Raw genomic sequence first — 54,887 nt, 5'->3', positions numbered from 1 at the left:
GCACCCCGCGTCCTCGCCCTCGCGCTGCCTCTGGCCGCGCTCGCCGCCGGGGTGTTCCGGCTGGCGGTGCAGCTCGCCCTGCCCCTGCGGCCCCTCGTCCGAAGCCTCCTCGAACCGGCCACGGGCAACTTCTTCGCCGCGTACTACGCCGGCATCCTCGCGCCCGTCGCCGTCGGCGTCCTCGTCACCGCCGCCGTGACCCTTCCCGTGGCGTACACGGCCTTCGCGGTCCTCCACGACCGGCTGCGGCCGGCCCGTACCGAACCGCGGCCCTCGCGCGCTACGGCACGTTGAACCGTACGAGCGCCTTGGCGACCGGCGTGCCGCTGCGCCGCGCGTACGTCATCCGCTCGCGCACCTCACGCAGCCCCCGGGGCCGGTATCCGGGCCCGCCGCAACAGCTCTTGTGAAACCCCACGCCCGCGTTCAGCAGCACGGTGAGGACCCGCCACGCCGCGACGTCCCGCCGCCGCGGTGCCGCGAACGCCGATCCCGCGTGGATCATCGGCTCCGCGCAGCGCGGACAGCTCCGCTGCCTAGCCCGGTCATGGGGCTGCTTGTACGAGACCCGGCAGGAGAGGCAGACGTACGAGGTTTTCCCATGGCTCATCGGATCAGTCTGGAGATCGCTCCGGGAAACGGCCATCGATTTCTTTCGGATCCCGCCCGGGCCGAGGCGATACTGGTCGTGGCAGTCACTCCGACGCCGAACCGGCTCCCGGCCGGGGCGGGCCGGTGGGGACCCGCGTTGTCGATGTCTCTGAGGGGAGCCGTTCATGACCACGGCGAAAGACCTGTTCATCATCGCCATGGACCCGGAGCCGGAGCACACCGTGGGGCAGGGCGACCTGTCGCTCGCGCTCGCGGGAGCCGAACTCCTCGATCTCATCGGTGCGGGAGCCATCACCGTGGACGGCGACCTCATCGTGCCGGGTGAGGCGTCGGCGCCGGACGACCGGCTGCTCGGTGAGGCCGCCGCGCTGATCACCCGGCAACCGCCCCACGAGCGGATCGAGGACTGGCTCTGGCGGCGCGGCCGCGACCTCTCGGCCACCTACCAGGACGCGCTGGAGGAGGCCGGCGAGCTCACGCAGAAGAGGAGCGGCCGGTTGCCCTTCGGCCCCAAGCGCGTGGAGCTGGTCGATACACCCGGCCGCCGCCGGGCCGCCGACCGCTGGGCGGAGGCCGAGCCCGTCCTGGCCGCCCTCGCATCGGCCGTGGGCATCGACGGCGGACGATCCGACGACGACGAACCCCCTCTCGACGACGAGACGGTGACGGCCGTGGTCGCCACCGTCCACGAAGCGGTGATGGAGCTGGAGTCCGTACGCCAGCGGCGGACCATCGAGAACACGGCCTTCGCCAACGTCTGGCGCGGACCGTGAGCCGGGGCCCGGCCGCTCCGGTTTGACCTTGACACGGTGACAAGCTCTTCACTGCTGGTCGAGGAGGTGGTCTCGATGACGGTCACGGGACACGGCACGGACTCGGGTACGGGTACGGGCGCGGGCGCGGACGCCGACACCACCGCGGTACGAGCGCTTCGTGGGCTGGAGGGCGATCGTTCGGCCGTACGGCTGCGGGCCGCGCTGGCCGTCGGCACGAGGCCGGACCCGCGCTGCGTCGACACGCTCGTCGACCGGTGCGCGGTCGAGCCCGATTTCTTCGTGCGGTCCATGCTGACCTGGGCGCTCACCCGCCACCCGGTGTCCGTCACGCTTCCCCGGCTGCTCCGCGAAGTCCGCTCGGAGCACTCGCGGGCGCGGAGCCAGGCGCTGCACACGTTGTCCAAGGTCGGGGACCGGCGGGCGTGGCCGGCGATCACCCGGGCGCTCCTGTCCGACGCCGACGACGAGGTGGCGCGGAGTGCCTGGCGGGCGGCGGTCGTGCTCGTGCCGGAAGGGGAGGAAGGCGCGTTGGCGGCGGTGCTGGCGACGCAGCTCGGGCGCGGTGGGCGGGAGACGCGGCTCAGTCTCAGCCGGGCGCTGGTCGCGCTGGGGGACGCGATGGCGCCGGCTCTGGCCGCCGCGACGAGGGCCCCCGATCCGCGCGTACGCGCGCACGCGCTCGCCACGGACCGGTTGCTGCGCGACCCGGACGCCGGATTCACGTTCGCGCTGGAGGAGGCGAAGCGTGTCGTCGCCCTCGGCGCCGACGGGGAAGGACCGTGAAGCGTGCTGATCGGTGAGGTGGCGCGGCGGTCCGGGATCAGCTCCCGCATGCTCCGGCACTACGAGTCGCTCGGTCTGGTGCGGCCCTCGGGCCGCACCGGGTCCGGCTACCGGGAGTACTCCGGGGCGGACATCCAGCGGATCTTCCATGTCGAGAGCCTGCGGGCGGTGGGGCTTTCGCTGCGGGAGATCGGGCGCGCGCTCGACGATCCCGGTTTCACGCCCTTGGCGCTCGTCGACGACCTCATCCGTCGGACGCGCGAACGCATCGCGGCGGAGACCGCGTTGCTCACGCGGCTGCATCGGGTCCACGCCACGGACCCGGCCGGCTGGGAGGACGTCCTCCAGGTCGTCACGCTCCTGCGGGCCCTGGGGTCCCCCAGCGCCGACGCACGCCAGCGCGCGGCCCTCGCATCGGCCGACGAGGTTCCGGTGGAGGCCCTGGCCGAGGCGGCGCTCGGCGAGGCCGACCCGAACGTGGCCGGCGCCCTCCGCTGGGCGCTGGCGCGATCGGGCGGCGGCGGACCGGCGCTGCTGGCGGAGGGGCTCGGCGCACCGGAGGCCGCGGTGCGGGAGCGTGCCGTACGGTCGCTCGCCGAGATGCCCGGCGACGAGGCCACCGCGCTGCTGCGGGACGCCCTCGCGCACACCGACGCCGCGGTCCGCGGCCACGCCGCTCTCGCGCTCGGGACACGGGGTGCGGCGGATGCGGTCCCGGAGCTCGTCGACATGGTCGTGGCGGGGAGGAACGACACGGACGCGGCCGACGCGCTGAGCGTGCTGGCCGGCGACGACACGGCGGCGGACCGGATCACGGCCGTGCTCGTCGACCGTCTCGCCCACGGCTCCGCCCCCGTGTCGGCGCGCGGGCGGCTGGCCCAGGCCCTGGCAGACGGGCCGGGGGCGGCCGCCTCACGTGCTCTCGGGGATCTGCTCCACGACGCGGACCGTGCCGTCGCGCTGACCGCTGCGTACGTTCTTCAGCTGCGCGATACGGAGTGACGGGCCTGGCCCGGACGCGGGGTCGGGCCGTGGCCGGTCCAGGAGCAGCGGAATCGCCAGGACGGGCAGCAGCCAGACGAACACGATGAGGCGGTGGCCGAGGAGCTGGTCCAGGTTCGGATGGCCCGCCTGGTTGAGGAGACCCGCCGCCCCTGCCGCCAGGGCGACGGGCAGCACCACGGAGCGCCGTCTCAGCAGCGCCCAGGCCGAGAGCGCGAGCAGGACGGGCAGGACCGGGTACGTGGCCTGGCGCCGGAGCCACGCCGACCAGAAGACGCGCTCCTGGACGAAGAACTCGGGCCAGGGATCGGGCCGGTCGGGGCGCTGGTAGTGGTGGGTCAGCAGGTCCTGGGCGCTGTCCTGGCCCATGGGCCAGGACAGGAGATGCGCCCCGGCGTAGACGGCCGCCGCCAGCACACCGCACAGTCCGGCCGCCCGGAGTACGGGGGTGGACCGCCGCCCCTTCAGGCGGAGCCACCCGGCCCGGGCCAGGAAGACGCCCGCGAGAGCGGCTGCCAGCAGCAGTGCCTGCGAGTACCGGACGAGGAACATCAGGGCGAGGCCGCCCGCGACGAGCGTCGCGCCGGTACGGGGCCCGGCCGCGCCCGCCCAGGCCCCCACGCTCGTACCGGATGCCCCGCCGGTACGGGGCCGGTCCCGCAGCAGCAGGACGCAGCCGAGGACGACCGCCGTGCCGAGCGCCAGGGAGAGCCCGTCGCTCAGGGGGTTCATGGCGACGGTGCCGGTGGGCAGGGCGAGGTACAGGGCCTGCCCGGCCAGACCGGCGCGCCGGGAAGCACCTGCCGCACGGAGGGCGAGCAGGCCGCAGACGCTTCCGGCCAGCGCCACGACGAGCCCGGCGAGCCAGAGGCCCCAGGTGGCGCCGAAGGCGGTCACGAAGGGGACCAGGAACAGCGGATAGCCGGGCCTGGCCTCGAAGATGGCCATGAACCGCTGGTTGGCGAACGGGGCGGTCATCCCCGAGGTGTTGCCGTGGCGGGACCAGTACGCGACCGAGTCGTTCAGCCGGCGCACGCACTGTTCCTCCGATTCGCCCGCGGCCTTCCTGCTGGTCCAGGGGATGGAGGTCAGGGTCCCTTGCTGCCCGCTGGCGCACGAGTAGCCGATGGCCAGGCGACCCGCGTCCTGACGGCTCTCGCCGCTGAGACTCAGGGCGTAGGAGAGGTAGTTCTTCGTATCGGGCGAGGCCCGTCCGGTGACCGCCGTCAGCTGGAGTCCGGCGAAGGCCACGGCGATGAGCAGCATCCCGATGAGTCCGAGGTGCCGGGTTCTGCGGGCTGTGCGGATTCTGCAGATTCTGCGGATGTGCGGCATCGGACGGAACGCTCCCCTGCAAACGGCGGTTGTCCCATCAACGAGAGAACCTGCGTGGGGTGGCGTTGCGCCACCGGACCGTTGCTCTACGCTCTACCGAGCTCTACCGACCCCGCGGCTTTCCGCGCTTGCCGCCCTGGCCGCCGGCCCGGCCGCCCGACTGGGGCTTCCTGCCCGCCGCGGACTTGTTCCGGGCGCCGCCCGATCCGCCGCCCGATCCACCGCCCGATCCGCCACCCGTACCGGCCCGCTTGCCCTTGGCCTTCTCCTTGGCCTTCTCCTTCGCCTTCGCCGTCGGGCGCGCCGGGGTGGCCGCGCGGCCCCGCGTGCTGTTGACGGTGCGCCCCCGGACGATCCCGATGAACTCCTCCACCAGGTCGGGGGTGACCTCCGCCTCGGGCCAGGACAGCGCGACGCGCGACTCGGGGGCTCCCGGGACCGGGCGGTAGGTGAGGTCCTTGCGGTGATGGAGGCGGGCCAGGGACTGCGGGACGAGGAGGACGCCCACGCCCGCCGCCACCAGCTCGATCGCGTCCGCCGTGGTCTCCGGGCGCTCGATGGCGGGGCGGCCGGGCAGCGTCTCCCAGTCGAGGAGGTCGTCCAGCGGGTGCAGCACGATCTCGTCGGCCAGCTCGGCGAGCGACACCTCGTCCGCGGCGGTCGCGACATGGTCCTTGGGGATCACGACGACGGTCGTCTCGGTGTAGAGGGGGATCGCGCTCAGGACGTTCCGGTCGACCGGGAGCCGTACGAGACCGGCGTCGGCGCCGCCGCCCGCCAGCAGCTCCGGCGCCTCGGCGGCGGTGGCCTGGACGAGCTCCAGGGAGGTGCGGGGCAGCCGCTCGTGCCAGACCCTCACCCACTTGGTGGGCGTCACGCCGGGAACGTACGCGAGCCTGAAGGATGAGGGGATGTCCGCGCCTGTCACGGAACCAGGCTACCGGTCGGTGGTCGGAGGTATGTCCCATGGTCGATACCCTGGACCCATGACGTCGCACAAGACCGCCCAGACCATGAAGCCCGCCACGGCGGCGAAGAAGCTGGGTGTGTACCTCCAGGCCACCCCCGCCGATTTCCAGGAGGGTGCCGTCTCCCGCACCGAGCTCAACGCCCTCCAGACCGACCCGCCCGCCTGGCTGGTGGAGCTGCGCCGCACCGGTCCGCACCCGCGCCCGGTCGTCGCCGCGAAGCTCGGCATCTCCATCGCGGGGCTCGCCCGCGGCGGGGTCACCGAGGCGCTCACCACCGAGCAGATCGACGCGCTGAAGGACGAGATGCCCGAGTGGCTCCAGAAGGAGCGTGCCACGCAGGCCGAGGTGCGCAAGGAGACCGCTCGTATCAAGGAGCGCAACGCCGAGCGGGCCGCGCACTCCGGCGACCAGTAGTCCGGCGACCGACGGGCCCGTGGCCGGTCCGTCCCGCCGACGCGTACGTCGGTGGGACGGCTGCCACGGGCCCGTCGGGCTGCCGGACCGGTCAGGCCAGGCAGGTCAGGTCAGGCAGGTCAGAGAGCGCCGGACTCGGCGATGGTGACCTTGGCGCGGGTCTTGCCGCTGGAGGAGCCGAGCGCCTCGATCTTGCGGACCAGGGCCATGCTGTCGTCGTCGGCGACCTCGCCGAAGACCACGTGCTTGCCGTCCAGCCACGGGGTGAGCACCGTGGTGACGAAGAACTGCGAACCGTTGGTGTTCGGTCCGGCGTTGGCCATCGAGAGCAGGCCCACGCGGTCGTGCTTGAGCTTGAAGTTCTCGTCGGCGAACTTCTCGCCGTAGATGCTCTTGCCGCCGGTGCCGTCACCGCGGGTGAAGTCGCCACCCTGGAGCATGAAGTCCGTGATGACGCGGTGGAAGGACGAGCCGGCGTAGCCGAAGCCCTTCTCGCCGGTGGCGAGCGCGCGGAAGTTCTCCGCCGTCTTGGGGACGACGTCGTCGAACAGGTTGAACGTGATCCGCCCTGCGGGCGCGTCGTCAATGGTGATGTCGAAGTAGACCTTGGTTGTCATGGTGACATCCTCACATTCCTGGCAACCGCAGGTGAAACCCGGGTTGGTTCGGCACGTCGGATGTCCTGTTCCGATCACCCTCCGGCGGCCTCCCGGTGGGCCGCGTAGACGGCGTTCACCAGGGCCGTCTTGCGCGGGTCGTCGGCGAGCCGGGAGCCCATCCGGTTCATGACGTAGCCGAGGGCGATTGAGGCATCCGGGTCGGCCAGGCCGCAGGAGCCGCCCGCGCCGTCGTGGCCGAGCGCGCGCGGGTCGGGGCCGTACGAGCGGTTCGCACCGCTCAGCCAGAGGCCGAGGCCGAGCTCCGTCTCCTGGGCGAAGCCGTCGCCGAGGACGAGGTCACGACAGGCTCCCTGCCCTTCGCCGACGCGGGCCGCGGCCTTCTCGGAGAGGATCCGGCGGCCGTCGAGACTGCCGTGTCCGGCCAGGATCCCGTAGAGCGCGGCGATCGCGCGGGCGGTGCCGTGGCCGTTGGCGGCGGGTATCTCCGCTGCCCGCCAGGCGGGTGTGTTGGCGGCGGCCCGGCCGGTGGGCGGGTTGAGCAGGGAGGCGACGGCGACCGGGGTCATCCGGTCCAGGAGGGCTGCCTGGGCGGCCCGGTCGGGGCGCTCCTGGACGAGTTCGGCGAGCCGGTGGGTCTCGCTCTCCGGAAGGCCGAAGGTGAAGTCGATGCCCAGCGGGCCGGTGATCTCCTGCCGGAGGAACGCCCCGGGCCGCAGCCCGGTGATCCGGCGGACCACTTCGCCGACGAGGAATCCGTAACTGATCGCGTGGTAGCCGGAGCGGGTGCCCGGCTCCCACCAGGGTGCGGTGGCGGCGAGCCGGGCGCAGGCCGTCTCCCAGTCGTACAGCTCGTCCAGGGTGAGCGGGGTGTCGGGCCCGGCCACTCCGGAGCGGTGCGAGAGAACGTGGCGTACGAGGACGGATTCCTTGCCGTTCGCGGCGAACTCCGGCCAGTAGGCGGCGACCGGGGCGTCGAGGTCGAGCAGTCCCCGGTCGGCCAGGACATGGGCGCAGAGCGCGGTCGGGCCCTTGCCGGTGGACCAGACGTTGACCACGGTGTCCCGTTCCCAGGGGCGGGTGCGGGCCGCGTCGGCCCAGCCGCCCCACAGATCCACCACCGGTTCGCCGGCGACCAGGACGGTCACCGCCGCGCCCAGTTCGCCGCGGTCCGTGAAGTTCTCCGCGAAGGCGGCCCGGACCCCGGCGTACCGGTCGTCGCAGTGGCCGTGGATCTGCGGCACGGGGCCTCCCTCGTCGCGGGCGCGGGTCCGGCGGCGGAACCGGATGCCCCCGCAACGTACCGACCGGTCGGACCGGAGGGAAGGGAAGGGGCGGGCGGCTGTCGCTGCGCGGGTCAGCGGATGCCCGCCTCCAGGCTGAGGCTCCAGCGGCCGGGCAGGCCGGTCAGCGTGATGGTGGAGAGCGGCCGGACGTCGACGTTCCAGTACGCGGAGGGCGGGGCGTTCAGGGCGTAGACGAGGGCCGCCCGGATCACGGCGGGTTCGGCGACCGCGACGACGAGGCCGTCGTCGGCGGGTCGGGTGTCCAGCCAGCCGCCCACCCTCCCGATGAAGCCGAGCATCGACTCGCCGCCGTGCGGGGCGCTGCGCGGGTCGCTGAGCCAGTGGTCCACGGCGGCCGGTTCCCGGGCGGTGACCTCGCCGAGGGTCAGTCCCCGCCAACGGCCCATGTCGCAGTCGCGCAGGGCCGGTTGCGCCATCGGCGCGAAGCCGAGGGCGTCCCCGGTGGCGCGGCTGCGCGGGGTGGGCGAGCAGTAGCGCAGCTCGGCGGCGGCGAGCGGGACGAGCGTGTGGGCGACGAGCTGCACCTCGTGCCAGCCGGCCTGATCGAGCGGCCGGTCGTCGTCGAAGCGTTCGGCCAGCCGGGAGGAGCTGCGCGCCGCTGCGACCAGGGAGACCCGAAGCGTCATGGCGGGATCGTGGGGCCGAACGCCTGTTTGGTCAAGAGGGCGTGCCGGGCCCGGTGCGATCGGACCGGCCTCGTCAGGGGCCTTTCAGCCCGTCGAAGGCGGTACGGAGGCGGCGGACGCCCTCCGCGATCTCCGGCGTTCCGGAGACCGCGGCGAAGCTCAGGCGGACGTGTCCGGCCGGGGGTTCGGCGCAGAAGTAGGGGCGGCCGGGGGCGATGGCGACCGAGGCGCGCAGGGCGGCCGAGACGACGGCCGGCTCGTCGGTGCCCGTTCCCGCGCCGCTGCCCGGGAGCCGGAGCCAGAGGCTGCCGCCGCCCGCCGGGAGGTGCGGCAGCGTGAGTTCCGGCAGTTCGGTGGCGAGGGCGGCCGCCATGACCGTACGGCGGTGGCCCAGCTCGGTGGCGACGGCGGCCAGGTGGCGGCCCCAGGACGGGGAGCCGACGAGTTCCAGCGCGGCCTCCTGGAGCGGCCGGGGTACGAAGAAGCTGTCGACGACCTGGATGGCCCGCAGGCGCTCCAGCACCGGGCCCCGGGCGGCCAGCGCGCCGACCCGGAGGCTGGGCGAGGTGACCTTGGTCAGCGAGCAGACGTGCACGACGACGCCGTCGGGATCGTCGGCGGCCAGCGGCGCGGGGAGCGGTCCGGCGTCGTCGTGGACGAGCCGGCGGGCGAAGTCGTCCTCGACCACGAACGCCCCGGCCGCCCGGGCGATGGCCAGGATCTCGGGGCGGCGGGCGGACGCGAGGGTGGCCCCGGTGGGGTTCTGGAAGAGCGGCTGGGTGACGAAGACCCGGGCGCCGGTGGCCCGGAACGCGTCGGCGAGCAGCTCGGGGCGGACCCCGTCGGCGTCCATCGGCACGGGGACAGGGCGCAGTCCGGTGGCGCGGGCGGCGGCGAGCATCCCGGGGTAGGTGGGCGACTCCACGAGGACCGGGGCGCCGGGCGGGGCGAGCGCGCGCAGCGCGGTGGCCAGGGCGCTCTGGCCACCCGCGGTGATCAGGACGTCGGCGCCGGACACGGCGGGGCCGATCTCGCGGGCGAACCAGGACCGCAGTTCGGGCAGCCCGTCCGTCGGGGGGCGGCCCCAGGCGCCCGGCCTGCGGCCCGCGCGGGCCAGGGCCGCGGAAAGCGCCCGCTCGGGCTGGAGCGAGGCGTGGAGATAGCCGCCGTTGAACTCGATGACGCCGGGCGGCGGTGCGGCGAGGGTGACCAGCACCCCGGAGGCGTCGACCGTACGGGGCACGACTTCGGGTCCGCCGTCACCGCTCAGCGACACCTCCTGCCAGGACGTGTCGCCCGGGGCGGGCGGTGCGGTGCGGGGGTGCGCCCGGAAGGCGCCGGAGCCGGGGCGGGTGGTGACGAGGCCTTCGGCGGCGAGCTGGGCGATGGCGCGGGAGACGGTGACGGGGCTGACCCGGAACCGTTCAACGAGGGCGCGGCTGGACGGCAGCTTTCCACCGGGTGAGTAGCGGTTGAGCTCGGTCCGCAGGGAAGTGACCAGTTCGGCGACGCTGCTACGCTCTTGCATGAGAGCACAGGATAGCGCTACCCCGCCTTCATCGATAGCGGTCGCCGAGCCGATCGTCACCCCGCGGACCACTCCCGCGACCACGGCGAACACCGCCCGGAACGCGGCCGGGAGCGCATCGGCGAGCCGCCGGACCGCGCCGGGGCCGTCGGCCGGCCGGGGCGGCACCGTGCTCGCCGGGCTCGGCGTCGTGGCGTTCTCGCTCACCTTCCCGGCCACGGCCTGGGGCCTGGAGAGCTTCGGCCCCTGGTCGCTGGTCGCTCTGCGCAGTGTCCTCGCCGCCCTGATCGCGGGCAGTGTGCTGCTGGCCGCGCGGGTGCCGCTGCCCGGGCGCCGGCACTGGGCCGGGCTCGCGGTCGTCGGGGGCGGGGTGGTGGTGGGCTTTCCGCTGCTGACGACGCTGGCGCTGCAGACGTCCACCACCTCGCACGCGGCGGTGGTGGTGGGCCTGCTGCCGCTGACCACGGCGGTGCTGGGGTCCCTGCGCACCGGTGAGCGGCCCTCGCGCACCTTCTGGGTCGCGGCCCTCGCCGGGGCGGCCGTGGTGATCGCCTTCACCGTGCAGCAGAGCGGCGGGGCCCTCGCCTCCGGAGACCTGTATCTGTTCGGCGCGCTGCTCGTGTGCGCGGCCGGGTACACCGAGGGCGGCAGGCTGGCCCGGGTGATGCCGGGGTGGCAGGTGATCGGCTGGGCACTGGTCCTGTGCCTGCCGCTCGCGGTGGCGGGCAGCCTGGTGGCCCTGCCGCTCGAACCCGTGCACCTGAACGCCCACGGCGTCCTCGGACTGGTCTGGGTCGCCGCCGGATCGACCTTCCTCGGGCTGTACGTCTGGTACCGGGGCATGGCGGCGATCGGTGTCGCCCGGGCCAGTCAGCTCCAGCTCGCCCAGCCGCTGCTGACCCTCGTGTGGTCCTTCCTCCTGCTCGGCGAGGAGATGTCGGCCGCGGCTCCGGTCGCGGCGGTGGCCGTGCTGGTCTGCATCGCCGCCACCCAGCGGACCGGCCGCCGCGCAGCGGGGGTGTCCCGGACCGTACGGTCATAGACTTGTCGACACGGCACGGATCACCGTCTCCCCAGTGAGGAGGTCGCTCCCGATGGAGGCACACGCGGGCGACCGGCTGCTGATGCACGGCAGGACCGTGGGACAGCACGACCGGGTCGCAGAGATCATCGAGGTGCTCGGCGACGGGGGCGCTCCCCCGTACCGGCTCCGCTTCGAGGACGGCCACGAACATCTGATGTCACCGGGCCCCGACAGCGTCGTCCAGCACAGGGAGGCGCCGAAGGACGGGCAGCCGCAGTAGGAACACCGGGCAGGGCCCGCACACCCGGGCCCCGCCCCGCCCCGCCGCCCCGCCCTTGCTCCCCCGGACCTGCGCCCGGATCACCCCGAGGGGCGGCCGTGGTGCGGGTACGTGCGGCCCCGGTCCGGGTAGAGCCGGATCCGGTCCGGGTAGTGGTCGGCCACCACGCGCCGCATCGCGCCGATCCGGTCCGCCGTCACGCTCTTCCCCGAGAAGAAGACATGGCCGCCCACCTCCTCGTACCCCCGGGCGAGGGTGAGGTGGCGGGACAGCTCCGCCGGGTCCTGCCAGGGGGCCGGCTGGGCGGGGTCGCCCGCTTTGTACAGCGCCTCGCCCACGTACAGGTCGACACCCGTGCCCCGGACGGTCCCGCTCCACCAGGCGAGGACCTTGGCGTAGTCGGCGGCGGTCTGGCCGATGTGCCAGTAGATCTGCGGGCAGATGTAGTCGATCCACCCTTCCCGGACCCACTTGCGGGTGTCGGCGTGCAGATCGTCGTACGTCTGCACACCGGCCCGGGTGTCCGAACCCAGCGGGTCGGTCTCCGCGTTGCGCCAGACCGCGAAGGGGCTGATGCCGAAGCGGACGTGCGGCTTGATCGCCCGGATCCGCTGCCCCGTCTCGCGCACGAGCCGGTCGATGTTGTCGCGCCGCCAGGCCGCCCGGTCGGCGAAGCCGCCGCCGTACCGCTCGAACGCGGCGTCGTCGTCGAAGGTCTGCCCGGCCACCGGATACGGGTAGAAGTAGTCGTCCCAGTGCACCGCGTCGATGTCGTAGCGGCGCACGGCGTCCAGCATCGCGTCCTGGACGAAGCGGCGGACCTCCGGCAGCCCGGGGTTGTAGTAGAGCTTCCCGCCGTACGGCACGGTCCAGCCCGGGTTCAGCCGGGCCGGGTGGGAGGCGATGAGGCGGGTGGGGTCCGTGTGGTTCGCCACCCGGTAGGGGTTGAACCAGGCGTGCAGCTCCAGGCTCCGGTCGTGCGCCGCGCGCACCGCCGTGCCGAGCGGGTCCCAGCCCGGGTCCTGGCCCTGGGTCCCGGTGAGGCAGTCGGCCCACGGCTCGTACGGCGAGGGCCACAGGGCGTCGGCGGTCGGCCGGACCTGGAGCATCACCGCGTTGAGCCGCAGCTCGACCGCCCGGTCCAGATACGCGAACAGCTCGGCCTCCTGCCGCGCCGCGGGGAGACCCGGCACGGACGGCCAGTCGATGTTGGCGACCGTGGCCACCCACATGCCACGCACCTGCCCCGGCGCCGCCTCCGGCCGACCGCCGCCCCGCCTTCCCCCGGCCGGGGAGGTCCGCCCGACCGAGGAGGCCACCGCGTCGCCGGCCGTCGTCATCGCCGCCAGCAGTCCGGCCGCGCTCAGCACGAAGGCCCTCCTGGCCACTCCCGTACGCCGCATCCTGGTCCACCTCTCTCCACCACGTCCCGCACCCGACTCCGATAGCTCTACGTAACCGCATCATGCCCATCCGTAGCCGCCATGACCCGCAGGACGTCCGCGTCGGCATTCGGAGTAACGTCGTGGGGTCGAGGCGGGCACCGGAATCACACGGGACCCTGCGATACGGAGAACAGCGAAAGGCACGAGGTGACGGACTCTATGGCCGACATTGCACGCGTCGGAGTGGTGGGCTGTGGCCAGATGGGCGCAGGTATCGCGGAGGTGTGCGCGCGCAGCGGCCTCGAAGTGAAGGTCGCCGAGACCACCGGCGAAGCGCTGGAGATCGGCCGCACCCGTCTGCACAACTCCCTGTCGAAGGCCGCCGAGCGCGGCAAGATCAGCGCGGAGGAGCGGGACGAGACCCTCGGCCGTCTGAGCTTCACGACCGATCTCGGGGAGTTCGCCGACCGCGATCTCGTCATCGAGGCCGTCGTGGAGAACGAGCAGGTCAAGACCGAGATCTTCCAGGTGCTCGACCAGGTGGTGACCCGGCAGGACGCGATCCTGGCCTCCAACACCTCCTCGATCCCGCTGGTGAAGCTGGCCGTCGCCACCTCGCGCCCGGACCGGGTCATCGGCATCCACTTCTTCAACCCGGCCCCGGTGCAGAAGCTCGTCGAGCTGATCCCGGCGCTGACCACCTCGGACGAGACGATCGCGCGCGCCGAGGCCGTCGTGCAGGACGTGCTCGGCAAGCACCCGATCCGCGCCCAGGACCGGTCCGGCTTCGTCGTGAACGCGCTGCTGATCCCGTACCTGCTCTCCGCGATCCGGATGTTCGAGTCGGGCATCGCCAGCCGCGAGGACATCGACAACGGCATGGAGATGGGCTGCGCCCACCCGATGGGCCCGCTGAAGCTCGCGGACCTGATCGGCCTGGACACGGTGGCCTCGGTCGCGGACTCGATGTACGCCGAGTACAAGGAGCCGCTGTACGCCGCTCCCCCGCTGCTCCAGCGCATGGTCGACGCGGGGCGCCTCGGCCGCAAGACGGGGTCGGGCTTCTACCCGTACTGACCGTCCTACCGGCGGGGTCGGCGCTCATGCGGCCGGGCCCGCCGGGGCACGTTCCCCGAGCCGATTCAGGCGGCGCCGGGCTCCTCCAGCACCACCATGACCATCACCGGGAGATCGGTGTCATGCTGGATCACACCGGCGGTCAGGATCCGGCCGTCGAGGTTCCACTTCCTCAGCCTGATGAACTCGTCCCTGTCCGCCTCCGTCTGCTCGGCCTCGACGAGGTGGCCGGCAAGCGGGGACTCCTCGATCTCGGGGAGGAAAACGGCCAGCACCTGCTCCCCCTGCTCGTAGACGGCGTCCAGGTCGTCGAAGTAGCCCGACTCGTCGACGTCGCGGATCCATACGAAGAACGAGACGCGGACCACCCCATCGCCGGGCGTCTGAATCCAGCCCCCGACGCCGCCCCGGTCCCACGATGTCTCCACGCCGTCACGGATCTTGCCCCCGGGCGTCCACTCCTGAGCCAGGAACCGCGCCGCCGCAGCCTCGGCGGTCAGCGGAGTGATGTCCCTCAGCTCTTCCAGCATGGCGGTCACTTCAGCCATGAACTCACTCCACTCATGCCGTTGCCGGGCACGTGATACGCCTTCAGCCGTCCGCTGGCATAGGCGGCGGGGAAGGGCTTGGGCGGCACTTCGTTCACATGCGCGGCACCCCATGCGTCGGACACCCTATAGCGGACTCGCTTGCCTCCTATTGATCAGAAACGATGATGGTCTGCCGTACTCGGATGGAGCCTGACACCATGAACGACGACGCCAAGGACAGCCGGTCCGCCCGCGACCCCTATCCCGCGTACGCGGCCATGCGGTCCGCGTGCCCCGTGCAGGCCGTGGCGTCCGGGTCCAGCGGACGCCACAGCTATCTGGTCACCGGATACGCGGAAGCCCGGCAGGCTCTCGGCGACTCGCGGCTTTCCAAGGACACTGCCGTCTTCTTCGCCGGCAAGGACTCGAAGCGCCGGCTGCATCCCGCCGTTGCGCACACCATGCTGGCCAGCGATCCGCCCCGGCACACAAGGCTTCGCAGGCTGGTCACCGGTGCGTTCACGAGCGGCGCCGTCGCCGGGCTCCGCCCCTTCATCACCCGGCTGACCGACGAACTGCTGGACCGCTGGACCGCCGGCGGGGCGGTCGACCTCGTGGCCGACCTCGCCGTCCCCCTTCCGGTCATGGTGATCTGCGAACTGCTCGGCGTACCGGAGAGCGACCGGCAGCGGGTTCAGCGCTGGTCCGCCGAACTGTTCGCCGCCGGAGACCCCGGCCCCGCCGACGCCGCCTCGTACGCCGTCGCCGCATACATGAGCGACCTCATCGCGTCGAAGCGCCATCGCCCGGGCGATTCCCTCCTCGACCGTCTCATCGCCGCTCGCGACGGCGAGGACCACCTCACCGAGGAAGAGCTCGTATCCCTGGCCGTGCTGCTGCTCGTCACCGGCCACGAGACCACCACCCACTTCCTCGGCAACGCCGCCCTGGCCCTGCTGCGGCACCCGGCCGAACTGGAACGCCTGCGCAGTAGCCCGGAAGCCATCCCGCGGGCACTGGACGAGCTGCTCCGCTTCGACGCGCCGGTCAGCACCTCCACGTTCCGGTTCGCCACCGAAGCCATCACCCTGGGCGGAACCGAGATCCCCGCGGGCGCCCCGGTGCTCGTCGCCCTCGGAGCCGCCAACCGCGACCCGGAGCGCTTCCGCGACCCGGACCAACTCGACCTGGGCCGGGACGCGACCAGCCACCTCAGCTTCGGCCACGGCATCCACCGCTGTGTCGGCGCTCCCCTGGCAAAGGCTGAGGCCCACCTTGCCCTGCGCGCGATTCTGACCCGCTTCCCCGGAATCCGACTCGCCGTGTCCGCCGAAGAGTTGGTCTGGCGGCGCACCCGACTCGTTCGCGGACTGACTTCTCTTCCTGTCCTGCTCTGAAACCGCCATGTCGGGCAGGAGCCGGCCCCGGCAACCCCGGGGCCGGGGTCAGGTCAGCCCAGTCTCAGGTGGTGCAGCATCAGCAGGGCGGCCGCCATGTTCGCGGCGGGCACCTCGCCCCGGGCGATCATGTCCGGGACCACCTTGAGCGGTATCCACTCGCGGCGTGAGGACTCGAAGGCGTCCTCGGGGTGCCCGGTCCAGTGCGCCTCGTCGGACCAGTACAGGTGGTGGCGGGCGTCGGTGAGGCCGTTCGACGGTTCCACGGTGAGCAGCGGGCGCAGCTCGCCGGGGCGCCAGCCGGTCTCCTCCTCCATCTCACGGGCCGCCGCCACCGCGATGTCCTCGCCGTCCTCGACGACGCCCGCGGCCAGTTCCCACCCCCAGCTGTCGGTGATGAACCGGTGCCGCCAGAGCAGCAGCACCTCGTTCGCCTCGTTGACGACGGTGGCGGCCGCGACGGGGCGCAGCCGGATGACGAAGTGGTCGAGATGGCTGCCGTCGGGGAGCTGAACGTCCGCCAGATTCACCCGGAACCACGGGTTCTGATACACATTCTGTTCGCTTAGGTTCGTCCACTGCACGGTTGTGCCGCCTTTCGACATGTTGGGGTCAACATGCCAGCAGGCTCAGCCGCAGTGGTGAACGAACGGCGGGGCGTCGGTGGAGCTCACAGAGGCACGCGGAGCGCCTCGTCGATGAGGTCGGTGGTGCCTACGGCGTCCGCGCAGCCGCTCGCGGCCAGTTCGCTCCGGACCTCCCGCAGCCGGTCGCGCAGTCGCTGGGACTCCATTCCCCGGGCCCGTGTCGCCATTTCGGCTGCTGTACCGGCCGCGCGGTCGGGCTCGCCCTGCAGCAGCTCGATATGGCTGAGCATCGCCAGACGGTGTACGCGCCCCCGGTCGTGCGCCGGGGCGCGCACTGCGGAGGCCGCGTGCTCCCGGGCGGCCGGCAGATCCCCGAGACCGAGCAGCGCCTCCGCCACCTGGACGTCGACCAGGCCCGGCTGGACGTACCCCGTCTCGTCGGGCTCCCGGCCGGTGTGGATGCGGCCCGCCTGGGCCTGGGCCCGCCCGATGCAGGCCCGGGCGCTCGCCGCGTCGCCGAGCCGGGCGTACGCCTTGGCCTGCATGGCGTGCAGATCGGCGGCGAGCGCGGGGGTGATGTGGCCTCCGGCGGCCCGCAGCGCGGCCTCGGCGAAGGCGATGGAGCGGCGGTAGTCGCCGAGGAACAGCGACTGGGTGACCAGCAGGGCGATCACATAACCGCCGAGCCCCCGGTCCCCGCTGGACTTGGCGAGCCGCAGCGCCTGGTGGAAGTAGCGCTGGGCGAGTCCATGGGCGTCGGAGTCGTAGGCGCAGATGCCGGCCACCGCCACCAGCCCGGCGGTCGCCCGGTGCAGGCTCCGGCCGAGCGCGTCGCTGTAGCCGCCGCGCAGCAGCGGCGCGGCCTCCGCATTGAGGAAGCGGACGATCCGGGACCTGGTCGCGATGCCGCCCGTCTTGCGGTACATCTGCTCGTAGTGGTCGCGGGCCGCCTTGAGCATCGCTATGTCGGCCGCGCTGACCCGGCCCGGTCCTGGCCGTGAGACGTCGGTGTCCTCCGGGGGGTTCTCCCACTCCCAGACCGGCATCACCGCCGGGGTGCCGGTGACGGCGGGCACGGTGGCCAGGTGCGGGCGCCGCTGTTCGTCGGAGCGCCACAGCGCGGTGGCCCGCTCGACGAAGCCGGAGAGGGAGCCGTTCCCGTCGCCGGAGTCCGTCCCGGCGGAGGCGGCCGACGTGCCCATGCCGATGTCGTCGAGCCCGACCGGCCTGCCCAGCCGGCCGGCCAGCACCTCGCAGATCAGGTCGGGCACCTGGCCGCGCGGGCGCTGGCCCTTGAGCCAGCGGGAGACCGCCGTGTGTTCGTACCGCAGGCTCAGCCCGCGGGTCAGGCCCGCCCGGTTGACGTGACCGGCGAGGCCCGCGCGGGACACACCGGCCTCCTCGATCAAGGCTTCGAGCAGGACATTGGGCTCCATCGTCCCCCCAGGTGCGTGTCGCAATGAGCCTAGTGGAGCACGATTCACACGGGGTGTGAACGGAATGCCCGAACCCTCCTGCTGTGCGCTCTGCCGCGCGGGGCCCGGGCTCGATTGAATGAGCTCCCTCGCAAGAGGCGGCCCGGGTCGTCGGCTCCCCCTCGTAACCGGCCCACGACCCGCACCCGCGCCGTCCGCGCTGCTGACCTGCCCGACACTCCGAGGCAGCGCGGGCGGCGCCCGGACCGCACGGCCCACTGACCGACGACGAAGGAGGGTGGCTGCGGAACGGCAGCCGGAACCGCGTTCCTCCCGGTTCCCGCTCCGGATCCGGCGTGTGGTCCCTCCGTCGCTCGGCGGGAGAAGGAGAAGGGGCGTATCCGGTGGCCGGATACGCCCCTTCTCAACGCCCAGGGGGTGTTGACGCCCAGGGGGTGTTACGCCCCGCGCAGCACCGCGCCCGTGCGCTCGGCGGCCAGGGCCACCGCGCTGTCGCGGGCGGCCGAGGCCTCCTCGACGGTCAGGGTGCGGTCGGCGGCGCGGAAGCGCAGCGCGTACGCCAGGGACTTGTTGCCCCCGCCGATCTGCTCGCCGGTGAAGACGTCGAACAGCCGCAGCGATTCGAGGAGTTCACCCGCGCCCTCGCGCAGCGCCCGCTCCACGTCGGCGGCCGGGACATCCCCGGCGACGACGAGCGCGACGTCCTGGGTCGCCACCGGGAAGGTGGAGAACCGGGGCGCCTGGAGCGCTCCGTCGACGGCCTGCTCCAGGACGTCCAGCTCGACCTCGGCGGCGCAGGTCCGCTCGGGCAGGTGGAGCGCCTTGATCACGCGCGGGTGCAGTTCGCCCGCGTGTCCGAAGAGGGTCTCCTCGCCGTTCACGGTGACGTACAGCGCGGCGCAGCGGCCCGGGTGCCACGGGGCGTGCTGGTCGGCGCGGACGATGACCTCCACACCGGCCTCCGCGGCGATGGAGCGGGCCGCCTCGACGGCGTCCGCCCAGGTCGCCGGGGTGCCCTTGCCCCACCAGCCGGCCTGCTCGCGGGCGCCCGCGAGGACGACGGCGGCGCGGCGCGGCTGACGCGGCAGGGCCGCGTTCAGACCGGCGATCTCCTCGTCCGTGGGACGGCGGTCGACGGGGAGGCGGACGGCCTGCTTCTCCTCACCCGTCGGCCGGAAGACCAGGCCGGTCTCGAAGAGGGCGAGGTCGTGGCTGCCGCGGCCGTCGTTGCGCCGCAGTGCGCCGAGAAGGCCCGGCAGCAGCGTGGTGCGCAGCGCCGGCTCCTCGTCGGAGATCGGGTTGACCAGCTTGACCGTGCGGCGGCGGGCGTCGTCCGCCTCCAGGCCGAGCTGGTCCAGGACCGCGTCGCCGATGAACGGGTAGCTCAGCGCTTCGACGTACCCGGCTCCGGCCAGCACCCGGCCGATACGGCGGTGCAGCCGCTGGCGGTCGGTGAGACCGCGCCCGGAGGGGGGCGTCGGCAGGGTGGAGGGCAGGTTCTCGTAGCCCTCGAGACGGATGACCTCTTCGGCCAGGTCGTTCGGCTCGCCCAGGTCGGGACGCCAGGACGGGACGGTGACGATCAGCTCGTCCTGCCCGTAGACGTCGCAGCCGACCTGCTGGAGGCGGCGGACGACGGTCTCGCGCCCGTACTCCACACCGGCCACCTTGTCGGGGTGGTTCGCCGGCATGGCGATGGTGCGCGGCGCGTGGGGCGAGGTGATCTCGGTGACCCCGGCCTCGGCGGTGCCGCCCGCGAGGAGGACCAGCAGGTCCACCGTGCGCTGCGCCGCCGCCGCGGCGGCCTGCGGGTCGACACCGCGCTCGAAGCGCTTGGACGCCTCGGAGGACAGCTTGTGGCGGCGCGCGGTGCGGGCGATCGAGATCGCGTCGAAGTGCGCGGCCTCGATGACGACCTCGGTGGTGAGGGCGTCCTCGCCGTCCGCGTCCGCGATCTCGGTGTTGGCGCCGCCCATGACGCCCGCGAGACCGATCGGCCCGCGGTCGTCGGTGATGACCAGGTCCTCGGCGTCGAGCACGCGCACGGTGCCGTCCAGCGTGGTGAGCTTCTCGCCCTGGGTGGCGCGGCGCACGCCGATCGCTCCCTGGACCCGGGTGCGGTCGTAGGCGTGCAGCGGCTGGCCGAGCTCCAGCATCACGTAGTTGGTGATGTCGACGGCCAGCGAGATCGGGCGCATCCCGGCCTTCTGGAGGCGACGCTGCATCCAGATCGGCGAGCGGGCCTCGGGCTGGAGACCGGTGACGGTGCGGGCGGTGAAGCGGTCGCAGCCGATCGGGTCGGAGATCTGGACCGGGTAGCCGTACGCGTTGGGCGCGGGCACGTCCAGCAGCGCCGGGTCGCGCAGCGGCAGCCCGTAGGCGGTGGCGGTCTCGCGGGCGACACCGCGCATCGACAGGCAGTAGCCCCGGTCCGGGGTGACGGCGATGTCGAGGACCTCGTCGACGAGCTGGAGCAGCTCGATCGCGTCGGTGCCGACCTCGTGCTCCGGCGGCAGCACGATGATGCCGTGCGTGCCGTCGTCGCCCATGCCGAGCTCGTCGGTGGAGCAGATCATGCCGTGCGAGGTCTTGCCGTACGTCTTGCGGGCGGCGATCGCGAAGTCGCCGGGCAGGACCGCGCCCGGGAGGACCACGACGACCTTGTCGCCGACGGAGAAGTTACGGGCGCCGCAGACGATCTCCTGCGGTTCGCCGGTGCCGTTGGCCGTGCCGACGTCGACCGTGCAGAAGCGGATGGGCTTCTTGAAGCCCTCCAGCTCCTCGATGGTCAGGACCTTGCCGACGACCAGGGGGCCCTTGAGGCCCGCGCCGATCTGCTCGACGGTCTCGACCTCGAGGCCGACGGAGACGAGCTTGGCCTGTACGTCACGGCCGGTCTCCGTCGCCGGCAGGTCGACGTACTCCCGCAGCCAGGAAAGCGGGACGCGCATCAGATCTCCATCCCGAACGGCCGGGTGAACCGGACGTCACCCTCGACCATGTCTCGCATGTCTTCGACGTTGTGGCGGAACATCAGCATCCGTTCGATGCCGAACCCGAAGGCGAATCCGCTGTACTTCTGGGGGTCGACACCGCAGGCGGTGAGCACCTTGGGGTTGACCATGCCGCAGCCGCCGAGCTCGATCCAGCCCTCGCTGCCGCAGGTGCGGCAGGGGCGGTCCGGGTTGCCGACGGACTCGCCGCGGCAGACGTAGCAGACCATGTCCATCTCGGCGGACGGCTCGGTGAACGGGAAGAAGTTCGGCCGCAGCCGGGTCTTCATGTCCGGTCCGAAGAGCGCCTGGACCATGTGGTCCAGGGTGCCCTTGAGGTCGGCCATGGTGAGGCCCTCGTCGACGGCGAGCAGCTCGATCTGGTGGAAGACCGGGGTGTGCGTGGCGTCGAGCTCGTCGGTGCGGTAGACCCGGCCGGGGCAGACCACGTAGACGGGGGGCTTGCGCTCCAGGAGCGAGCGGGCCTGGACCGGCGAGGTGTGCGTACGCAGCACGACGCCGGACTCGTCACCCTCGGTCGCCTTCCCGTCGGGCGTGGTGCCCTGGACGAAGAAGGTGTCCTGCATCTGGCGGGCCGGGTGGTCGGGCACGAAGTTCAGGGCGTCGAAGTTGAACCACTCCGCCTCGACCTCGGGGCCCTCGGCGATCTCGTAGCCCATGGCCACGAAGACGTCCGCGACGCGCTCCATGATGGTCGTGAGGGGGTGGCGGGCGCCGGCCGGGGTGCGGTCGTAGGGCAGCGTGACGTCCACGGCCTCCTCGACGAGCACCCGGGCGTCCCGCTCGGCCTCCAGCTCGGTCTGGCGGGCGGCGAGCGCCTTGGAGACGGCGCCGCGGGCCTGGCCCACGCGCTTGCCCGCCTCGGCCTTGGCCTGCGGGGGCAGGGCGCCGATCTCGCGGTTGGCGAGGGACAGCGGCGAGGTACCTCCGGTGTGCGCGGTCTTCGCCTGGGCGAGCGCGTCGAGGTCACCGGCGGCGGCGAAGGCGGCGAACGCCTCGTCCCGCAGGCGCTCGATCTCTTCCGGTTTCAGTGCCTCGACCTCGACTGGGTCGTACGACTTGTTCGGTGCCGACATCTCTTCCCGTGCTTCCGATTGGCTGGTGGCGCGACCCCGCTCGACGACTGGAGGACGCAAAGGTGCCAAAGGTCGAGTCTAAAGGCCGCAGGACGGTCGGGGAGCCTGTGGGCTGCTCACACCAGGTAGGCGGGCATGCTCACAGGCAGAATAAATCGGAACTCGGCCCCGCCGCCGGGTCCCCGGTCGACGGTGATCGTGCCGCCGTGGGCCTCGACGATGCCCTTGACGATGTAGAGGCCCAGGCCCGTGCCGCCGCGTTTGCTCCCCCGCCAGAAGCGGGTGAAGACACGGCCCATCGACTCCTCGGGGATGCCGGGGCCTTCGTCGCTCACGGTGACAGCCGTTCCCATCTCGTCGCAGGCACCCGGCGCGGGTGCGGGGGCGATCTCAATGGTGACGGTTCCCTCGCCGTGGCGCACCGCGTTTTCCAGGAGGTTCCCGAGGACCTGGTCGACCTTGTCGGGGTCGGCCCACAGGGCGGGCAGCGGGCCCCGGGCGTGGACCCGGAAACGCTCGGGGGCCTGGCCGCCCGTGATGAGGGCCTGGATGTGCCGGGCCACGGCGGCGGAGACGTCGACGGGCTGGCGGCGCAGCTCCAGCCGGCCGGAGTCGATCCGGGAGATGTCGAGCAGCTCGGCGATGAGCCGGGTGACCCGGCCGGCGTCGGCGTCGACGGTCTCCAGCATCAGCCGCTTCTGGTCGTCGGTGAACCGCTCCCACTTGGCGAGCAGGGTCGCGGTGAACCCTTTGACGGAGGTCAGCGGGGAGCGCAGCTCGTGGGCGACGGTGGCGATCAGCTCGGCGTGGCTGCGTTCGGTACGGCGGCGGGCCTCGGTGCCGCGAAGTGAGACCACGACCCGGCGCACCGGGCCGAGCGGGTGCTCCCGTACGTAACGGGCGGAGACCAGTACCTCGCGGCCGCCGGGCAGCAGCAGATTGCGCTCCGGCTGGCCGTTACGGGTGGCGAGACCGCCGTACGGGTCGGTCAGCGTCCACCAGCGCTTGCCCTTGAGGTCCTCCAGCGGGAGGGCGGCCTCCAGGGGGCGGCCGATCGCGTCGGCGCTCGGGGTGGCGGTGATGCGGGCGGCGGCGGCGTTGAAGCAGATGATGTGCCCGCTCGCGTCGGCGACGACGAGACCGTCGGGAAGGTCGTCCGGGTCGATACCGGGGACGTCCTGGCCGAGACCGGCGCCGAGGCCGTCCGGACCGGCCGCCTGCCCGTCCGGCTCCTCGCCCGCAGCGCGTGGTGCGGTGCTGTGCGCCGGTCGCGGCGAGCTCATGCCGACAGCCATCTTCCCGTATCCCCACCTCTCGAACCGGTGCAGTGGGCCCCCGAGTTCGTCACCCTACTAGGCGGCGGTGAACCGGCGACACCCTGTGGGGGCGCGGAGAGGAGTGCGCCGGTGGGAGGGGCGCGGGAATGGCCGGGATCGTGTGCTGACGGGCCGTCGGAGCGGCGCGGTGTTAGGCGTCGGGGGCGCGCCGCGGGCGCTGCGCGCGGGCGGAGGCGTACAGGCAGACGGCGGCGGCGGTGGCGAGGTTGAGGCTCTCGGCCTTGCCGTGGATGGGGACGCGGACGACGGCGTCGGCGAGCGCGCGGGTCTCCTCGGGGAGTCCCCAGGCCTCGTTGCCGAAGACCCAGGCGGTGGGGCCTCCCATGGTGCCCGCGTCCAGCTCGTCGTCCAGGTCGTCGGCCCCGGCGCCGTCGGCGGCGAGGATGCGCACCCCGGCGTCGCGGAGGCCCTGCACGGCCTGTTCGACGGGGACGCCGACGGCGACGGGCAGGTGGTAGAGCGAACCGACCGAGGCGCGTACGGACTTGGGGTTGTAGAGGTCGACCGAGGCGTCGGTGAGGATCACCGCGTCCGCGCCGGCCGCGTCCGCGCAGCGCAGTACCGTACCGGCGTTCCCGGGGTCGCGGACGTTGGCCAGAACGGCCACCAGGGTGGGCTTCGCGGCGAGGATCTCCTGGAACGGGGTGTCCAGGAAGCGGCAGACGCCGATGAGGCCCTGCGGGGTGACGGTCTGCGAGACGTCGGCGAGGACGTCGTCGTCGGCCAGGTGCACCCGGGCCCCCGCCGTGTGGGCGGCCTCGACGATGTCGGCGTACCGGTCGGCGGCCTCGGGGGTGGCGAACAGCTCGATGAGGGTCGGCTCGCCGTCACCGCCCCGGTGGGCGGCGGCCTCGCGTACGGCCTGGGGCCCCTCGGCGATGAACCTGCGCTCCTTGCCGCGGAAGTTGCGGCGGGCCAGCCGGCGGGCGGCGGCGACCCGGGGGGAACGCGGGGAGATCAGTTCGGGGGTGCCCATGGTCGGCGGCGGGCCTCTCTGCTCTGCGTACGGCGGTGGGGGTTCAGCGGCAACGCACCGGACCCGCAGGCGGCGTGCGCCTGCGGGTCCGGTTCGCGTACCTGGAAGGGGGTGCCTGGATCAGGCGGCCTTCGGGGCGTTGACGTCGCTCGGGAGGGCCTTCTGAGCGACCTCGACGAGGGAGGCGAACGCGTTGGCGTCGTTGACCGCGAGCTCGGCCAGGATCTTGCGGTCCACCTCGATGTTGGCGGCCTTCAGACCCTGGATGAGGCGGTTGTACGTCATGCCGTTCTGGCGGGCAGCGGCGTTGATGCGCTGGATCCACAGCTGACGGAAGTCGCCCTTGCGCTTCTTGCGGTCGTTGTAGTTGTAGACCAGGGAGTGGGTGACCTGCTCCTTGGCCTTGCGGTACAGGCGCGAGCGCTGCCCGCGGTAGCCCTTGGCCGCCTCGAGAATTGCCCGGCGCTTCTTGTGGGCGTTGACTGCCCGCTTGACGCGTGCCACTTGTTAACTCCTTGTAGCGGGGCCGTGGGTGTCTTCACACGGCCCGGAAACGAATTGGTCCCGGTGTGATCGAGGTCGTGCCTCCGGGGCGAGCCGGAGGCCGAACCTCACTTGCCGAGAAGCTTCTTGATCTTCTTGGCGTCGGCCGGAGCCACGACGACCGTGCCGGTCAGCGAGCGGGTCTTCTTGGACGACTTGTGCTCGAGCAGGTGGCGCTTGCCGGCCCTCTCGCGGAGCACCTTGCCGGAGCCGGTGATCTTGAAGCGCTTGCTGGCACCGCTGTGCGTCTTGTTCTTCGGCATCGCGCCGTTCTCTCCTCGTCAGTGGCGCCCCTCACGGTGCGGGGCACCGGACTGCAGGGGCGTCAGATCTCTATGGGATTCCGGGATGACCCGGGGGCGCCTGGATGGCGGCCCCCGAAGGTCACGCCTCGGAAGGTGTCTCGGCCGGAGCCTCGACCGCTTCGGCCGGAGCCTCGGCGGTGTCACCCTCGGACGGTGCGTCGGTCGTGCCCTGACGCTCCGCCTTGCGGGCGGCCTGGGCCTCACGGGCCTCGGCCATGGCTTCGGTCTTCTTCTTGTGCGGGCCCAGAACCATGATCATGTTCCGGCCGTCCTGCTTCGGGTTGGACTCGATGAAGCCCAGGTCCTCCACGTCCGAAGCGAGACGCTGGAGCAGTCGGAAGCCCAGCTCGGGGCGGGACTGCTCACGACCACGGAACATGATCGTGATCTTGACCTTGTCGCCCTGCTTGAGGAACCGGACGACGTGACCCTTCTTGGTGTCATAGTCGTGCGGGTCGATCTTCGGCCGGAGCTTCATCTCCTTGATGACCGTGTGCGCCTGGTTCTTGCGCGCCTCACGGGCCTTCATGGCCGACTCGTACTTGAACTTCCCGTAGTCCATGAGCTTGCACACGGGCGGACGGGCTGTCGCCGCCACCTCGACCAGGTCGAGGTCATACTCCTGTGCGAGTTCCAGGGCCTTGGCAAGCGGAACAATCCCGACCTGCTCGCCACTGGGACCGACAAGTCGGACCTCGGGAACGCGAATCCGGTCGTTGATGCGGGGCTCGGCGCTGATGGATCCTCCTCGGTAGCACCACGCGACCGCCTGGCGGACAGCCGCGTAACGTCTTATAACGTCAAGACCAACCGAGCCGGAACCGCAAAAATGCCCCGGACGGGACACAGGCGGGGCTCCATGAACTACCGGAGCACCGTCGCGTTCAACCGCGGGGCGCATCGGACGGCTCCATCGTCCGTACGGAACGATGGGGACCGCCTGACCGGTGACCCGCCGTCCGGTGAGGACGGTCAGGTGGGAGATCGGAGCCTCCACTTGTGGGCCGGGCACATAGATGTCCGGCCGGTCGTTCCACCAGCCTACCGCACCGCCCGGGGCCCGCGCACCAGGAAAGCCGGGAGGGCCGCCCGCGCACGGGAGGGCGGTGGCCTGGCCTTATCGTGTGGGCATGAGTGACGCGACCCCCAGCAGTGAGAACCCCGGCTTCGACGACATGGCCCGCGACATCGCGGAGGTCCCCGCGGTCGAGGTGATCGTGACGGTCGCCGTCAACCTGATGAGCGCAGCCGCCGTGAAGCTCGGCCTCACGGAGGAGGGCGAGGACCACAAGGACCTCGACGAGGCCCGCAAGCTGGTCCACGCCCTGGCCGGGCTGCTGGACGCGAGCACCACGGAGATCAGCACCTTCCACGCCTCGCCGCTGCGCGACGGCCTCAAGTCGCTCCAGCTCGCCTTCCGCGAGGCCTCGCTGGTGCCGGACGAGCCCGGCCAGGGCCCCGGCGAGAAGTACACCGGCCCGGTCTACGGCTAGCCGCCCCCCTCCCCCGTACGCCACGGAGCCCGCCGTCCCCCGTGGGGCGGCGGGCTCCCGTGCGTGTGCGGCCGGGACGGTTCCTCAGACGGCGGCGTCGGCCTCTTCGGGCTCTTCGGGCAGGACGTTGGGGAAGGGGTGGGTGAGCCGGTGGGCGTAGGCGGCGATGACTCCGCCGACCAGGGGCGCGACGATGAACAGCCAGAGCTGGGAGAGGGCGGCGCCGCCCGCGAAGAGCGCCGGTCCGATGCTCCGCGCCGGGTTGACCGAGGTGCCGGTCAGCGGGATCCCAACCAGATGGATCGCGGCGAGCGCGAGGCCGATGGGCAGCCCGTCGAAGCCGGTGACCGCGACCTTGTGGGTCACGGCGAGGACGACGTAGACGAGCAGGAACGTGAGCACGACCTCGGCGAGGAACGCGCCGCCGATGTTGATGCCGACGGCCGACCGGTCGTCGTAGCCGTTGGTGCCGAACTCGCCGCTGGTCTCCAGACCCGGGATCTGCTTCGCCAGCAGGAACAGCAGGGCCGCGCCGACGATCGCGCCGAGGATCTGGGCCACCCAGCGTTCGACGGCCGTACGGAGGTCGATCCGGCCGGCCATCAGCATGCCCAGCGTGACCGCCGGGTTCACATGGCAGCCGGAGATCGGGCCCAGCGCATACGCCAGCGCGAGGAGGGTGAAGCCGAAGGTGAGGGCGATGCCCACCGTGCCGAGGTATTCGACGGCGACCACCGCGGACCCCACGGCGAAGAACACCAGCAGCAGGGTGCCGAGGAACTCTGACGCCACGATCCGCGTCTTCATGCAACCACCTCGCGAGCTTGGTCGGTTGGTCGGATTTCTCCGGATTCCCGATCATTCTCACGGCGGCGGACGCTTTGCGCGCGTCGGGGATGCGGCCGGGGATGCCTCGGGGATGCGCCGGGCCGGGACGGGCCCCGCGCACCCCGGCGCGTCAGCGGGCGAAGAGGGGTTCCCCCGGTGTGGCCGTGCCGGCGGGGAGAAGGGCCAGGTCCAGGCCGCTCACCAGCCGGGCCCGCAGCACCTCGCTGTCCGACAGCGCCCGGGCGATGCGGCGGGCCGCCTCGGCGGGCACCGCGTCCGGGGCGAGGACGAGCGCGAGGGTGCCGTCCGCGCTGCCGGGCCCGAGGTGGGCGCGGACCACGGCGGGGTCGGCGGCCACGGCCTCCCGTACGGCGTCGATGACCGCGGGGTCCTGGAGCGGGTCGGTGCTGGTGCGGTTCTCGGCGAGGGCCAGGAGCGCCTGCCCGCTCAGCTCGAAGGCGACCGGGCCGGCGAGGTCCAGCACGACGGTGTCGGCCTTCTCGTGGGCGGCGGCCTGGAGAGCCTGGTGCAGCGGTACGGCGACGGGGCGCGCCTCGGGGTCCCAGAGCGCCAGCGACGCGGTCGAGGTGAAGGCGGGGAGCGCGCGCCGGTCGCCGGCCTGGAGGGTGGGTACGGCCATGTCGCTGGTCTTCTCGCGCCGGAGCCCCTTCTCGTCCTCCTCGACCTCGCCGAGGACGGCGACGACGGGGACGAGGAGCCGGGCGTCCCGGAGTGCCGTGAGGACCGGGCCGACGGCGCTCCGGTCCCGGGACCAGGCGTCCAGGGCCCTGGTCAGGGCGGGGGACGCCGAGCCGTCGTCGTCGGAGAAACCGGGGTCCGGAATGTTCTTGAGCTCCACGGGACGAGGGTAGTGCCTGGATCGCGGCCGCCTGCCCGCAGGGAGGGCCCGGGCCCGGCCCTCAGCGCTCGCCCGCCCCGGCCAGTAGGGCGTGCGCCTCGTCGCGGGCGTGGGTGACCGGGTCGGGGAAGACCTTCAGGCCGTCGGCGACCAGGGCCCCTTCGTGCAGCAGCATGAGCGTCCGGCCCAGCCGGTCGGCGGCGTCGGGGCCGATGCCGCCGACGCCCCGGGCGAGCCGGGTGAACAGGTCCAGCATCCATCGCTTCTGGCCGGTGATGACCGCGTGCGCCGGGTGGGACGGGTCGCTGATCTCCGCGTGGGCGTTGACCATGCTGCAGCCCTTGGAGCCGTTGTCCGACATCCAGGCGCGCGAGGCGTCGAAGACGGCCAGGATCCGCGCCCGCGGCTCGGGCGGTGCGGCGTCGAGGCGCTCGGCGAGGAAGGCGCGCCAGCGTTCGTCGCGGCCGGCGAGGTACTCCACGACGATCTGCTCCTTGGAGCCGAAGCGGTCGTAGAGCGTCTTCTTGGTCACCCCGGCCTCGGCGGCGATCAGGTCCACCCCGACGGCATGGATGCCCCGTGCGTAGAACAGCCGCTCGGCGGCCGCCAGGGCCCGTCGCGCGGCAGGCGTCATGGTGATCCGTCGCAGCTCGCCCGAAGTTCCGGTTCCGGTGTCAGTTCCGGTGTCAGTGCCCATGACGGCAAGTATACCGATCTGTATAGTCGAGAGCGTGGGTATACCGATCTGTATAGCGAGGTGCGTCATGAACGTCCTGCTCCCGGTCGCCTTCGTGCTGTGCTGGAGTTCCGGGTTCATCGGGGCGAAGCTCGGCGCCGGCAGCGCGTCCGCGCTCACGATCCTGATGTGGCGGTTCCTGCCGCTGACGGTCGTCCTGGCCGTGGTCGCGGTGACCGTCGCACGGGCCTCCTGGCGGGGCCTGGGCGTACGGGTCGTGGCCCGGCAGGCCGTGATCGGCACGCTGTCGCAGAGCGGCTATCTGCTCACCGTCTATTACGCGATCCAGCTCGGGGTCTCCACGGGCACCACGGCCCTGATCGACGGGGTCCAGCCCCTGGTCGCGGGGGCGCTGGCCGGACCGTTGCTGCGCCAGTACGTCACCGCCCGGCAGTGGCTCGGCCTGTGCCTGGGGGTGAGCGGGGTCGCCGTGGTCACGCTGGCCGACGCCTCGGCCGCCGCCGGGGTGGCCTGGTGGGCCTACGCCCTGCCGTTCGTCGGCATGCTGGCGCTGGTGGCCGCCACCTTCCTGGAGAGCCGTTCCGCCAACCGGGTGGCCCCTTCGGTGTCGCTGACCGTCCACTGCGCCGCGAGCACCGTGATCTTCACCGTGCTCGCCGTCGGCACGGGGACCGCGGTGCCGCCCACCGAGCTCGCGTTCTGGGGCGCGGTCGGCTGGCTGGTGGTGCTGTCCACCTTCGGCGGGTACGGGCTGTACTGGCTGATCCTGAGGCGCTCGGGCGTCACCGCGGTCAACACGCTGATGTTCCTGATGGCTCCGGTCACGGCGGTCTGGGGCGCCCTGATGTTCGGAGAGCCCTTCGGCCCCCGGACCGTGCTCGGCCTGGCGCTCGGCCTGGTGGCGGTGGTCGTGGTGCACCGGGGGGCCGCCCCGCGCGGCGACGGGGCCGACGGGCCCGCCAGTTCTGCCGTCCCGCCGGACCCGGCCCGGCGCGAGCGGAGGGGCGCGGTGCCCGGGGCGGCCCGGTGAGCCCACCGGTTCCGGGGCGTCGGCGCTCCGGGCTCGGCTCGGTCAGCGGCGGCCGGAGGCGCTGGCGTTCCGGCCGCGCCAGAGGACGACGGCGACGGCCAGCAGCGCCGCGCCGAGGCCGCCGGCGAGCGGCGCGGCCCAGTTGGCGGTGTCGTCGGCGGTACGGGGCGGAGCCGGGCCGTCGCCGAAGTAGCGCCCCCGGTGTCCTGCCGGGGCGGCCTTGGCGTCCAGGTCCGCCGGGCGCAGCCGGGCGCCCGCCTCGATCGCCTCCGCCGGGTCGACGATGCCGTAGCCGCGGGCGTCGTCGCGGCCCTGGGCGGGGGCGTCGCGGGCGGTGTCGGCGAGGAGCTTCTTGATCTGGGCCGGGCCGAGGCCGGGGTGGGCGGCACGGACCAGGGCGACCGCGCCGGAGACGAACGCGGCGGCGGCCGAGGTGCCCCACTCGATGTAGTAGTGCCCGTCCGGGTTGGCGACCACGATGTCGACGCCGGGGGCGCTGACGGTGGCGTACCAGCGGCGGGTGGAGAACGAGGCGTGGGTGCCGTACTCGTCGACGGCGGCGACCGCGATCACTCCGGGGTAGGCGGCGGGGTACGAGATCCGGTCCCCCTTCTCGCCGCCGTTGCCCGCCGACGCGACCACGGGGACGCCCTTGGACAGGGCGTACTGGATGGCCGCGTCCTCGCCGGGGTCGGGGTGGGCGGACTTGCTGTCGTCGCCCAGGGAGAGGTTGATGACGTCGGCGCCGTTGTCGGCGGCCCAGCGGATGCCGTCGGCGAGGGCGGTGCCGCGCGACTTGCGGGCCTTGGCGCGGGCCGGGTCCTTGGACTCCAGGATGACCCGCACCGGCAGGATCCGGGCCTCGGGGGCGATGCCGAGGACGCCGTCGGTGCGCCCGGGACCGTTGCCGCGCCCGGCGATGATGCCGGCCATCGCGGTGCCGTGCAGCGCCCAGGCGGCGTCGCCGCGGGCGGCGCCGAAGCCGACGAGGTCCTTGCCGGGGAGCACCTGGCCCGTCAGGTCGGGGTGCGCGTCGTCGACCCCGGTGTCCAGGACGGCGACCGTGACGCCCTGGCCCCGGGTGGTCTGCCAGGCCCGGTCCGTGTGCAGGGCTTCCAGGGCCCACTGCTGGTCGCGGATGGCGTCCGCGTGGGCGGGCGCGACGGGGGTGAGGGCGAGGACGGCGGCGGCGCAGACCGCGGCGAGGACGCGGTGGGGTCGTCGGGTCATCCGGGCTGCTCCGTGAGATCGGCGACGGTCGTACGCAGTCCGCGCTCCACCCGGTCCGCGATGCCCTTGGCCTCGTGGCCGAGCCCGGCCTGGGCGATGTCCGTCGCCGCGCCGGACGCCATGGCGTCGGGCGCGGGCTGCGGGTCGGCGACGGGGCGCCCGTCGGCGAAGCCGGAGACGGCGAGCACGACGACCGGGATCTCGGTGAGCGGGTTGACCGTCCAGCTGGCGCGCTGTTTGTCGCCGAAGGAGGCTACGGGGGTGCCCTCGGGGGCGTACGTACGCGGCATGAGGTCCTTGCGCGCGCCGAGCTTCTGCTCGGTGAACCGGGTGCGCAGGGCCTGCATGCCCGGTGCGTCGGCCTCGGTGAAGACCAGGCCGACGGTGGTGACGGCGGAGCGGGTGGCGTCGGTGTAGGTGGCGCGCACCAGCCGTTCGCAGCCGACGGACCGGAGCGTGGTCAGGAGCAGCGGGTCGAGCCCGTCGGCGCAGGTGCTGTCGGCGGCGACGGCGAGCCGGGTCCAGGTGCGGTGGGTGGAGCCGGGGCCCGCGCCCTTGCCCTCGAGGGTGCGCGGGAACAGCGTGTCGACGGGAACGCTGTGCCAGGCGTCGCGGGCGGTGGTGTACGGGTTCCGGGTGGTCTCGGCCGAGGAGTCGCCGGTCAGCCACGCTCCGGTGGCCGCCCCGCCGATCAGCCCGAGCCCGAGCACGGCGCAGACCGCGGCCGCGGCGGTACGCCACCGCTGCCGGGGCCGGACCGGCCGCAGCCGGGTGGTGGTCTCGGCGGGGGTCTCCGGGTAGCCGTAGCGGGCCGGCACCCGGTAACCGCCGGGGGGCGGCGGAACGGCTCCCGGCGCGGGCGTCAGGTCCACGGCCCCGACGGGCCTGCGCCGGGTGACGGGCGGCGGGCCGGGGGGCGGCGTAGGGGTCGCGGAGGGCGGCGCAGGTGAAGATGCGGGCGCGGGTGCGGGTGCAGGTGCCTTGGCAGGGGTGGGCCGCTGGACCGGCGAGGCCTGGGGGGCAGGCGGGGTTGACGGGGTCGGCGCGGCCATCCGGGCGGAAGCCGTCGGTGGGGCCTGCGGCCTGGGAGTGGCCGACGGAACCGAACGGGTCGGCAGGGTGAAGCGGGCCGGCGGGCCTTGGTGGGCAGGTGCAGCCTGTGCGGCCGGTGCAGCCGGTGCAGCCGGTGCAGCCGGTGCAGCCGGTGCAGCCGAACGAAGCGGCGGGGCCTGGGGAGCAGGCGGGGTCAGCCGGGTCGGTGCTGCCGTCCGGGCGGAAGTGGCCGGTGCGGCCGACACCACCGGACGGGGCGGGGGAGACTGCCGGGCCGGAGCCGGGGAGGGTGCGGCGGGCGTCCCCTGCGGGGCCGAAGCCGCCGGACCGGCCGATGACGCAGACGCCGAGGCAGATGCCGGAGCTGTCGAAGCAGCCGGAGACGGAGGTGCCGAAGCAGGTGCCGAAGGCGCAGGCGCAGGGCCCCTGCGAGACGCGGGCGCGGGAACCATGGGTGCCGTGGGCGCGGAGGCAGCAGGCGCTGGGGCCGTGGGTGCGGGGGCCGTGGGCGCGGAAGCCGCAGGCGCGGGAGCCATGGGTGCGGAGGCCGCAGGCGCGGGAACCGTGGGTGCCGCAGGCGCCGGGGCCCCGGGAGACGCGGGCGCGGGAACCATGGGTGCCGTGGGCGCGGAGGCAGCAGGCGCTGGGGCCATGGGTGCGGAGGCCGCAGGCGCGGGAGTCGTGGGCGCGGAGGTCGCAGACGCGGGGACCGAGGGTGCGGAGGCCGCAGACCCGGGGACCATGGGTGCCGCAGGCGCCGGGGCCCCGGGAGGCACGAGCGCGGGGGCCCCGGGTGCCGCAGGCGCAGGGGCCCCGGGTGCCGCAGGCGCCCCGGGATGCACAGGCGCGGGGGCCGTTGGAGGGGTGGTCGGGCGGGGCGGCACAGGGGCGCGCTGCGCTTCGGTACTCATCCGGCCCCCTGCTTACACGTCCTCGTACCGACCACGGATCACCGCCGCTGACAGGCCCGTTGGTGCTCGCGTGCACGTCACTCTACGGGCTGCGGGCGGGCCGCGGGGAACGGGACGCCCCGGTCGGCGGCGGATCTGTCCTGATCGTCCCCCTACCCAGCCGTAGCGGCTCTCTGGCAAGCTGCGGCCATGACTGCCCGCGCCGCTGACCGGACCCGGTACAACCGGGCCACCGCCCATCTCGACGCCCCGATCGCGATCGTCGATCTGGACGCGTTCGACGCCAACGCCGACGATCTGGTGCGGCGGGCGGGCGGGAAGCCGGTCCGGGTGGCCAGTAAGTCCGTGCGGTGCCGGGCGCTGCTGGAGCGGGTGCTCGCGCGGCCCGGGTTCGCCGGGATCATGTCGTACACGCTGGCGGAGTCGCTGTGGCTGGCCCGGGCCGGGTTCGACGATGTGCTGCTCGCCTATCCGTCGGCCGACCGGGCCGCCTTCGCCGAGCTGGCCGCCGATCCGAAGCTCGCCGGGGCCGTGACCGTGATGGTCGACGACCACGCCCAGCTGGAGCTCATCGACGCTTCTCGGGCGGGCGGGCAGGAGGAGATCCGGGTCTGCCTGGAGCTGGACACCTCGCTGCGGATGCTGGGCGGCCGGGTCCGGATCGGGGCGCTGCGCTCCCCACTCCGCTCCCCCGCGCAACTCGCCGAGCTGGCCCGCTCGGTGGCCCGGCGGCCGGGCTTCCGGCTGGTGGGCCTGATGGCGTACGAGGGGCATGTCGCCGGGGTCGGCGACGCGCTGGCGGGGCGGCCGCTGCGGTCCCGGGCGATCCGGCTGATGCAGTCCGCCGCCCGCAAGGAGCTGGCGGTGCGCCGGGCCGAGGTCGTGCGGGCGGTCCGGGCGGTCGTGCCGGACCTGGAGTTCGTGAACGGCGGCGGCACGGGCAGCGTGCAGCACACGGCGGCCGAGGCCGCGGTGACGGAGATCGCGGCCGGTTCGGGGCTGTACGTGCCCCGGCTGTTCGACAACTACACGTCGTTCACCGGCCGCCCGGCGGCCCTGTTCGCCCAGCCCGTGGTCCGCCGGCCCGGCGTCGGCGTCGTGACGGTGCTCGGGGGCGGCTATCCGGCGTCCGGCGCGGCCGGGGCGGACCGCTCGCCGGTGCCGTATCTGCCGGAGGGGCTGCGCTACGACGCGCAGGAGGGCGCGGGCGAGGTGCAGACGCCGCTGCTGGGCTCCCCCGCCGACGACCTGCTGATCGGCGACAAGGTCTGGTTCCGGCATGCCAAGGCCGGGGAGCTGTGCGAGCGCTTCGACGCGCTGCACCTGATCGAGGGCGACCGGGTCACGGCGAGCGTTCCGACGTATCGGGGCGAGGGGCAGACCTTCCTCTGACCGTGTCCGCCCCTGACCGGGAACCCGGTCAGGGGCCGACCGACGCGCCCACGCCGCTGCTCGCCGCGCTCTCGCCGAGCGGGCGGATGCCCTGGGTGACCGTGTCCATCAGGGACAGCGGCAGGTCGGCGACGTCCGCGTCGAAGGCGAAGCGGACGATCACCGGGGTCCCGGCGCCCACCGAGGACGGGAAGGCGACGGACTGCACGTATCCGCCGGGCCCCTTGCCGGTGGTGACCTGCCAGCGCACGAGGTAGCCGGTGCGTCCCGCGACGGTCAGCTCCTGGGCCTTGAGCACCTTGTGGGACGTGATGCCGCCGTGGGTGCGCCGGCCGAGGGTGTCCTCCTCGTAGGCCCGGTCGGCGGCGGTGACGATGTCGGCCTCGGCCAGGGCCTTGGGTTCCGTCTCGCTGCTCCGGGCGGTGTGGGTGGTGATCGTGCCGTGGTAGCAGAACGACCCGGCGCCGGGGCAGTCGTAGGACTCCTCGGTACGGATGGTGGGGACGTCGGAGGAGGAGCTCTCCGGCTTCTCCCAGCCCTCGGGCACCGGCAGCGTGACTCCGTTGAGCTGGTCGACGAGGACGGTGGGGTTCTCGTCCGGGTCGGGTCCGGCGGAGGGGGAGGCGGTGGCCGTGGGGGTGGTGACGGGGGCCGAGGGCGATGTGCTGGTCGTCGGAGCCGCCGGCGTACCGCCCTCGTCCCGGCCCAGCAGCACCGCGCCGGTGACGGCCGCGCCCAGGACCAGCACGCCGGAGAGCGTGATCGCCAGGACCTTCGTACGGTTGCCGCCGCCGGACCCGCCGTGGGGGTCGCGCTGGTGCGGGAGCGGAAACGACGGCGGGCCGAACTCCGCCGGTGCGGGCGGTTGTCGCGGTGCGGCGTGGGCGGCCGCGAGCGGGCGGGTGTGCGCGGTCCAGGCCGTGCCGTCCCACCAGCGCTCATGGCCGGGTGCACCCGTGTCCGGATACCAGCCGGGGGGCGTCGCGTAACTCATGCCCCCACTCTAGAGTCCGGCTCCGACACGGTCGCGGGGGTTCCCGGCCTTCTCCTGATCAGGCGTCCCGGCCGGTCAGGGACAGCAGGTCGCGGGCCGGCCCTGTGGGGCGGTGTCCCCCGGGCCAGACGGCGCGCAACTGGCGGCGCAGCCGTACGCCCGCGACGGGGACCTTGACCAGGCGGCGGGACGACAGCTCCTCGCCCAGGGCCAGTTCGCTCAGGACGCAGGGGCCCGCGCCGCTCTCCGCCGCGCCCTTGACCGCCGTGGTGGAGGAGAGTTCCAGCAGGGGCTGGGCCAGTCCGCCGTGCACGGCGAGCGCGGCGTCCAGGACCTGGCGGGTGCCCGAGCCGTGTTCGCGCAGGATCAGCGGGGTGGCGGCGAGTTCGCCGGGCAGCAACGGGGTGCGGCGGCGGGCCCACGGGTGGCTGGGGGCGACCACGACGACGAGGCGGTCGTGGGCGATGACGGTGCCGTCGAGGCCCTCCGGTATCGACAGGCCCTCGACGAAGCCGAGGTCGGCCTCGCCGGTGACCAGGCGGCGGGCGACGGCCGCGGAGTTGCCGACGAGGAGCGAGACCGCGGTGTCCGGCCGCTCGCCGCGCAGGGCGATCAGCCAGCCCGGCAGCAGGTATTCGGCGATCGTCATGCTGGCGGCGACCCGCAGCCGGGAGTCGCGGCGGTCGCGCAGCGCCTGGGCGCCCGCGTCGAAGGCCTCGGCCGCCTCGACGACCCGGCGCGCCCAGTCGGTGACCAGGGCGCCGGCGTCGGTGAGCCGGGAGCCGCGCGGGGAGCGGTCCAGCAGGGCGACGCCGAGCTGCCGTTCCATGGACCGGACGCGGCTGGAGGCGGCGGGCTGGGTGATGCCGACGTCCTTGGCGGCCCGCCCGAGACTGCCGTGCCGGGCGACGGCGAGCAGCAGTTCCAGCGCCCCGAGGTCGGGGACCCGGTGGGAGAGCGGGATGTGGGGTGCGTGTGCGTCGTCGCCGGTCATCAAGCCAGCTTATGACCTCATAGGGACGGGGTCCCTGGTGGGCGGGGGCCCCGCCGCGAAGAATCGTGGCATGGCCATCTTTCCGCAGACCCGGACCCCCGTACCGCCCCTTCCCGCCGCCCTTCCCCCGCGGAGGGCGGACGACCGGCCGGGCGTACGGCGGCTGCCGTCCCTGCGGCACATCGGCCCGAACTGGTACGCGAGCGTCATGGGCACCGCGATCGTCGCGAGCGCCGGCGCGTTGCTCCCGGTGGACGTTCCCGGTCTGCGCGCCGCCTGCACCGTCGTGTGGGCGCTGTCGGCCGTGCTGCTCCTGGCCGTGCTCACCGCCCGGGCCGGGCACTGGCTCTGCCACCGCGACCAGGCGCGCGCCCATCTCCTGGACCCGACGATCGCCCCGTTCTACGGCTGTCTGTCGATGGCGCTGATGGCCGTCGGCGGGGCCACCCTGACGGTGGGTGCGGACGTGGTGGGCGTGCGGGCGGCCCTCGCGGTCGACGTGGTGCTGTTCGTGGCGGGTACGGCGATCGCTCTGGTGGCCGCGGTCGTGGTGCCGTATCTGATGGTCGTACGCCACCGCCCGGCGCCCGGGTCCGCGTCGCCGGTCTGGCTGCTGCCGCTGGTCGCGCCGATGGTGTCGGCCTCGCAGGGCGCGCTGCTGGTGCCGCATGTGTCGGCCGGGCAGGGGCGTGAGGCGCTGCTGCTGGCCTGCTACGCGATGTTCGGTCTGTCGTTGCTGGCCACGCTGGTCGTGCTGCCGCTGGTCTTCTCCCGGCTGGTCCACCACGGTCCGCTGCCGCTCGCTCTGACCCCGACGCTGTTTCTCGTACTGGGGCCGCTCGGGCAGTCGACGACCGCCGTGAACCAGCTGGCCGATGTGGCCCCGGGCGCGGTCGGGGCCCCTTACGCCTCCGCGTTCGGCGCGTTCGCCGTGCTGTACGGGGTGCCGGTGATGGGCTTCGCGCTGCTGTGGCTGGCGCTGGCGGCCGCGATGGTGGTGCGGGCCGCGCGGAACGGGATGGGGTTCGCGATGACGTGGTGGGCGTTCACCTTCCCCGTCGGTACGTGTGTGACGGGCGCGGCGGGTCTGGCGCGGCACACCGGTCTGGACGCGCTGACCTGGCTGGCGGTGGCGCTGTACGTGTTCCTGGTGGTGGCGTGGGCGGCGGCCGGGGCGCGGACGGCGCTCGGGGTGTTCAGCGGAGCGCTGACGGCAGCGCCCGTGCCGCCTCGGTCAGCGACGGCCCGTACCAGGTGAGCAGCCGCCCGTCGACGCGTGCGGCGGGCAGGGCGGGGAAGGCCTCGGGCCCGTCGTCGGCGGTGAAGCGGTAGGGCTCGTCGGGCAGCACGATCAGCTCGGCCCCGGAGGCGTTCAGCTCGTCGAGCGGGATGCGCGGGTAGCGCTCGGCGTGGTCCGCGTACACGTTGCGGATGCCGAGGCGGGCGAGGAGGTCGCCGGCGAAGGTGTCGTGGCCCAGCACCATCCAGGGCCTGCGCCAGATCGGTACGGCGGCGGGGCGGGGGTTCTCCGGGGGCGGGGGCAGGGTGGCCCAGGCGGCTGCGGCCTCGTCCAGCCAGGCGGGCCGGGCGAGCCCGCAGCCGTCGACGAGGACCCGGTGCAGTTCGGCGAACGCCTGGTCCAGGGTGCGGACCTCGGTGACCAGGACGTCGAGCCCGGCGGCCCGGAGCGCGTCGAGGTCGGGGGCCCGGTTCTCCTCCTCGTTGGCGATCACGAGGTCGGGGGCGAGGGCGGTGATCGCGGCCACGTCCGGGTTCTTCGTGCCGCCGATCCGGGCGGCGGTGAGGTCTGCCGGGTGCGTGCACCAGTCGGTGACGCCGACGAGCAGCCCGGGTGCGGTCACGGCGACGGCCTCGGTGAGCGAGGGGACCAGGGAGACGACGCGCACGGGACGCCTTTCGGGACGGGGGCGAACGGCTCAGCGGCGCGAGTCGAAGGTGGCGTCGATGTGTTCGGCCACCGCGACGACCAGGAGGCGGGTGCCGGGCACGGTGGCGCGCCAGCGGTGGCGGACCCCGCCGGAGAGGAACAGGGTGTCGCCGTGTTCCAGCCGGTGCACCTGGCCCTCGGCCTCGACGTCGACGGCGCCCGCGACGACGTACATCAGTTCGTCGTTGCGGTGCTGGAACTCGCGCCCGAGGTCCGGTTCGCCGGTGAACTCCAGGGCGCTGAGCTGATGGCGGCCGCGCACCAGCCGGCGTACGCCCTCGCCCTCCTCGGCCCGGACGACGTCCACGGCGCGCGCGGAGTCGGCGGCGGCCCGCAGCCGTCCGGTGGTGGTCTCCAGCGCCTCGGCGACCCGGTCGAGGGAACGGGCGCTGGGGCGGGCGCGCTCGTTCTCGATCTGGCTGAGGAAGGGCACGGAGAGGCCGCTGCGCGAGGCGACCGCGGCCAGCGTGAGCCCCAGGGTTCTGCGCCGTCGCCGGACGGCGGCGCCCACCCTCGGTGTGTCCTTGTCGTCCATGTCCCAGCTCCCTCCCGCCCCCGCCATCCTCCCGGTTGCCAGCACCTTACGCACATGGTTGCGCACGACGTCCGGTAAACGACCTCCGGGCAGCCGGAAGGGGTGGCCCCGCCCGAAGGCGGGGCCACCCCTTTCGACCTGTGCTTTCGTCCCCGTGGGACCTACTGCTGGGGCGCCATGGTGTCCGCGATGCCCGGGTTGTCGTCCATCCAGGCCTTCACGGCTTCCTCCTCGTGCCCCACGCCGCGCTTCTGGATCTCGTTCTCCAGTCCGCCGAGCTGCTTCTCGGTGAGCTTGAAGTCCTTGAACCACTTCGTCAGCTGCGGGTACTGCTTCGGGAACTCCTTGGAGGCGATGGTATGCAGCCGGTCGCCCTCACCGAACGCCTTCTTCGGGTCCTTCAGCTTGGTCATGCCGTACTCGTTGTACGCCCAGTGCGGGGTCCACAGCAGGACCGCGATGGGCTCCTTCTTGGCGTACGCGCGCTTCAGCTCGGAGAGCATGCCGGGCGTGGAGGAGTCGAGAACCTTGTACTCCTTGTCCAGGCCGTACTGCGGCAGGACGTTCTTCTTGAGGTTCTCCATGGTGGCGGTGCCCGGCTCGATGCCGACGATCCGGCCCTTGAAGTCGGAGCCCTTGCCCTTGAGGTCGTCGAGGGTCTTGACGTCCTTGACGTAGTCGGGGACGGCGACCTCGATGGAGGTCGGCCCGTACCAGGAGCCGATGTCGGTCAGCTTGTCGCCGTACTTGTCCCAGTAATTCTTCTGGGTGTACGGCAGCCAGCCGTCGAACTGCACGTCGATCTGGCCGCGCGACATCGCCGCGTACATGGGACCCACCTCGAACTGCTTGAGGTTGATCTTGTAGCCGCGCTCCTCCAGGACCGCCTTCCACAGGTACGTGGCGGCGATGTCCTCCTCCCACGGGAACCAGGCGACCTCAAGCGCGCGGTCACGCTCGTCCTTGCCGTCGGCGGCCTCGGCGTCCTTCGGGACGGGGGACCACTTGTCGGCGACGCCCGGGTTGGCCTTCAGCCAGGTGCGGACGGCTTCCTGCTCCTTGCCGGAGCCGGACTTCTGGATCTCGGCTTCCAGGCTGGTGAGCTGGTCCTCGGTCATCTTGAAGTTCTTCAGCCACTTGCTGACCACGGGGTTCTCGGTGGAGAAGCCCTTGCGCGCCAGGGTGTGGACGCCGTCGCCCTCACCCCAGAGCTTCTTGGGGTCCTTGAGCTTGGTGAGGTCGTACTCGTTGTACGCCCAGTGCGGCGACCAGAGCGGAACGACGATCGGTTCCTTCTTGGCGTACGCGCGCTTCAGCTCGGCCAGCATGGACGGCGTGGAGCCGTCGATGAGCTTGTACTCCTTGTCCAGGCCGTAGCCCGGCAGCAGCTTGTCCTTGAGCAGGCCCATCTCGCCGGCGCTCGGCTCGATGCCGACGATCCGGCCCTTGAACTCGGATGCCCGGCCCTTGAGGTCGTCCATCGACTGGACGTCCTTCATGTACGCGGGGACGGCGAGCTCCAGGGAGGTCGGGGCGTACCACGCGCCGAGGTCCTCCAGGCGGTCCTTGTACTTCTTCCAGTAGCTGGCGTGGGTGACCGGCAGCCAGGAGTCGGTCTGGAAGTCGATCTGCCCGTTGGCCATGCCGGTGTACAGGGCGCCGGCCTCGTACTGCTTGACGTCGACCTCGAAGCCGCGCTGCTCCAGCATCTCCTTCCAGAGGAAGGTGGAGGCGATGCCCTCGTCCCACGGGATGTAGCCGATGCTGACCTTCTTGCCGTCGCCGATCAGCGTGGCCTTGTCGGCGGTGTCGTCCTTGGAGCCGCCGCCGAAGACGCTCATGCTGCCCGCGACGAGCGCGAGGACGATGATGCCGACGGCCGCGATGCGGGGCTGCGGGCGGTAGGTCCAGATCTTCCAGCCGTCGGCCATGGCCTGGGCCTTGGCGACCGCGCGGCGGCCCAGCGGGGAGACCTCGGTGCCGAGCGCGCCGGTCATCCGGTCCAGGTACATGGCGAGGATGACGATGGAGATGCCCGCCTCGAAGCCGAGGCCGACGTCGACGTTGCCGATGGCGCGGTAGACGGAGCCGCCGAGGCCGCCGCCGCCGACCATGCCCGCGATGACGACCATGGACAGGCCGAGCATGATGACCTGGTTGATTCCGGCCATGATCGTGGGCAGGGCGAGCGGCAGTTGGACGCGCAGCAGGGTGTTGCGCGAGGTGGTGCCGAAGGCCTCGGCCGCCTCGACGAGTTCGCCGTCGACCTGGCGGATGCCGAGTTCGGTCATCCGGACGCCCGGGGGCAGCGCGAAGATGATGGTGGCGATGATGCCGGGGACCACGCCGACGCCGAAGAAGATGACACCGGGGATCAGGTAGACCATGGCGGGCATCGTCTGCATGAAGTCCAGGACCGGCCGGGTGATCGCGCTGACCGTCCGGGACCGGGAGGCCCAGATGCCCAGCGGCACGGCGATGACCAGGGTGACGAGCGTCGCGACGAGCACCAGGGTGAGGGTGTCCATCGCCTCGTCCCACAGCTCGACGGCGTCGATGAGGGCGAACCCGACGAAGGTGAGCAGGGCGGCGGGCAGGCCGCGCAGCCACCAGGCGATGACGGCGACGATGCCCGCGAACAGCAGCGGCGCGGGGGCGGACAGGACGGCGGCTATGCCGTCGAACATGCCGCTGACGATGGAGCTGATGGCGTCGAAGAGCCAGGCGAGGTGGGTCTGCAGCCAGTCGACCGCGGAGTCGACCCATTCGCCGAGGGGGAGCCTAAACACGTGCCACCTTCTTCACGCCGTCCGCGGCTGCGGGCTCGGCGTCGCGGGGGGCCTCGGCCGGGGCCATCGGCTCGCCGAGGACGGCGAGCAGCCGGGAGCTGGGGACGACGCCGACGAGCTTGCCCTTGGCGTCGGTCACGGCGACCGGGTTCGCGCTCTGCGAGCAGGGCGTGAACAGGTCGATGATCGGCGTGGACTCCGGGACCGTGGCGGGGGCCGCGGCGAGGACGTCCTGCGGGGTGCGCAGTTCCTTGCCGTCCGCCGCCTTGGTGCCCATCACGGTGTGCGGCTCGGCCATGATCGCGCCCGCGGTGAGCACCCGCGAGCGGTCGACGTCCTGGGTGAAGGAGGCGACGTAGTCGTTGGCCGGGGTGACGAGGATGTCCTCGGCGGTGCCGAGCTGGACGATCTCTCCGTCGCGCATCACGGCGATCCGGTCGCCCAGGCGCATGGCCTCGTTGAGGTCGTGGGTGATGAAGACGATGGTCTTCTTCAGCCGCTTCTGGAGCTCCAGGAGCTGGTCCTGCATGTCACGGCGGATCAGCGGGTCGAGCGCGCTGAAGGACTCGTCCATGAGCAGCAGGTCGGCGTCGGTGGCCAGGGCGCGGGCGAGGCCCACGCGCTGCTGCATACCGCCGGACAGCTCGTCGGGCCAGGACTTCTCCCAGCCCTCGAGGCCGGTGAGCCGCAGCGCCTCGGCGGCGCGCACCTCGCGCGCCTCACGCGACACGCCCTGGACCTCCAGGCCGTACGCGGCGTTCTCCAGGACGCTCCGGTGGGGGAAGAGCGCGAAGTGCTGGAACACCATGCTGATCTTGGTGGAGCGGACGTGCCGCAGGTCGCGGGGGCTCAGGGCGGTGAGGTCCTGGCCGTCGAAGAGCACGCGGCCGGCGGTCGGCTCGAGCAGACCGTTCAGCATGCGCAGCAGGGTGGACTTGCCCGAGCCGGACAACCCCATGACGACAAAGATCTGGCCCGGTTCCACGGTGAACGAGGCGTCGATCACCGCTGCGGTCGTGCCGTCGGCGCGCAACTCGTCGCGGTCGGTGCCGCTCTCGAGCTTCCGCACGGCTTCGTCGGGTCGTCTGCCGAAGACTTTGTACAAGTGTTCGGCTTGCAGCCTGGACACATACACCTCACGCGTTGAACCGAAAAACGGTCTGCCACCCCCTCCGGCAGACCGTGGAGCAATGCGGGCTCTGTCCGCGTGGCACATGCACTAGTTGAAAGTGCGACGTGGTTTGCTCCGGTGGCGCGCCTTCCCACGCTTACACAACCCAAACGCGACAGTGACCCAGGTCACCGACCTGCGACGGAGGGACAGCAAGCGGTTACCCGGAGCGACTGTGGGTGCGGTGGGGCATCATCGGGTCTGTGACGCGACGCCTGATGCTCCTCGACACCGCTTCCCTGTACTTCCGCGCCTACTTCGGCGTGCCCGACTCGGTGCGCGCGCCGGACGGGACGCCCGTGAACGCCGTGCGCGGACTCCTCGACTTCATCGGCCGCCTGGTGCACGACCACCGGCCGGACGATCTGGTCGCCTGCTGGGACAACGACTGGCGCCCGCAGTGGCGGGTCGACCTGATCCCGACGTACAAGGCGCACCGGGTCGCCGAGGAGACGCCCGCCGGACAGACGGACGAGGAGGAGATCCCCGACACGCTGTCCCCGCAGGTCCCGATCATCGAGGACGTGCTGGCGGTGCTCGGGATCGCCCGCGTCGGCGTCACGCCGTACGAGGCGGACGACATCATCGGCACCCTCACGGCGCGGGCGAAGGGCCCGGTGGACATCGTCACCGGTGACCGCGATCTGTATCAGCTGGTCGACGACGCCCGTCAGGTGCGCGTGCTCTACCCGCTCAAGGGCGTCGGCACCCTCCAGATGACCGACGAGGCGTGGCTGCGCGAGAAGTACGGCGTGGACGGCGCGGGCTACGTCGACCTGGCGCTCCTCCGCGGCGACCCGAGCGACGGGCTCCCGGGCGTCCCCGGCATCGGCGAGAAGACGGCGGCGAAGCTGCTGGACGCGTACGGCGATCTCGACGGGATCATGGCGGCGGTGGACGACCCGAAGGCGAAGCTGACCCCGTCGCAGCGCAAGCGGCTGGACGAGTCGCGCGCCTATGTGGCCGTCGCGCCGAAGGTGGTCCGGGTGGCCGGGGACGTCCCCCTGCCGGACTTCGACGCGACGCTGCCGCGCGAGCCGCACGACCCGGCCGCGCTGGAGGCGCTGGCGGAGCAGTGGGGGCTGGGCGGAGCACTTCAGCGACTTCTGACCGTCCTTCAGCACTGAGGTGTTAACTTAGGTGTGCCTAAGTTTTAAGCACGCAAACAGCTGAGCACGCGAACAGCAGGGAGTACCTCGTGGCAGAGCGGCCGGCCCGGCAGGGACCCAAGGCCCAGGGGGCGCAGGTCGTGCGCACCGAGCAGATCACCCCGCACATGGTGCGGGTGGTCCTCGGCGGTGAAGGGCTCGCGGACTTCACCCTCTCCGGCTTCACCGACCACTACATCAAGCTGTGCTTCGCGCCCGAGGGCGCGGACTACGCGCACCCGTTCGACATCGCCGCCATCCGGGAGACCCACCCGCGCGAGCTGTGGCCCACCACCCGTACGTACACGGTGCGTTCGTGGGACCCGGTCGCCCGGGAGATGGCCGTCGACTTCGTCGTGCACGGCGACGCGGGCCTCGCGGGACCGTGGGCGCAGCGGGCGCGGGTGGGCGAGCAGGTGACCTTCCTCGGCCCCGGCGGCGGCTACGGCCCGGAGGCGTCGGCGGACTGGCACCTGCTGGTCGGCGACGAGAGCGCGCTGCCGGCCATCGCGGCGGCGCTGGAGCAGATGCCGTCGGGCGCGCTGGTGCACGCCTTCGTCGAGGTGTCGGACGCCTCGGAGGAGCAGAAGATCGTGACGCCCGACGGGGTGGCCGTGACCTGGCTGCACCGCGGCGACCGGCCCGTCGGCGAGCTGCTGACCGCCGCCGTGAAGGGGCTGGACTTTCCCGAGGGCGAGATCCAGGCGTTCGTGCACGGGGAGGCGGGCTTCGTGAAGGAGATCCGCCGGTATCTGCGGGTGGAGCGGCAGATCCCGCTGGACCGGCTGTCGATCTCGGGCTACTGGCGTCTCGGCCAGAACGACGACGCCTGGCGCGCCGTGAAGCGCGAGTGGAACGAGCAGGTGGAGCGCGAGCAGGAGAGCGGCGCGGCCTCCGCGTAGCCCCTGCCGGCGAGCAGACCATCGGACCCCGTCCGCCGCACAACGCGGCGGGCGGGGTCCGCGCGTCGACCGGACCTCAGACCTCCGGAGCACCTTCCGCAGCGCCTCCCCGAGCGCCTTCCTCCGACGGAGCCGCACGGCCGTCCGCGGACCGTGGGTGCGGGGACTCGAAACGCCCGCGAGCCGTTCCGCGCGTCCTTCCGGGGCCTGATCTGAAAAGATCGCCCGCACCCGACCAATCCGCACGGCAGTCCGCTCCGAATCACTCCCGGAAGCGACGATCGTCCCGGGAGGAAAACCGCGTGAAGGAAGCCGTACACATCAGTGGGGTCCCCTCGCCCGGTCCCGATCTCCAGGAGCTCCTGGTGCGGGTCGCGCGGGGCGACCGCGACTCGTTCGCCTCGGTGTACGACGCGGTGAGCGGGCCCGTGCTCGGCCTGGTGCGCAGCGTGCTCCGCGATCCGGCGCAGTCGGAGGAGGTGGCGCAGGAGGTCCTGGTGGAGGTGTGGCGCACCGCGCCCCGTTTCCAGGCCTCCCGGGGCAGTGCGATGAACTGGGTGCTGACCCTGGCCCACCACCGGGCCGTCGACCGGGTCCGCTCGGCGGAGGCCTCGGCCGCCCGGGAGCACAAGGCGGCGCTGCTGGACCGGACGCCCGCCTTCGACGAGGTGTCCGAACAGGTCGAGACCCGGCTGGAGAGAGAACAGGTACGGCGCTGTATGCGCACCCTGTCCGAGCTGCAGCGGGAGTCGGTGACGCTGGCCTACTACCGGGGCCTGACCTACCGTGAGGTTTCCGAACTCCTCGCCGTGCCGCTGGGCACCATCAAGACACGACTCCGCGACGGCCTCATCCGGCTGCGCGACTGCCTGGGGGTGAGCGCATGAGCACGGCCGAACTGCACACGCTGACCGGGGCCTATGCCCTGCATGCGCTGCCGGAGTCCGAACGGCAGGCGTTCGAGCGTCATCTGGAGGACTGCGAGGCGTGTACCCAGGAGGTGGTGGAGCTGTCGGCGACCGCCGCCCGGCTCGGCCTGGCCGTCGCCGAGACCCCTCCGCGCGAGCTGCGCGAGAGGGTGCTGCAAGAGATCACGACCGTACGCCAGGAGACTCCGGCGCCCGGCAGACGCGAGCGGACCGGCGGGGGCGGACGGACCGGCCGGTGGTACGCCTTCGGGCTCGCCGCCTCCATCGCGGCGGCCGCCTCGTTCGGCGGGGTCGCGGCCTGGCAGAACCAGGTGGCGCAGGACGCGCGGCAGGAGGCGAACCAGGCGCAGCGGCAGAACGAACAGCTGGCCCAGGTGCTCTCGGCCCCGGACGCGAAGACCGCGTCGAGTGAGCTGACCGGCGGCGCGCACGGTGCCGTCGTCGTCTCGCAGAGCCAGAACCGTGCGGTGTTCCTGGCCTCGGGGATGGAACGGCCGCCGGGCGGCAAGGTCTACCAGCTCTGGTTCAACGACGACGGCACGATGCGCCCGGCCGGTCTGATGGACCCGAAGGCGAGCGACGACACGGTCCTGCTGGACGGGCCGGTGGACCGGGCGTCCGGGATGGGCATCACGGTCGAGCCGGCCGGCGGATCCGCCGAGCCGACCTCCTCGCCGGTGGCGCTCATGGACTTCCCCACCTCCTGACCGCTCACGCACGACGTCCTGCAAGGGAGCACCCGTTCCATGAGTGTCGCGGTGGTGCTGTTCACCTCCGACCTGCGCGTCCACGACAACCCGGTGCTGCGTGCCGCCCTGCGGGACGCGGACGAGGTCGTCCCGCTCTTCGTGCGGGACGACGCCGTCCATCGCGCCGGGTTCGACGCGCCCAACCGGCTGGCGTTCCTCGCCGACTGCCTGGCGGAGCTGGACGCCGGACTCCGCCACCGGGGCGGCCGGCTGGTCGTCCGCCGGGGCGGGACGGCCCGCGAGGTGAAACGGGTGGCCGAGGAGTCCGGGGCGGCCTCCGTGCACATCGCCGCCGGGGTCAGCGGGTACGCGGCGCGGCGCGAGGAGCGGATCCGTCAGGCCCTGGCGGGCACCGGCCGCGAGCTGCGCATCCATGACGCGGTGGTCACCGCGCTCGCTCCGGGCCGGGTGGTCCCGACGGGAGGCAAGGACCACTTCGCGGTGTTCACCCCGTACTTCCGCCGTTGGGAGGCGGAGGGAGTACGGGGCACACTGACCGCTCCGCGTACGGTCCGGGTGCCGGACGGGGTGACGGGCGACCCGCTCCCGGACCGCGACACGGTCGAGAACCTCTCCCCCGGTCTGGCCCGGGGCGGCGAGGGCGCGGGCCGCAAGCTGGTGACGTCCTGGCTGAACGGGCCGATGGCCGACTACGAGGACGGTCACGACGATCTGGCCGGCGACGCGACGTCGAGGCTCTCCCCGCATCTGCACTTCGGTACGGTCTCCGCCGCCGAACTGGTCCACCGCGCACGGGAGAAGGGCGGGCCCGGCGGCGAGGCGTTCGTGCGGCAGTTGGCCTGGCGCGACTTCCACCACCAGGTCCTCGCGGACCGGCCGGACGCCTCCTGGTCCGACTACCGGCCGCGCCACGACCGCTGGCGCTCCGACGCGGACGAGATCGACGCCTGGAAGTCCGGGCGGACGGGCTATCCGCTGGTGGACGCGGCGATGCGGCAGCTCGCGCACGAGGGCTGGATGCACAACCGGGGCCGGATGCTGGCCGCGAGCTTCCTCACCAAGACGCTGTACGTGGACTGGCGGGTGGGCGCCCGGCACTTCCTGGACCTGCTGGTCGACGGCGACCTGGCGAACAACCAGCTCAACTGGCAGTGGGTGGCGGGCACCGGCACGGACACCCGGCCCAACCGGGTGCTCAACCCGGTGATCCAGGGCAAGCGCTTCGATCCGCGGGGCGATTACGTGCGGCGCTGGGTGCCGGAGCTCGCGGAGGTGGAGGGGGCCGCGATCCACGAACCCTGGAAGCTGGAGGGCCTGGACCGGGCGGGCGTGGACTACCCGGACCCGGTGGTGGACCTGGCCGAGGCGCGGGCCCGCTTCGAACGCGCGCGCGGCCTGGACTGACGTACGCGTACCAGAACAGGGCCCGTTCCGGCAGCTGCTCGGAACGGGCCCTTCCGGGTGCTCAGGCCCGGCGCGGCGGCCTGGGAAAGAAGCCGCTCGTCCGCGCCACGTACGCGGCGAAGCCGGGCCGGTCGGCCATATGACGCTCCAGCAGGGCCGCGCCACTGCCCTTGGTGAGCAGGAAGCTCATCACCAGCGGGGCGACGACGGTGGCGGCAGCGGCGGTGGGCGCCTGGCAGACGAAGAGGAACAGGCCCCACCAGACGCAGAAGTCGCCGAAGTAGTTCGGATGGCGGGTCCAGGACCACAGCCCCCGGTCCATGATCTTCCCCTGGTTGGCGGGGTCGGCCTTGAACCGGGCCAGCTGGGCGTCACCGATGGCCTCGAAGGCGAGCCCGACCGCCCACAGGAGCACCCCCGCCCAGGCCCACCAGGCGAGCGGCGCGGTGAGGTACTGGGCGGCCTGCACCGGCAGCGAGACGAGCCAGACCAGCGCGCCCTGGAGCAGATACACCTTGCGCAGGGCGTACAGCTGGGGGTTGCCGGGGGCCCTGGCCAGCATCTTCGCGTAGCGCGGGTCCTCGCCGTGACCCCGGCCGCGCCGCCCGATGTGGACGGCGAGGCGCACCCCCCAGATCACCGTCAGCGCGGTGACCAGGAGCCGGCGGCCGTCGTCGCCTACGCCCGCCGAGAGGCCGTAGGAGACCAGGGCGACGGCGGCGAAGCCGAGGCCCCAGGCGATGTCGACGATCCGGTGCACGCCCTTGTTCAGGGCGACGGCGAAGGTGACGAGCATGACGCCGAGGGCGGCGACGGCCGCGCCCGCGAGTCCGTTCGCGAACGCGGCCCAGGCGAAGCCGCTCACCGGCCCGCTCCCGGGGCCTCCGGTGCGTACCAGTCCCGCCGGGTGGCCGGCATGGCGGCGGAACCGGCCGGGTCGGGCCGTACGGAGAGGATCTGGTCGACGCCCATCCGCCGTTCCTCGAACGCGAGCGCGCCGCCGACGAGATAGAGCCGCCAGACCCGCGCGGTCTCCTCCCCGACCAGGGCGACGAACTCCGCCCAGCGCTCCTCCAGCGTCCGCCGCCAGGCCTCCACCGTCAGGACGTAGTGCTCGCGCAGGGACTCGACGTCGCGGACCTCCAGACCGGCGCCCTCCAGCAGGGCGACGGTGTCGCCGAGCGGCCGCATGTGCATGTCGGGGGCGATGTAGGACTCGATGAACGCGCCGCCGCCCGGGGCGGTGGTCCCCCGGGACATCTGCTGGACCATGGCCCGGCCGCGCGGCCGGAGCACGTCGTGCAGGATCGCGGTGAACGCCGGGTACTCGGCGTCGCCGACGTGCTCGCCCATCTCGATGGTGGACACCGCGTCGTACGCGCCCCGGGTCCCGGGCCGCTCCGCGATGTCCCGGTAGTCGATGTTCAGCACCTCGACGAGGTCGCCGAGCCCGCGTGCCGCGACCTGTTCGGTCACGTACGCGGCCTGTTCGGCGGCGAGGGTGACGGCGGTGACGCGGACGCCGTGGCGCTCGGCCGCGTACAGGGTCAGCGAACCCCAGCCGCAGCCGATGTCCAGCAGCCGTGCGCCGGGCCGCAGTCCGAGTTTGCGGCAGATCAGCTCCAGCTTGTCGCGCTGGGCGTCGGCCGGGCCGTAGGCGGGGGCGTCGCTGGTCCAGTAGCCGCAGGAGTACGCCATCGTCGTGTCGAGGAGCAGCCCGTAGAAGACGTTGGACAGGTCGTAGTGGTGGCTGATCGCCGCCCGGTCACGGGCCTTGCTGTGGAGGGCCCCGCGCAGTCCGGCGCGGGCTGCCGGGACCGGCGGCCGGGGGCCGACCGCACCGAGCCGCAGGGCGAGGCCGGCCGCCTTGACGCGGTCGGCGAGGGCGGGCGCGGGCGCGGTGAGACCGCGTTCGCGCGCGGCGCGGCGCATGGCGCGCAGCCCGTCGCCGAGGTCGGCGTCCAGGTCGATGTCGCCGGTGATGTAGGCCTCGGCGAGGCCGAGTTCGCCCGGCTCCCACAGCAGGCGGCGCAGGGCTCTGCGGGTCCGCACATGGACGGTGGGGGCGTCGCGGGGCCCGGTCTCGCTGCCGTCCCACATCCGTACCCGGACCGGCAGTGCGCCGCCGAGGAACCGATCGATCAGCGGTTCGACGCGCTGGGCCGCCCCGGTCGGGGTGCGCCGGGCGGGGGGCTTGGCTGCGGTCGTGGTCACGCGGTCTCCTCGCGGGTCAGCAGCAGTTGCTGCACATCGAGATAGCCGGAGCGGAACCCCGCTTCGGAGTAGGCGAGATAGAAGGTCCACATCCGGCGGAAGACGGCGTCAAAGCCGAGGGCGTCGACCTCGGCGGCCCGTTCGGTGAACCTCTCCCGCCACAGCCGGAGCGTCTCGGCGTAGTGCGCGCCGAAGCGGATGCGCTGGGTGGTGCGCAGGCGGGTGTGGCCGGTGGTGATCCGCTCCACGGCCTCGGTGGAGGGCAGCAGTCCGCCGGGGAAGATGTACTTCTGGATCCAGGTGTACGTGGAGCGGCTGGCGCGCAGTCGGGCATCGGGCATGGTGATGGCCTGGAGGGCGATCCGGCCGCCGGGGGCCAGCAGCCGGTCCAGGGTCTCGAAGTAGACGGGCCAGAACTCCTCGCCGACCGCCTCGACCATCTCGACGCTGACGATGGCGTCGTAGTCGCCGGTGACCTGGCGGTAGTCGCTCAGCCGTACCTCGACGCGGTCCGCGAGGCCGGCCTCGCGGATGCGGCTGCGGGCCAGTTCGCGCTGTTCGGCGGAGAGGGTGACGGTGGTGACCCGGGCGCCGCGGGCGGCCGCGCGGATGGCCAGTTCGCCCCAGCCGGTGCCGATCTCCAGGAGGCGGGTGCCCTCGCCGACCCCGGCCGCGTCCAGCAGCCGGTCGATCTTGCGGTGCTGGGCGGCGGGCAGCAGGTCGTGCTCGGCGGGGAAGCCGCGGAAGACGGCGGAGGAGTAGGAGAGCGTCTCGTCGAGGAAGAGGGCGAAGAGCTCGTTGGACAGGTCGTAGTGGTGGCTGATGTTGTCCCGGGAGCCTTCGGGGGTGTTCAGCTGCGCGGCGGGCCTGCGCAACGCCCAGATGGAGCGCAGGCGTTGCAGCGACCGGGGGACGAGGTCGGCGGCGTTGTCGGCGAGCACGGTCAGCACGCCGACGAGGTCGGGCGCCTCCCACTCCCCGGCCATGTAGGACTCGCCGAAGCCGATGAGCCCGCTCGCACCGATCCGCCGGAAGAAGGCGTCGGGGTCGCGGATGTCCATGAGCGGCCCGCCGAGGCCGATGTCGTCCTGGCCAGCGAGCCGGGCACGCAGCGGGAGCCGGGCGAGCGCATGGCGGACGATGCGTTCGGCGACGGCGGTCCGGGCGCGGGATGCCCGGGGCAGGGTGACGATGTCGGGCCAGCGTTCCGGGTCGGTCCCGGGGGTGTGTTCCGCCGGCAGCGCCGAGGGGGGAGCGGTCACTGCATGCCTTCCTGTGGGCGGTGCGGGGGACGGGGCTGCACGGGGAGCCCGCGCAGGTACAGCCGGATGCCGTGCAGGCGGATCGCGGCGGAGACGAGGACGGTGGAGAGGGGGTGGCGCAGCGCGAGGCGCACCAGCTCACGAGGGGTCGCCGCCCGGCGCCCACCGCGTACGGTCGCGGTGAACGGACGCCGTCCGTCGCGCTCCAGATGGATGCTCAGGTCGAGGCGGGCCCCGGGCTCGGGCAGCCGCATCCGGTAGCCGCCGTCCACGGGGAAGAACGGCGAGACGTAGAACTCCTTGCCGGTCACGGCACGGTCATTCCCGTCCGGCCGCAGCAGATAGCCGTGCCGTCCGCCGTACGTGTTGTGCACCTCGGCGACGACGCAGAGGGGGCTGCCGTCGGCGCGGTGGCACCAGTAGACGGTGATCGGGTTGAAGACGTACCCGAACACCCGGGCCTGCGTGAGCATGGTGACGGTGCCGTCGTCGCCGAGTTCGACGCCCCGGGCCCGCAGGAAGCGCTCCAGTCCGGCCCGGATGGTGGGGGCGGTGCCGCCGAAGTGGTCGCGGGCGTCGAACCGGGCCAGCGGCCGCAGGGCGCGCGGCAGCCGGGGCGGCCGGTCGGGGTCGATCAGCCACAGATAGGTGCGGTGCCGGAACGCGTACTTCGTGGGCCGGGTCCGTACGTGCGTGATGGTGCACGGGTAGAGAGCGCTCACCAGGCCACCCCCAGGGCCGCCGCGGCCTCGACCCCCGAACGGCAGCCGTCCTCGTGGAATCCCCAGCCGTGGTAGGCCCCCGCGTAGGCGGTGACGGGACCGGACAGGGCGGGCAGCCGGGCCTGGGCGGCGACCGACTCCGGGGTGTAGACGGGGTGTTCGTAGACCATGCGGGCGCGTACGGAGGCCGGGTCGACCCGGTCGGAGCCGTTCAGCGTGACCACGAACCTCTCGGGCGCGTCGAGCCGCTGGAGCCGGTTCATGTCGTAGCTGACGGTGACGTGGTCGGCGTCGGCGGCGCACGAGGGCATCAGGTAGTTCCAGGAGGCCCTGGCGCCCCGGGCGCGCGGCAGCAGGGCGGTGTCCGTGTGCAGCAGGGTCGGGTTGCGGGAGTAGCGGAACGCGCCGAGCGTGCCGCGCTCGGCGTCGGTCGGGTCGGCGAGCAGCCGCAGCGCCTGGTCGGGGTGGGTGGCGATGACGACGGAGTCGTACGGGGTGGTCGTGCCGTCCTCGGTGGTGACGTCGACGCCGTCCGCGTGCCGGGTGATGGCGCGCACCGGGGTCGCGGTGTGCACGGCGGTGAGCTGCTTGACGACGCGGTCGACGTAACTGCGCGAGCCGCCGGTGACGGTGCGCCAGACCGGCGAGCCCCCGACGGCGAGCATGCCGTGGTGGTCGAGGAAGCGGAACAGATAGCGGGCCGGGTAGCGCAGGGCGGTGACCGGGTCGCAGGACCAGACGGCGGAGACCATGGGGGTGAGGAAGTGGGCGTGGAAGTACGGCGAGAAGCGTCCGCGCCGGGCGAACTCCCCCAGCGTCATCCCGCTCGCACCGCTCTCCGGCAGCGCCAGCAGGGCCCGGGCCGCGCGGTGGAAGCGCGGCACCTCGGCGAGCATCCGCAGATAGCGTCCGCGCACGACGGCCCCCGGCCGGGCGAAGAGCCCTGCGGGCCCGCGGGCACCCGCGTACTCGAGGCCGCACCCCTCGCACCGTACGGACATCGACATCTCGGACTCCTGCGTGGCGACGCCGAGTTCGTCGAAGAGCCGCAGCAGGTGGGGGTAGGTCCGCCGGTTGTGCACGATGAACCCGGAGTCGACGCGGTGCACCCGGCCGTCGGACGCGCCCAGATCGTGGGTGTGGGCATGGCCTCCGACGCGGTCGTCCGCTTCGTACAGCGTCACCTCATGAGCGTCCCGGAGAACGTGGGCGGAGGTCAGTCCCGCCACTCCGCCTCCCACCACGGCCGTCCGCCGCCGTTCCCCTGCCATTCCGGCTCCCTCCGGTCCTTCCACGCTGGTCGGAGCGCTGCTGGAGCGCTCCTCACCCTCCATTCGTGGCCGGTGGCCGAAAGGATTGGTCGATCACCGACTCTGCTCCGAACGAGTGAATAAGGGCTTCGGACCAATCCGCCGGCCCGGCGGCGCCGAACCCCTTGTGTGAGAACAGACCGGAACGATGCGCGGATGGACGGGGCACTCCTGCCCCGGCGGTCCCGCTCGGCGCGTGCCACGATCACCGCGCCCGGCGGCCCGGCCGCCGGATGCGGGGTGCGCCGTCGCGTCGCCCCGGTACGCCGTACGGATCCGGCCGACGCCGGTCCCTGCGGCGTCCTGGGCGGGGCGGCGGCGATGCGCCCGTCGGTGGTTCCGGTCCGCGGTGCGGCCGGGGATGCGACGCCGCCGGGACGGCCGGGGAGCCGTCCGGGCGGTTCACCGCCGCCGGCCGTGGTGCCGCAGGAGCCGCGGGAGTGCTGTCACTCCCGGTCGGACGGCTCGCCCCGGCGCCGGGTCCGTCTCCCGCGGCTGGGGAGACGGACCGCGGGGCGCCCGAACGCCCACCACCACTGCGCGCCACCAGCTCCCCCGGGAGCTCCCTTCCCCCCCCTCTTCGCCCAACACCATCAATACCTTCGATCCAGGAGAACGCCATGAACACGCTCCTCTTCCGCCGCGCAGCCGTAGCCGTGTCCGCAGCAGCCGTGCTGCCGCTGACGCTGACGGCCTGCTCGTCGGACGACTCCTCCAAGGACTCGGCGGCAGGCTCGACGCCCAGCGCGTCCGCTCCGGCGAGCCCCTCGGCCGATGACCCGGCGGCCATGGACGGGCCGTTCGGTCCGGCCTGTTCGTCGGTGCCGAAGGAAGGCGCGGGCTCGTTCGACGGCATGGCGAAGGACCCGGTCGCCACGGCCGCCTCGAACAACGAGGAGCTGTCGACGCTGGTGACCGCCGTGAAGCAGGCCGGCCTGGTCGACACGCTCAACAACGCCGAGAACATCACGGTGTTCGCCCCGACCAACGACGCCTTCGCGAAGATCCCGAAGGCCGACCTGGACGCGCTGCTGGCGGACAAGGCCGAGCTCACCAAGGTCCTCACCTACCACGTGGTGGGCGAGAAGCTGGCCCCGAACCAGCTGGAGAAGGGCTCCTTCGACACGCTGGAGAAGAGCAAGCTGACGACGGCCGGCTCGGGCACCGAGTACACCGTGAACGACGCCTCGAAGGTGGTCTGCGGCAACGTCCCGACCGCCAACGCGACGGTCTACATCGTCGACACGGTCCTGATGCCCCCGAAGTAACCCCTGCCTGATCCCCCACGGACGAGGGGCGGGGGGGCGCGCCCCCCCCCGCCCCCCCCCCCCCCCCGGGGGGGGGGGGGGGCCCCCACCCCCCCCCCCGCCCCCCCCGGGGGGCCCGGCCCCCCCCCCCCCCCCGGCGGCCCCCCGGCCCCCCGG

General features: G+C 72.9%; 53 protein-coding genes (1 of these 53 running past the window's edge). 19 read left to right on the top strand and 34 right to left on the bottom strand.

Going from position 1 to position 54,887, the window contains the following annotated elements:
* Positions 1-294, top strand: partial view of a hypothetical protein gene (locus ACIQPT_RS29485; RefSeq protein WP_401160209.1) — the end only. The gene continues 711 nt to the left of window position 1, outside the view; only the last 294 of its 1,005 coding nucleotides appear in the window; its start codon lies off the left edge, out of view; the stop codon is at positions 292-294.
* Here the strand turns inward: ACIQPT_RS29485 and ACIQPT_RS29480 are convergent.
* The gene (locus ACIQPT_RS29480; protein ID WP_401160207.1) at positions 281-610 is read right to left on the bottom strand and encodes a deoxyxylulose-5-phosphate synthase; all 330 of its coding nucleotides are present in this window, start codon (positions 608-610) and stop codon (positions 281-283) included. The two genes, ACIQPT_RS29485 and ACIQPT_RS29480, sit on opposite strands and share 14 nt — an antisense overlap.
* Before the next feature lie 166 nt (positions 611-776).
* Between ACIQPT_RS29480 and ACIQPT_RS29475 the strand changes: the two genes are divergently transcribed.
* The 3 genes from ACIQPT_RS29475 (at position 777) to ACIQPT_RS29465 (ending at position 3,173) form a co-directional block, all read left to right on the top strand.
* Complete coding sequence (locus ACIQPT_RS29475; protein ID WP_401160205.1) at positions 777-1,385, top strand: GPP34 family phosphoprotein; 609 nt, start codon at positions 777-779, stop codon at positions 1,383-1,385.
* A gap of 75 nt (positions 1,386-1,460) precedes the next feature.
* On the top strand, positions 1,461-2,171 hold the full coding sequence (locus ACIQPT_RS29470; protein ID WP_401160344.1) for a HEAT repeat domain-containing protein: 711 nt from the start codon (positions 1,461-1,463) through the stop codon (positions 2,169-2,171).
* Positions 2,172-2,174: 3 nt separating this feature from the next.
* On the top strand, positions 2,175-3,173 hold the full coding sequence (locus tag ACIQPT_RS29465) for a MerR family transcriptional regulator (RefSeq protein WP_401160203.1): 999 nt from the start codon (positions 2,175-2,177) through the stop codon (positions 3,171-3,173).
* Here the strand turns inward: ACIQPT_RS29465 and ACIQPT_RS29460 are convergent.
* Positions 3,084-4,439 (bottom strand): hypothetical protein, encoded by a 1,356-nt coding sequence (locus tag ACIQPT_RS29460; RefSeq protein WP_401160201.1) that lies wholly within the window; start codon positions 4,437-4,439, stop codon positions 3,084-3,086. The genes ACIQPT_RS29465 and ACIQPT_RS29460 overlap by 90 nt on opposite strands.
* Positions 4,440-4,611: 172 nt before the next feature.
* Positions 4,612-5,436 (bottom strand): LysR family transcriptional regulator substrate-binding protein, encoded by an 825-nt coding sequence (locus ACIQPT_RS29455; protein ID WP_401160199.1) that lies wholly within the window; start codon positions 5,434-5,436, stop codon positions 4,612-4,614.
* A 58-nt stretch (positions 5,437-5,494) separates the two neighbouring features.
* Between ACIQPT_RS29455 and ACIQPT_RS29450 the strand changes: the two genes are divergently transcribed.
* On the top strand, positions 5,495-5,893 hold the full coding sequence (locus ACIQPT_RS29450) for a DUF5997 family protein (RefSeq protein ID WP_401160197.1): 399 nt from the start codon (positions 5,495-5,497) through the stop codon (positions 5,891-5,893).
* 119 nt (positions 5,894-6,012) lie between these two features.
* Here the strand turns inward: ACIQPT_RS29450 and ACIQPT_RS29445 are convergent, their stop codons facing one another.
* From ACIQPT_RS29445 to ACIQPT_RS29430, 4 genes are all read right to left on the bottom strand, one after another.
* Positions 6,013-6,510 (bottom strand): peptidylprolyl isomerase, encoded by a 498-nt coding sequence (locus ACIQPT_RS29445; protein ID WP_103535807.1) that lies wholly within the window; start codon positions 6,508-6,510, stop codon positions 6,013-6,015.
* A gap of 74 nt (positions 6,511-6,584) precedes the next feature.
* Positions 6,585-7,754, bottom strand: a complete 1,170-nt coding sequence (locus tag ACIQPT_RS29440) for a serine hydrolase domain-containing protein (RefSeq protein ID WP_401160194.1) — start codon at positions 7,752-7,754, stop codon at positions 6,585-6,587.
* A 113-nt stretch (positions 7,755-7,867) separates the two neighbouring features.
* Entirely contained in the window at positions 7,868-8,443 is a 576-nt protein-coding gene (locus tag ACIQPT_RS29435; RefSeq protein ID WP_401160192.1) for a histidine phosphatase family protein, read from the bottom strand.
* A 73-nt stretch (positions 8,444-8,516) separates the two neighbouring features.
* Positions 8,517-9,971, bottom strand: coding sequence for a PLP-dependent aminotransferase family protein (locus ACIQPT_RS29430; protein WP_401160190.1), 1,455 nt, complete (start codon positions 9,969-9,971; stop codon positions 8,517-8,519).
* Positions 9,972-10,140: 169 nt separating this feature from the next.
* Between ACIQPT_RS29430 and ACIQPT_RS29425 the strand changes: the two genes are divergently transcribed.
* Together ACIQPT_RS29425 and ACIQPT_RS29420 are read left to right on the top strand one after the other, a co-directional pair.
* The gene (locus ACIQPT_RS29425) at positions 10,141-11,013 is read left to right on the top strand and encodes a DMT family transporter (RefSeq protein WP_401160342.1); all 873 of its coding nucleotides are present in this window, start codon (positions 10,141-10,143) and stop codon (positions 11,011-11,013) included.
* 52 nt (positions 11,014-11,065) lie between these two features.
* Complete coding sequence (locus ACIQPT_RS29420; protein WP_401160188.1) at positions 11,066-11,275, top strand: DUF1918 domain-containing protein; 210 nt, start codon at positions 11,066-11,068, stop codon at positions 11,273-11,275.
* An 80-nt stretch (positions 11,276-11,355) separates the two neighbouring features.
* On the opposite strand, the gene ACIQPT_RS29415 is transcribed toward ACIQPT_RS29420, so the two are convergent.
* Positions 11,356-12,645, bottom strand: a complete 1,290-nt coding sequence (locus ACIQPT_RS29415; protein WP_401160340.1) for a glycoside hydrolase family 10 protein — start codon at positions 12,643-12,645, stop codon at positions 11,356-11,358.
* 234 nt (positions 12,646-12,879) lie between these two features.
* On the opposite strand from ACIQPT_RS29415, the gene ACIQPT_RS29410 reads away from it, so the two are divergent.
* A complete protein-coding gene (locus ACIQPT_RS29410) occupies positions 12,880-13,737 on the top strand; it encodes a 3-hydroxybutyryl-CoA dehydrogenase (protein ID WP_073805880.1) in 858 nt (285 codons plus the stop codon).
* Between the two features lie 65 nt (positions 13,738-13,802).
* Here ACIQPT_RS29410 and ACIQPT_RS29405 read toward each other — a convergent pair whose 3' ends face one another.
* Positions 13,803-14,285, bottom strand: a complete 483-nt coding sequence (locus ACIQPT_RS29405) for a hypothetical protein (RefSeq protein ID WP_401160186.1) — start codon at positions 14,283-14,285, stop codon at positions 13,803-13,805.
* A 200-nt stretch (positions 14,286-14,485) separates the two neighbouring features.
* On the opposite strand from ACIQPT_RS29405, the gene ACIQPT_RS29400 reads away from it, so the two are divergent.
* Entirely contained in the window at positions 14,486-15,664 is a 1,179-nt protein-coding gene (locus ACIQPT_RS29400; RefSeq protein ID WP_401160184.1) for a cytochrome P450, read from the top strand.
* 53 nt (positions 15,665-15,717) lie between these two features.
* Here the strand turns inward: ACIQPT_RS29400 and ACIQPT_RS29395 are convergent, their stop codons facing one another.
* The 9 genes from ACIQPT_RS29395 to infC form a co-directional block, all read right to left on the bottom strand.
* Positions 15,718-16,248, bottom strand: coding sequence for an NUDIX hydrolase (locus tag ACIQPT_RS29395; protein WP_401160182.1), 531 nt, complete (start codon positions 16,246-16,248; stop codon positions 15,718-15,720).
* Positions 16,249-16,334: 86 nt separating this feature from the next.
* Positions 16,335-17,687, bottom strand: a complete 1,353-nt coding sequence (locus ACIQPT_RS29390) for a transcriptional regulator (RefSeq protein WP_401160181.1) — start codon at positions 17,685-17,687, stop codon at positions 16,335-16,337.
* Between the two features lie 437 nt (positions 17,688-18,124).
* On the bottom strand, positions 18,125-20,638 hold the full coding sequence (pheT, locus tag ACIQPT_RS29385; protein ID WP_401160179.1) for a phenylalanine--tRNA ligase subunit beta: 2,514 nt from the start codon (positions 20,636-20,638) through the stop codon (positions 18,125-18,127).
* A complete protein-coding gene (gene pheS / locus ACIQPT_RS29380; protein ID WP_401160178.1) occupies positions 20,638-21,777 on the bottom strand; it encodes a phenylalanine--tRNA ligase subunit alpha in 1,140 nt (379 codons plus the stop codon). Before pheS ends, pheT begins: the two co-directional genes overlap by 1 nt.
* A 116-nt stretch (positions 21,778-21,893) precedes the next feature.
* Entirely contained in the window at positions 21,894-23,072 is a 1,179-nt protein-coding gene (locus ACIQPT_RS29375; protein ID WP_401160176.1) for an ATP-binding protein, read from the bottom strand.
* Positions 23,073-23,244: 172 nt separating this feature from the next.
* Positions 23,245-24,090 carry an RNA methyltransferase gene (locus ACIQPT_RS29370; protein ID WP_069755850.1) on the bottom strand — a complete coding sequence of 282 codons (846 nt, stop codon included), beginning with the start codon at positions 24,088-24,090 and terminating at the stop codon, positions 23,245-23,247.
* Between the two features lie 120 nt (positions 24,091-24,210).
* On the bottom strand, positions 24,211-24,594 hold the full coding sequence (rplT, locus tag ACIQPT_RS29365; protein ID WP_030583499.1) for a 50S ribosomal protein L20: 384 nt from the start codon (positions 24,592-24,594) through the stop codon (positions 24,211-24,213).
* Between the two features lie 107 nt (positions 24,595-24,701).
* Positions 24,702-24,896 carry a 50S ribosomal protein L35 gene (gene rpmI, locus ACIQPT_RS29360; RefSeq protein WP_003970213.1) on the bottom strand — a complete coding sequence of 65 codons (195 nt, stop codon included), beginning with the start codon at positions 24,894-24,896 and terminating at the stop codon, positions 24,702-24,704.
* 121 nt (positions 24,897-25,017) lie between these two features.
* Positions 25,018-25,734, bottom strand: coding sequence for a translation initiation factor IF-3 (gene infC / locus ACIQPT_RS29355; protein ID WP_073745656.1), 717 nt, complete (start codon positions 25,732-25,734; stop codon positions 25,018-25,020).
* 334 nt (positions 25,735-26,068) lie between these two features.
* On the opposite strand from infC, the gene ACIQPT_RS29350 reads away from it, so the two are divergent.
* The gene (locus ACIQPT_RS29350) at positions 26,069-26,431 is read left to right on the top strand and encodes a DUF1844 domain-containing protein (RefSeq protein WP_103507582.1); all 363 of its coding nucleotides are present in this window, start codon (positions 26,069-26,071) and stop codon (positions 26,429-26,431) included.
* A gap of 84 nt (positions 26,432-26,515) precedes the next feature.
* On the opposite strand, the gene ACIQPT_RS29345 is transcribed toward ACIQPT_RS29350, so the two are convergent.
* The 3 genes from ACIQPT_RS29345 to ACIQPT_RS29335 all read right to left on the bottom strand — a co-directional run bounded on the left by ACIQPT_RS29345 (position 26,516) and on the right by ACIQPT_RS29335 (position 28,752).
* Positions 26,516-27,238: an MIP family channel protein gene (locus ACIQPT_RS29345; RefSeq protein ID WP_401160173.1), complete on the bottom strand. Its 723-nt coding sequence runs from the start codon at positions 27,236-27,238 to the stop codon at positions 26,516-26,518.
* Positions 27,239-27,389: 151 nt separating this feature from the next.
* Complete coding sequence (locus ACIQPT_RS29340; RefSeq protein ID WP_401160171.1) at positions 27,390-28,118, bottom strand: SseB family protein; 729 nt, start codon at positions 28,116-28,118, stop codon at positions 27,390-27,392.
* Positions 28,119-28,179: 61 nt separating this feature from the next.
* Positions 28,180-28,752, bottom strand: a complete 573-nt coding sequence (locus ACIQPT_RS29335; RefSeq protein WP_401160338.1) for a TetR/AcrR family transcriptional regulator — start codon at positions 28,750-28,752, stop codon at positions 28,180-28,182.
* Between the two features lie 130 nt (positions 28,753-28,882).
* Between ACIQPT_RS29335 and ACIQPT_RS29330 the strand changes: the two genes are divergently transcribed.
* Complete coding sequence (locus ACIQPT_RS29330) at positions 28,883-29,845, top strand: DMT family transporter (RefSeq protein ID WP_401160170.1); 963 nt, start codon at positions 28,883-28,885, stop codon at positions 29,843-29,845.
* Positions 29,846-29,887: 42 nt separating this feature from the next.
* Here the strand turns inward: ACIQPT_RS29330 and mycP are convergent, their stop codons facing one another.
* Together mycP and ACIQPT_RS29320 are read right to left on the bottom strand one after the other, a co-directional pair.
* Positions 29,888-31,075, bottom strand: coding sequence for a type VII secretion-associated serine protease mycosin (gene mycP / locus ACIQPT_RS29325; RefSeq protein ID WP_401160168.1), 1,188 nt, complete (start codon positions 31,073-31,075; stop codon positions 29,888-29,890).
* On the bottom strand, positions 31,072-31,947 hold the full coding sequence (locus ACIQPT_RS29320) for a hypothetical protein (protein ID WP_401160166.1): 876 nt from the start codon (positions 31,945-31,947) through the stop codon (positions 31,072-31,074). The genes mycP and ACIQPT_RS29320 overlap by 4 nt, the downstream gene beginning before the upstream one ends.
* A 1,281-nt stretch (positions 31,948-33,228) precedes the next feature.
* Between ACIQPT_RS29320 and ACIQPT_RS29315 the strand changes: the two genes are divergently transcribed.
* Positions 33,229-34,431, top strand: a complete 1,203-nt coding sequence (locus ACIQPT_RS29315) for an amino acid deaminase/aldolase (RefSeq protein ID WP_401160165.1) — start codon at positions 33,229-33,231, stop codon at positions 34,429-34,431.
* A gap of 28 nt (positions 34,432-34,459) precedes the next feature.
* On the opposite strand, the gene ACIQPT_RS29310 is transcribed toward ACIQPT_RS29315, so the two are convergent.
* Together ACIQPT_RS29310 and ACIQPT_RS29305 are read right to left on the bottom strand one after the other, a co-directional pair.
* Positions 34,460-35,425 (bottom strand): DUF2510 domain-containing protein, encoded by a 966-nt coding sequence (locus ACIQPT_RS29310; RefSeq protein ID WP_401160163.1) that lies wholly within the window; start codon positions 35,423-35,425, stop codon positions 34,460-34,462.
* 58 nt (positions 35,426-35,483) lie between these two features.
* Positions 35,484-36,419, bottom strand: coding sequence for a LysR family transcriptional regulator (locus ACIQPT_RS29305; RefSeq protein ID WP_401160161.1), 936 nt, complete (start codon positions 36,417-36,419; stop codon positions 35,484-35,486).
* Positions 36,420-36,489: 70 nt separating this feature from the next.
* On the opposite strand from ACIQPT_RS29305, the gene ACIQPT_RS29300 reads away from it, so the two are divergent.
* The gene (locus tag ACIQPT_RS29300; RefSeq protein WP_401160159.1) at positions 36,490-37,677 is read left to right on the top strand and encodes a TDT family transporter; all 1,188 of its coding nucleotides are present in this window, start codon (positions 36,490-36,492) and stop codon (positions 37,675-37,677) included.
* Here ACIQPT_RS29300 and ACIQPT_RS29295 read toward each other — a convergent pair.
* The 4 genes from ACIQPT_RS29295 to ACIQPT_RS29280 form a co-directional block, all read right to left on the bottom strand.
* The gene (locus tag ACIQPT_RS29295; RefSeq protein WP_401160158.1) at positions 37,616-38,326 is read right to left on the bottom strand and encodes a helical backbone metal receptor; all 711 of its coding nucleotides are present in this window, start codon (positions 38,324-38,326) and stop codon (positions 37,616-37,618) included. The genes ACIQPT_RS29300 and ACIQPT_RS29295 overlap by 62 nt on opposite strands.
* Positions 38,327-38,356: 30 nt before the next feature.
* Positions 38,357-38,902, bottom strand: coding sequence for a helix-turn-helix domain-containing protein (locus ACIQPT_RS29290; protein WP_401160156.1), 546 nt, complete (start codon positions 38,900-38,902; stop codon positions 38,357-38,359).
* Positions 38,903-39,063: 161 nt separating this feature from the next.
* The gene (locus ACIQPT_RS29285) at positions 39,064-41,691 is read right to left on the bottom strand and encodes an ABC transporter permease/substrate binding protein (RefSeq protein WP_401160154.1); all 2,628 of its coding nucleotides are present in this window, start codon (positions 41,689-41,691) and stop codon (positions 39,064-39,066) included.
* Complete coding sequence (locus ACIQPT_RS29280; RefSeq protein ID WP_401160152.1) at positions 41,684-42,760, bottom strand: glycine betaine/L-proline ABC transporter ATP-binding protein; 1,077 nt, start codon at positions 42,758-42,760, stop codon at positions 41,684-41,686. Before ACIQPT_RS29280 ends, ACIQPT_RS29285 begins: the two co-directional genes overlap by 8 nt.
* A 320-nt stretch (positions 42,761-43,080) precedes the next feature.
* Here ACIQPT_RS29280 and ACIQPT_RS29275 point away from each other — a divergent pair, with 320 nt between their 5' ends.
* The 5 genes from ACIQPT_RS29275 (at position 43,081) to ACIQPT_RS29255 (ending at position 47,955) form a co-directional block, all read left to right on the top strand.
* The gene (locus ACIQPT_RS29275) at positions 43,081-43,989 is read left to right on the top strand and encodes a 5'-3' exonuclease H3TH domain-containing protein (RefSeq protein WP_401160337.1); all 909 of its coding nucleotides are present in this window, start codon (positions 43,081-43,083) and stop codon (positions 43,987-43,989) included.
* Between the two features lie 71 nt (positions 43,990-44,060).
* On the top strand, positions 44,061-44,912 hold the full coding sequence (locus ACIQPT_RS29270; protein WP_401160150.1) for a siderophore-interacting protein: 852 nt from the start codon (positions 44,061-44,063) through the stop codon (positions 44,910-44,912).
* Between the two features lie 302 nt (positions 44,913-45,214).
* Positions 45,215-45,799, top strand: a complete 585-nt coding sequence (locus ACIQPT_RS29265; RefSeq protein ID WP_401160148.1) for a sigma-70 family RNA polymerase sigma factor — start codon at positions 45,215-45,217, stop codon at positions 45,797-45,799.
* Positions 45,796-46,548 carry an anti-sigma factor domain-containing protein gene (locus tag ACIQPT_RS29260; protein ID WP_401160147.1) on the top strand — a complete coding sequence of 251 codons (753 nt, stop codon included), beginning with the start codon at positions 45,796-45,798 and terminating at the stop codon, positions 46,546-46,548. Before ACIQPT_RS29265 ends, ACIQPT_RS29260 begins: the two co-directional genes overlap by 4 nt.
* 39 nt (positions 46,549-46,587) lie before the next feature.
* On the top strand, positions 46,588-47,955 hold the full coding sequence (locus tag ACIQPT_RS29255) for a cryptochrome/photolyase family protein (protein ID WP_401160145.1): 1,368 nt from the start codon (positions 46,588-46,590) through the stop codon (positions 47,953-47,955).
* A 61-nt stretch (positions 47,956-48,016) separates the two neighbouring features.
* Here the strand turns inward: ACIQPT_RS29255 and ACIQPT_RS29250 are convergent, their stop codons facing one another.
* The 5 genes from ACIQPT_RS29250 to ACIQPT_RS29230 are packed head-to-tail and all read right to left on the bottom strand — an operon-like array spanning position 48,017 to position 53,424.
* Positions 48,017-48,820 carry a DUF1295 domain-containing protein gene (locus ACIQPT_RS29250; RefSeq protein WP_401160144.1) on the bottom strand — a complete coding sequence of 268 codons (804 nt, stop codon included), beginning with the start codon at positions 48,818-48,820 and terminating at the stop codon, positions 48,017-48,019.
* On the bottom strand, positions 48,817-50,169 hold the full coding sequence (locus ACIQPT_RS29245) for a class I SAM-dependent methyltransferase (RefSeq protein WP_401160142.1): 1,353 nt from the start codon (positions 50,167-50,169) through the stop codon (positions 48,817-48,819). Before ACIQPT_RS29245 ends, ACIQPT_RS29250 begins: the two co-directional genes overlap by 4 nt.
* Positions 50,166-51,431, bottom strand: a complete 1,266-nt coding sequence (locus ACIQPT_RS29240) for a class I SAM-dependent methyltransferase (protein ID WP_401160140.1) — start codon at positions 51,429-51,431, stop codon at positions 50,166-50,168. The genes ACIQPT_RS29245 and ACIQPT_RS29240 overlap by 4 nt, the downstream gene beginning before the upstream one ends.
* The gene (locus ACIQPT_RS29235; protein ID WP_401160138.1) at positions 51,428-52,153 is read right to left on the bottom strand and encodes a DUF1365 domain-containing protein; all 726 of its coding nucleotides are present in this window, start codon (positions 52,151-52,153) and stop codon (positions 51,428-51,430) included. Before ACIQPT_RS29235 ends, ACIQPT_RS29240 begins: the two co-directional genes overlap by 4 nt.
* Entirely contained in the window at positions 52,150-53,424 is a 1,275-nt protein-coding gene (locus ACIQPT_RS29230; RefSeq protein ID WP_401160137.1) for an NAD(P)/FAD-dependent oxidoreductase, read from the bottom strand. Before ACIQPT_RS29230 ends, ACIQPT_RS29235 begins: the two co-directional genes overlap by 4 nt.
* Before the next feature lie 659 nt (positions 53,425-54,083).
* Here ACIQPT_RS29230 and ACIQPT_RS29225 point away from each other — a divergent pair.
* Positions 54,084-54,731, top strand: coding sequence for a fasciclin domain-containing protein (locus ACIQPT_RS29225; protein ID WP_401160135.1), 648 nt, complete (start codon positions 54,084-54,086; stop codon positions 54,729-54,731).
* Positions 54,732-54,887 lie beyond the last annotated feature (156 nt).

This window comes from Streptomyces sp. NPDC091289 (assembly GCF_044757365.1).
Classification (GTDB): domain Bacteria; phylum Actinomycetota; class Actinomycetes; order Streptomycetales; family Streptomycetaceae; genus Streptomyces.
Note: the sequence above shows the minus strand (reverse complement) of the source record. Positions and strands in the feature narration are given on the sequence as shown.

What these genes read in the sequence shown, in the direction of transcription:
- ACIQPT_RS29310 (WP_401160163.1), bottom strand. Translation starts at nt 35,425, where the DNA reads ATGAGTTACGCGACGCCCCCCGGCTGGTATCCGGACACGGGTGCACCC.
- ACIQPT_RS29410 (WP_073805880.1), top strand. Translation starts at nt 12,880, where the DNA reads ATGGCCGACATTGCACGCGTCGGAGTGGTGGGCTGTGGCCAGATGGGC.
- ACIQPT_RS29400 (WP_401160184.1), top strand. Translation starts at nt 14,486, where the DNA reads ATGAACGACGACGCCAAGGACAGCCGGTCCGCCCGCGACCCCTATCCC.
- ACIQPT_RS29450 (WP_401160197.1), top strand. Translation starts at nt 5,495, where the DNA reads ATGACGTCGCACAAGACCGCCCAGACCATGAAGCCCGCCACGGCGGCG.
- ACIQPT_RS29260 (WP_401160147.1), top strand. Translation starts at nt 45,796, where the DNA reads ATGAGCACGGCCGAACTGCACACGCTGACCGGGGCCTATGCCCTGCAT.
- ACIQPT_RS29475 (WP_401160205.1), top strand. Translation starts at nt 777, where the DNA reads ATGACCACGGCGAAAGACCTGTTCATCATCGCCATGGACCCGGAGCCG.
- ACIQPT_RS29290 (WP_401160156.1), bottom strand. Translation starts at nt 38,902, where the DNA reads ATGGACGACAAGGACACACCGAGGGTGGGCGCCGCCGTCCGGCGACGG.
- ACIQPT_RS29345 (WP_401160173.1), bottom strand. Translation starts at nt 27,238, where the DNA reads ATGAAGACGCGGATCGTGGCGTCAGAGTTCCTCGGCACCCTGCTGCTG.
- ACIQPT_RS29480 (WP_401160207.1), bottom strand. Translation starts at nt 610, where the DNA reads ATGAGCCATGGGAAAACCTCGTACGTCTGCCTCTCCTGCCGGGTCTCG.
- ACIQPT_RS29420 (WP_401160188.1), top strand. Translation starts at nt 11,066, where the DNA reads ATGGAGGCACACGCGGGCGACCGGCTGCTGATGCACGGCAGGACCGTG.
- ACIQPT_RS29445 (WP_103535807.1), bottom strand. Translation starts at nt 6,510, where the DNA reads ATGACAACCAAGGTCTACTTCGACATCACCATTGACGACGCGCCCGCA.
- ACIQPT_RS29300 (WP_401160159.1), top strand. Translation starts at nt 36,490, where the DNA reads ATGGCCATCTTTCCGCAGACCCGGACCCCCGTACCGCCCCTTCCCGCC.
- mycP (WP_401160168.1), bottom strand. Translation starts at nt 31,075, where the DNA reads ATGACCCGACGACCCCACCGCGTCCTCGCCGCGGTCTGCGCCGCCGCC.
- pheS (WP_401160178.1), bottom strand. Translation starts at nt 21,777, where the DNA reads ATGTCGGCACCGAACAAGTCGTACGACCCAGTCGAGGTCGAGGCACTG.
- ACIQPT_RS29430 (WP_401160190.1), bottom strand. Translation starts at nt 9,971, where the DNA reads ATGCAAGAGCGTAGCAGCGTCGCCGAACTGGTCACTTCCCTGCGGACC.
- ACIQPT_RS29230 (WP_401160137.1), bottom strand. Translation starts at nt 53,424, where the DNA reads ATGGCAGGGGAACGGCGGCGGACGGCCGTGGTGGGAGGCGGAGTGGCG.
- ACIQPT_RS29350 (WP_103507582.1), top strand. Translation starts at nt 26,069, where the DNA reads ATGAGTGACGCGACCCCCAGCAGTGAGAACCCCGGCTTCGACGACATG.
- ACIQPT_RS29470 (WP_401160344.1), top strand. Translation starts at nt 1,461, where the DNA reads ATGACGGTCACGGGACACGGCACGGACTCGGGTACGGGTACGGGCGCG.
- ACIQPT_RS29370 (WP_069755850.1), bottom strand. Translation starts at nt 24,090, where the DNA reads ATGGGCACCCCCGAACTGATCTCCCCGCGTTCCCCCCGGGTCGCCGCC.
- ACIQPT_RS29255 (WP_401160145.1), top strand. Translation starts at nt 46,588, where the DNA reads ATGAGTGTCGCGGTGGTGCTGTTCACCTCCGACCTGCGCGTCCACGAC.
- ACIQPT_RS29330 (WP_401160170.1), top strand. Translation starts at nt 28,883, where the DNA reads ATGAACGTCCTGCTCCCGGTCGCCTTCGTGCTGTGCTGGAGTTCCGGG.
- ACIQPT_RS29225 (WP_401160135.1), top strand. Translation starts at nt 54,084, where the DNA reads ATGAACACGCTCCTCTTCCGCCGCGCAGCCGTAGCCGTGTCCGCAGCA.
- ACIQPT_RS29435 (WP_401160192.1), bottom strand. Translation starts at nt 8,443, where the DNA reads ATGACGCTTCGGGTCTCCCTGGTCGCAGCGGCGCGCAGCTCCTCCCGG.
- ACIQPT_RS29275 (WP_401160337.1), top strand. Translation starts at nt 43,081, where the DNA reads ATGCTCCTCGACACCGCTTCCCTGTACTTCCGCGCCTACTTCGGCGTG.
- ACIQPT_RS29335 (WP_401160338.1), bottom strand. Translation starts at nt 28,752, where the DNA reads ATGACGCCTGCCGCGCGACGGGCCCTGGCGGCCGCCGAGCGGCTGTTC.
- rpmI (WP_003970213.1), bottom strand. Translation starts at nt 24,896, where the DNA reads ATGCCGAAGAACAAGACGCACAGCGGTGCCAGCAAGCGCTTCAAGATC.
- ACIQPT_RS29375 (WP_401160176.1), bottom strand. Translation starts at nt 23,072, where the DNA reads ATGGCTGTCGGCATGAGCTCGCCGCGACCGGCGCACAGCACCGCACCA.
- ACIQPT_RS29390 (WP_401160181.1), bottom strand. Translation starts at nt 17,687, where the DNA reads ATGGAGCCCAATGTCCTGCTCGAAGCCTTGATCGAGGAGGCCGGTGTG.
- pheT (WP_401160179.1), bottom strand. Translation starts at nt 20,638, where the DNA reads ATGCGCGTCCCGCTTTCCTGGCTGCGGGAGTACGTCGACCTGCCGGCG.
- ACIQPT_RS29405 (WP_401160186.1), bottom strand. Translation starts at nt 14,285, where the DNA reads ATGGCTGAAGTGACCGCCATGCTGGAAGAGCTGAGGGACATCACTCCG.
- ACIQPT_RS29305 (WP_401160161.1), bottom strand. Translation starts at nt 36,419, where the DNA reads ATGACCGGCGACGACGCACACGCACCCCACATCCCGCTCTCCCACCGG.
- ACIQPT_RS29460 (WP_401160201.1), bottom strand. Translation starts at nt 4,439, where the DNA reads ATGCTGCTCATCGCCGTGGCCTTCGCCGGACTCCAGCTGACGGCGGTC.
- ACIQPT_RS29315 (WP_401160165.1), top strand. Translation starts at nt 33,229, where the DNA reads ATGACTGCCCGCGCCGCTGACCGGACCCGGTACAACCGGGCCACCGCC.